Below are 53,402 nucleotides of genomic sequence, written 5' to 3'. Positions count from 1 at the left end.
CAGCTGGTCCGCTACCTGCTGGGCATGCAGTACGGCCTGTCGGCGACGCTGATCAAGGCCGTCGAAGACTTCCTCAAGGGCCCGGAGGTCCTGCGGGACGGCGGGGTCGAGGCGATGCAGGAGATCCGCCGCATCCGCGACGCCTACCCCGAGACCAAACGCTACAAGGCCACCGACGTCCCGGGCATCGCCTCCAACGACATCGGCATCATCAACAGCGCACCGCCGCCGAGCCGGAGCCTCGTCGTCCTCCTCAAGCGGCTGCTGGACCAGACCACCGGCCGGCACCGGTTCGGTCTGGGCGCCGTGCCGGCCGACGAGGCCCACTGGTGGCACACGTCGCTGTTCGCGACGGTGCTCGTGACCGACGCGAACCAGGACGGCGTCCGCGTCCGCTCCTACGACCGCGCGAAGGCCCTGGGCCTCGCCAAACGCGGCATCCGGGTGATCCAGCGGCTGCGCAAGGACGGCGCGGCGGTGCAGGAGCGGTACCAGCGCGCCATGCCCGAGCTGACCTCGCGCGAGAACTGGACCCGGCTCTACCGGCTCTGATCTTCGCGCTCATCTGAGCAGTGACGGAAAACTCCGAAGATTCCCCTGGACGCCAGACTGCGCCACAGGCCGGGAAGGCCATAGGGTTCGGTCATGAAGGTCGGCCTGCTCACCCGGGAATACCCGCCGGAGGTCTACGGCGGCGCCGGAGTGCACGTGGAGTTCCTCGCCCGGGAGTTGCGGCCGCTGGTCGACCTCGACGTGCACTGCTGGGGCGCGGACCGCCCCGACGCCACCGGGCACACGGATCCCCACGGCTACCGCCAGCCCGCGTTCACGACCATGGACATCGCCGTGTCCATGGCGAACGCCCTCGAAGGCCACGACCTCGCGCACAGCCACACGTGGTACGCGAACCTGGCCGGGCACCTGGCGAAGCTGACGCACGGCATCCCGCACGTCGTCACCGCGCACTCGCTCGAACCGCTGCGGCCGTGGAAGGCCGAGCAGCTCGGCGGCGGCTACCGCGTCTCGTCGTGGATCGAGCGCGAGGCCTACGAAGCCGCGGACGCGATCGTCGCGGTCAGCGGCGGCATGCGCCGCGACGTCCTCGCCGCGTACCCGGCGGTGCCGCCCGAGCGGGTGCACGTGATCCACAACGGCATCGACACCGCGCTCTACCGTCCCGACCCCGCCACCGACGCGCTGGCGAAGCACGGCATCGACCCCGACCGGCCGTACGTGCTGTTCGTCGGCCGGATCACCCGCCAGAAGGGCGTGCCGCACCTCGTGCGCGCCGCCGCGAAGCTCGACCCGGGCACCCAGCTCGTGCTGTGCGCGGGCGGCGCGGACACCCCCGAGCTCGACGCGGAGTTCCGCGGGCTGGTCGCCGACCTGGAGAAGACCCGCACCGGGGTCCGGTGGATCCCGGAGATGCTGCCCCGGAACGAGGTCGTGCAGCTGCTGACCCACGCCGCGGTGTTCGCCTGCCCGTCGGTCTACGAGCCGCTCGGCATCGTGAACCTGGAGGCGATGGCCTGCGGCACGCCGGTGGTGGCCAGCGACGTCGGCGGCATCCCGGAGGTCGTCGACGCCGGCCGCACCGGGCTGCTCGTGCACTACGACGAACAGGACGCGCACCGGTTCGAGGCGGGCCTGGCCGCCGCGCTGAACGAGGTGGTCGGTTCCCCGGACCGGGCGGCCGACATGGGAAGCGCCGGCCGCGAGCGCGCGGTCGGCGAGTTCGGCTGGAAGGCGATCGCCGAGCGGACGGTCGCCCTCTACGAGGCGTGCGGGAGGTCGTCGTGAATCTTGGAGCCGACGTGCTGGGCATCGTGCTCGCGGGCGGCGAGGGCAAGCGGCTGATGCCGCTGACCGCCGACCGCGCGAAACCGGCCGTGCCCTTCGGCGGCGTGCACCGCCTGGTCGACTTCGTGCTGTCCAACATGGTGCACGGCGGCTTCCGGCGGCTGTGCGTGCTGACGCAGTACAAGTCGCACTCGCTCGACCGGCACATCTCCACGACGTGGCGGCTGTCGTCGCTGACCGGCGAGTACGTGACGCCGGTGCCGGCGCAGCAGCGGCTGGGCCCGCGCTGGTACCAGGGCAGCGCCGACGCCATCCACCAGAGCCTCAACCTGGTCTACGACGAGGACCCCGAGTACATCGCGGTGTTCGGCGCGGACAACATCTACCGGATGGACCCCCGGCAGATGCTGGAGGCCCACATCTCCTCCGGCGCCGGCGTGACGGTGGCCGGGATCCGGGTGCCGCGGGCGGAGGCGAGCTCGTTCGGCGTCATCCGGACCACCGACGGGCTGATGATCGACGCGTTCATGGAGAAGCCCGACGACCCGCCGGGCCTGCCGGACTCCCCCGAGGAGTCGTACGTGTCGATGGGCAACTACATCTTCACGACGAAGGTGATGCTGGAGGCGCTGCACGCGGACGCGGAGAACGCGGCGTCGCACCACGACATGGGCCGCGACATCATCCCGGCGCTGGTGAAGTCGGGCGAAGCGGCGGTGTACGACTTCAACGGCAACGTGGTGCCCGGCGAGACCGAGCGCGACCACGGCTACTGGCGCGACGTCGGGACGATCGACAGCTACTACGACGCGCACACCGACCTCATTTCGACGCACCCGATCTTCAACCTGTACAACCGCAAGTGGCCGATCCTGGCCCACCCGGGCCAGCGCGCGGCGGCGAAGTTCGTCGAGGGCGGCTCGGCGAACCAGTCGATCGTCAGCAACGGCTGCATCATCTCGGGCGCGCAGGTGGTGGACTCGGTGCTGTCGCCGGACGTGCTGGTGGAGCACGGCGCGGTGGTGCAGGGGTCGGTGCTGCTGGACGGGGCCCGGGTGGGCCGGGGCGCGGTGGTGCGGCGGGCGATCCTGGACAAGAACGTCGTGGTGCCACCGGGGGCGCACATCGGCGTCGACCTGGCCCGCGACCGCGGGCACTACCACGTGAGCGAGGGCGGGATCGTGGTGCTGGGCAAGGGAGAACGCGCGATCTGAAGCGGCGCGGCGGCCGTCAGGACCCGGCGGCCGCCGAGAGGCGCTCGACCACCTGGCGCGGGTCGATGCCCCAGCGTTCGGCCAGCTCCGAGATCGTGGCGCCCGCCGCGTACTCGGCGGCGATCATGCTGTTCACCACGCTGGCCACGTTCCGCTCCTCGACCGCCGACGCCCGTGCGGACGACATGCTACATGTTCACCACGGAGGTCCAACAAAGTGCTGCAGGTCAGCGGGGGAAACCGCCCGCCGCGAAACCGCACGCGACCGCCGCCGCCAGGAACAGCGCGGCCGCCACCGCCGCCCACAGCACGCCCGTCGCCGCCGCCAGGTAGGCCTGGGCCGCCGACGCCGCCGCGTACGCCACCGCCAGGCCGCGCCACGTCCGGTTCCCCCGAACGCTTTTCACCGCCCCGTTTTCTCCGGGTCCCCCGGCGGATTGTTCGTATTGGACCGCGCGCGCGTGGCGCTGAACACGGCGTCGAAGATCGGCGTCGGTTCCCCGTCGTCGCGCTTCGGCCGCTCGTCCCCCGGACTGCGCTTTTCCTCTCCCACGCGCCCAGTTTCTGCGACGGGGGCCGAGTTCGCTCGGGCAGCACCGAAAATCGCCCGGCCGGGGGATCACCCGCGCGGCGCTCGTTTTTCGCCGATTTCGCCCGGCGGCGAACAATCGGGGTGGCACACGCTGCGGATTTACCGTGAGCTCATTTCCGGCGGGCGCGGGAATAACCCGGGGTACCCCGCGGATTGCACCGGGCATGAAAGCAGTCGTCTACCGCCGCCACGGCGGACCCGAGGTGCTGTCCCTGTCGGAGCGGGCCGTCGCGGACCCCGGGCCCGGTGAAGTCCGCGTCCGGATCGTCGTGTCCGCGGTCAACCCCACCGACTGGAAGGCCCGGCTCGGCCGCGGCGCCGAGGCCGGGACCGAAACGCCGGACACCGTGCCCAACCAGGACGGTGCGGGCGTCGTCGACGCGGTCGGCCCGGACGTCACCGGCCTGTCCCCGGGCGACCGCGTGTGGCTGGTCCTCGCCGGCACCCACGGGCCCGAGGCCGGCACCGCGCAGGAGTACACGGTCCTCCCGGCCGCGCAGGTGGTCCCGTTGCCGGACAACGCCGGTTTCGACGAAGGCGCCGGGTTCGGCGTCCCCGGCCTGACCGCGCACCGGGCGCTGACGGTCGCCGAGGACGGCCCCACCCGGCTCGCGCCCGGCGCCCTCGACGGCCGGACGGTGCTGGTCAGCGGCGGCGCGGGCGCGGTCGGCAACGCCACGATCCAGCTCGGCCGCTGGGCCGGTGCCACGGTGATCGCCACGGTCAGCAGCGACGAGAAGGCCGCCCTCGCCCGCGCGGCCGGCGCGCAGCACGTGCTGCGCTACCCCGATCCCGAGCTGGCCGCCCGGATCCGCGAGGTCGCGCCGGACGGCGTCGACCTGGTCGTCGAGGTCGCGGCCGGGGTCAACGCGAAGCTGCACACCGAGGTCCTGCGCCCGCGCGGCACGGTCGCGGTCTACGGCGACGACCGCGGCACCGGGACGGTCAGCCTCGACTTCGGCGCGAACCTGTGGCTCAACACCCGTTACCAGTTCCTGGTGCTGTACACGGTCGGCGCGGACAAGCTGCGGGCCGGAGCCGAAGACGTCACGGCGGCGCTGGCCGACGGCGCGCTGCGGCTCGGCGAGGACCGCGGGGTGCCGGTGCACCGCTTCCCCTTGGCAGACACGGCGAAGGCGCACACGGCGTCGGAGGAGGGCGTGACCGGCAAGGTGCTGATCGACGTCACCCCGGCGGACTGACCAGCGCCTGAAGCAGATCCGCAAGCGTGACACCGTCGTCGTCGCGGTGCTCGCGCCACCGCGCGAACAGCTCACGCACGGCATCGAGCAACGCCGGCGACAGCCCGGCGGCGGCGCACGCTTGCGCGATCTCGGTCATTTCGCCTTCCCACCGCCACGCCCGCCGCCCGGCGGAAGCGATCCCGTCGGGCGCACTCAGCGGGGTCGCCGGCAGCACGTCGGCGGCGAGCTCTCGCAGCTCGCCGCCGACGCCGTGGTGTTCGGCGAGCGCGTACGACTGGGCGGCAAGGGCGAACGTGAGCTTGTTGTAGGCGGCGAAAGCGAGCTTGAGCGCCGACGCGCGGCCGACCGGCCCGGCCAGCACGACGGGCCGCACGTGTGTGCCTTCGAACAGGCTCGCCAGCCGCGTGACGGCGGCGTCGGGCCCCGACAGGTACAGCCGGGTGGTCCCGGCCGACCGCGGTGGCGGCCCGACGATCCCGCCGTCGGCGACCGTCGCCGTCCCGCCGAACAGCGCCGCGACCTCCTCGGCGTGTCCCGGGCTGATGGCGTTCGCGTCGAGGTAGACACCGGCGAACCCGGTGGCGGCGACCGCGCGGGCGACGTCGAGCGCGGCGGCGGGCGGGCAGACGCTCAGCACGACGTCGCACCCGGCCAGCGCGGCGATGTCGGGCACCTCCGTCAGCCCGGCGGCTTCGGCGCGGCGGCGGGTCGCGGGGCCGCGTCCGGCCGGGACCCAGGAAACCGGGGTCCCGGCGCGGGTGAGCACGGCTCCGACGGCGGCGCCCATCGCGCCGGGGTGCAGCAGTCCGACCGACGGCACGGCGGCTCCTTTCACGGGAGCCTCCATGATCGCGCAGTCAGCCGGTCACGCGCAGGCCGCGGCGCAGGGCGTCGACCTCGTCGGCGAACATCCGGCGCGAGATCGCCGCCGTCTCCACCATGCCGGACCCGTGGAACGTCCCCGGGTAGTGCCGCAGCTCGGTCGCGACGCCCGCGTGCGCGAGGCGGCGCGCGTACTCGATCCCCTCGTCCCGCAACGGGTCGAACTGGCACGTCGTGACGAACGCGGGCGGCAGCCCGGCGAGGTCCGCGGCGCGAGCCGGGGCCGCGTACGGCGAAACGCCGTCGCCGCCCGGTTCCGCGCCGAGGTAGCTGGTCCAGCTGAACACCGCGTTCGGCCGGTTCCACAACGGCGTGTCGGTGTAGGCCCGCATCGACGGGGTGCCGAGGCGGTCGTCCAGCTCCGGGATGCCGAGGTACTGGAAGCGCAGCGCCGGGCCGCCGCGGTCGCGCGCCAGCAGCGCCACCGCCGCCGACAGGCCGCCGCCCGCGCTTTCGCCGCCCACCCCGAGCCGGGCCGGGTCGACGCCCAGCTCCGCCGCCTTGGCCTCGACCCACTGCAGCGCCGCGTAGCAGTCCTCGACCGGCGCCGGGAACGGGTGCTCGGGCGCGAGCCGGTAGTCGACCGACACGATCACGATGCCCAGCTCGTCGACCAGCCGGAGCAGCGACGCGTGGAACATGTCGAGGTCGCCGAGGACGAACCCGCCGCCGTGGATGTAGAGCAGGCCGGGGACCTCGCCGGTGCGGTCCGCCGGGGAGTAGACGCGCACCGGGACCTCCGGCGCGTCCGACGGGCCGGGCACGGTCGTGTCGCGGACGTCGACGGGGTTCACCGGCTCGTAGGCCGGCAGGACGGTGCCCAGCTCCCCCATCGAGGAACGCGCGGCGACGAGGGAGTCGTAGTCGGTCAGGGTCACGCCCGGCAGCATGTCCAGCCAGGGCAGCAGCTCGGGATCGATCGCGTAGGTCATGACCCGATCTTCGGCCGCCGGGCGCGGTCCGGGCCACCGCCACGCGGCGGGCGTTGCGGGTGCGGACCTCGCCATCCGGCGGCGGGCGCGCCTATCGTGAACGCATGAAGGGGCTGCTGCTGCGGCTGTCCGGGCTCGACGCCGACGCCGAGAACGCCGTGCGGGTGATCGGGTTCTTCGACCGACTGATCACCGGCCGGGCCGGTCTGGACGCGCTCGTGCGCAGCACGGCCGAACTCGCCGGCTGCCGGGTCGGCGTCCACGCGCCGGGTCAGGGGATGTCGCTGCGGGCGGACCCGGGCGGGGCCGTCGCGACGCCGGGCACGGCCCCGGCGGGGGCGGCCGTGCGCCGGCTCGAGGGTGGCGTCGAGGTGTGGGTGGCCCGCGACGGCGCGCCCGTTCCGCTCGACGACATGTTGCTCGAACGGTTCGCGATCGCCACCGCGGTCCTGCTGGAGCAGAACGGCGTGCCGCGGCCCGAACTCGGCGACCCGGCGCTCGTCGAGCTGGTGCTGTCCGCCGACGCGGGCACGGCCGAGCGGTCCCGGGCCCTGCACCTGCTCGGCATCGCGCCGTCGGCCCGGCTGCGCGTGCTGGCGGGCACCGGCGTCGACGGGCTCGCGGGGCGGTCGGTCCCGCTGGGCGGCGTGCGCGCGATCCTGGCCGACGCGGTCCCGGATCCCTTCCCGGACGGCGGCCGGGCGGGCGTCGGCCCGGAGCTGCCCGCCCTCGACGCGGCCCGCTCGTGGACGGCCGCCCGGACGGCGCTGCGGTTCACTTCGGACACCGAGCCGGTGGTGTGGTGGGAGCGGCTGGGCAGCCTCGGCGCGCTCGGCTCGCTGCTCGACGGCCGGCATCTCGCCGACCTGCCGGACGTCCGCGCGCTCGACCGGCTCGCGGCCGAACCCCACGGCGGGGACACGCTCTCGGCGCTCGACGCGCTGTGCGCGACCGGGTCGGCCCGCAAGGCGGCGGCGGTGCTGCACCGCCACCACAGCACGATGCCGGCCCGGCTGGCCCGCGCCGAAGCCGTCCTCGGCTTCGAGGTCGACTCGCCCGCCGGCCGGTTCCGGCTGCACCTCGCGCTGATGCTGCGGAGGCTGCGGGACAACAGCGACGTCAGCTGAACGTCCTCTGTGGACGGCGGATCAGGTCTTCGGCCGCCGCCGGCCAGTCCGGGTGCGCGAAGCGGAATCCCGCGGCCGGCAACCGGCCCGGTACCACGCGGCGGCTCTTCAGCAGCAGTTCCGTGTCCGAGCGCAGCGCGAACGCGCCGATCTCCGCCAGCCACCTCGTCGCCGGGAGTCCGAACGGGACACCCGCCGCCGCGCGCAAGGCGCTCATGAAGTCCCGGTGGGGCAACGGTTCCGGGGCCGCCAGGTTCACCGGCCCGCTCAGGTCGTCGCGCGCGACGAGGAAGTCGATCGCCCGGACGAGGTCGTCCTCGTGGATCCACGACAGGTACTGCGCGCCGCCCGCGACCGGGCCGCCGAGGCCGAGGCGGGTGAGCCGCAGCAGCATCGCGAACGCGCCGCCGGGTTCGGGGCTCATCACCATCGCCGTCCGCAGCGCGACCTTGCGCGTGCGCGGGGTGTCCGCCGCCTCCTGTGCGCGCTCCCACGCGCGGGCGAGGTCGACGCTGTAGGCCCAGTACGCGGGCACGCCCGGCTCGCCGCCGCCGAGGACGCCGGTGGTTTCGTCGTTCGGGGCGTCGAAGCGGTGGGCGTAGATCGTCGCCGTGCTCATCTGCAGCCAGACCCGCGGCGGCCGCGCGGCGCGTTCGATCGCGCCGCCGACGACCCGCGCCGAGTCGATCCGCGAGGTCCACATCTCCCGCAGGTTCGCCCGGGTGTAGCGGCAGTGCACCGACCGGCCGGCCAGGTTGAGCACGACGTCGGCGCCGTCGAGTTCGGCGGTCCACGGGCCCGGGGCGCGCCCGTCCCAGCGGACGTGGCGGACCCCCGGCTGTGGTGCGGCGTCCCGCCTCGTCAGCACGACGACCTCGTCGCCGCGGCCGGCGTACGCGCGGCTCAGCACGCGCCCCAGGTGCCCGGTCCCGCCGGGGATCACGACCTTCACGAAACCCACCGTACCGGAGTTTTTGAACGCGTTCAAATATCGGCGGCCAGGAGGTCGAGCAGGGTCCGCAGCGCACGGCTCGGCGGCTTCGCGGCCGAAGTGACCACATTGAGCGGCCAGTCCAGGCCCGCACCGGGAAGCGGCCGCACGACGACGTCCGGCCCGGCGGGCGCCGGCATGTCCGGGACGACCGCGACGCCCAGCCCGGCCGCGACGTAGCCGGGCACCGTGCGCAGGTCGGCCACTTCGACGGTGACCCGCCGCGGCGACCCGAGCGCGTCGAAGGCGCGGTCCATGGCGACCCGGTTGCCGAAGCCGCGCGGGGTGTCGATGAACGACTCGCCGGCGAGGTCGGCGAGCCGCACCGCGCGGCGGCTCGCCAGCCGGTGGCTTTCCGGCAGCAGCACGACGAACGGCCGCGTGTCGACGCGCAGGACGTCGAGCCCGGCGAGGTCGGACTCGGGCAGGCCCACGACGGCGACGTCGAGGCGGCCCTGGCGGACCTCTTCGGCCAGGCCGGTCGAGCCGGTGAGCGACACCGTGACGTGGATGTCCACCCGCGGGTGCCGCCGGTGGAACGCCCCGAGCAGCCCGGGCAGGTCCACCCCGCCGATCGAGGTGAGCGTGCCGATCCGCAGGCTGCCGCGCACGCCCTCCGACGCCTCCTGGACGGTCGCGCGGGCGCGCTCGAGCGCCTCGATCGCGCTCTTCGCCTCGGGCAGGAACGCCGCGCCGGCGGCCGACAGCGCGACGCGGCGGGTGGACCGGTCGAACAGCTTGGTGCCGAGTTCGGTCTCCAGCGCGCGGACGGCGGCGGACACGGTCGACTGGACCGCGAACATCCGCTGGGCGGCCCGGGTGAAGCTGAGCTCCTCGGCCACGGCGACGAAGTACTCGAGCTGACGTGTCTCCATTCATCGATCGTAGCGATAACTGCGGCCAGGACTTTTCGTTGGACTTGCTGAGTTGGTGGGGACATCGTGGGAGTCGGAAGATCCCTTGGCGTCCCGGAAGGTCCCGATGTCCGTCACCCTCGCTCCCGCCCGGCTCCGGATGAGCCACGGCTGGGGCTTTCGCGTCGTCGCGGTCGCGTTCGCGACGGCGCTCGCGTTCTCCACCGTCCCGACCCCGCTGTACGCGCTTTACCAGCAGCGGGACGGGTTTCCGGCGTTCCTCGTCACCGTCGTCTTCGCCGCGTACGCGGTCGGCGTGATGCTGAGCCTGTACCTGGCCGGGCACGTCAGCGACTGGCTCGGCCGCCGTCGCGTGCTCGTCGCCGGGCTGCTCGCCGAAGCGCTTTCCGCGGCGATGTTCCTGCTGTGGCCGGAGGTGCCCGGCCTGATCGTCGCGCGGCTGGTGAGCGGCGCCGGGATCGGCGCGATCACCGCCACCGCCACCGCGCACCTGTCCGAGCTGCGCACGCAGGCCCGGCCCGGCCTCGCCGCGACCGTCGTCAACGCCGGCGGCCTGGCGCTCGGACCCCTGTTCGGCGGGCTGTTCGCGCGGTTCGCCGGCCAGCCGCTGCACACGCCGTTCGCGGTGTTCCTGGTGGTGCTGCTCGGGGAGGCGGCGGCGGTCAGCCTGGTGCCGGAGACGGTCGAGCGACGCGAAGAGCGCCCGGCGTACCGGCCTCAGCGGCTGTCCTTGCCGGCCGCGGCCCGGTCCGAGTTCGCCGGCGCCGCCATCGGCGCGTTCGCGGCGTTCGCGCTCAGCGGCCTGTTCATGGCGCTCGCCCCGGCACTGCTGGCGCACCGGCTGCACGAGCCGTCCCGCCTGCTCGCCGGGCTCGCCCCGTTCACGATGCTGGGCAGCGCGGCGCTCGCGCAGATCGGGCTGGCCCGCACGGGCACGCGGTCCCAGTTGCGGGCGGGGTACGCGCTGATGGGCGCCGGGCTGGTGCTGCTGGCGTTCGCCGGGTCGGTGCCGCTGTTCTTCGCGGCGAGCGCGCTCGCCGGGGCGGGGTTCGGGCTCGGCTTCCGCGCGGCGGTCGGCACGGTGGCGGCGCTGGCCGACGACCGCACCCGGGGCGAGGTCCTGGCGGCGTTGTTCCTCGCGGCCTACGCGGGGCTGGTGCTGCCGGTGCTGCTGATCGGGCTGGCGATGCTGGTGGCGTCGGCAGCCGCGGTGGTGGCCGGGTTCGCGGTGCTGGAGCTGACTCTGCTCGGCTGGTCCGCGCACCGCACCCTCGGCTCCCGCGCCCGCCGGCTCGGCTGATCGCGCCCGTGCGCCCCGCCCGCGGGCATACAGTCGGCGGATGACCGCTGCAGCCGTGCCGCCGATCGTCACCGGGGTGGACGGGTCGGCCGAGTCCCTCGACGCCGTCCGCTGGGCCGCGCGGACCGCCTGCCTGCGGGACGCGCCCCTGGAGATCGTGCACGCCCTCGACGTTCCCGCGCTGCTGGCGGGCGGGGTCGTGCCGCCGCCCGAGGAGATGATGGACGCGCTGCGCGCCCGGGGACGGCGGGCGCTGCGGACCGCGCGGGAACTCGCCGCCGCGCAAGGGGTTCCGGACGCCGCCACCCGGCTCGACCCCGACCGCGCCGCCCAGACCCTGATCGAAGCGTCGCGCACCGCGTCCCTGCTCGTCGTCGGCTCGGCCGGGCACGGCAGGCTCACGAGCCTGCTCGCGGGCTCGGTCGCCGCCGCGCTCGGGACGCACGCCCGCTGCGACACCGTCGTCGTCCGCGGGGACAGCTGGGACGAACCCGGCGCGGGCGAACGGCCCGTCGTCACCGGGATCGACGGCAGCGAAGCCGGCACGCGGGTGCTCGCGGCGGCCGTCGCCGAAGCCCGCACCCGCAGCGCTCCCCTGGTCGTCCTGCACGCCTGGGCGGACACCCCGCCGCCGCGGCCGGACCCGCGGTGCGTCGGCGACGCCGGGCGGCGGCTGCTCGGCGAGCGGCTCCACGGCCTCGACACCGGCGACGTCGCCGTCGAGCAGGTCGTCGTCCACGCCCACCCGCGGCGCGAGCTGATCGACCGCAGCGAAGCCGCCCAGCTGGTCGTCGTCGGCGACCGCGGCCGCGGCGGCTTCCCCGGGCTGCTGCTCGGCTCGACCGGCCAGGCGCTGCTGCACCACGCGGCCTGCCCGGTCCTGCTCGCCCGCACCGCCCTTTGAGCGGAAGCGCGACGGAAGCCGGACGCGGCAGGATGGCGGGGACCGAGAGCGAGGAACAGATGAAGACTGTGGTGCGAGCCGGGCTCGTCGCGATCCTGGCCACGACGCTGGCGGCCCCCGCCCAGGCGGCGACCGTCAAGCAGGTCACGAGCACCTGCCACGCCGGCGAGTTCGGCGGGACGTTCACGCTGCGCTACGAGACGTCCGGGGGCTACCACCGCCCGATCGGCTCGATCACGACGTCGGGGCCCTACATCGGGGATTCGGGCACCCAGACGCTGCGGATCTCCTACACCGACGGGCTGGGCACGCACGCGGTCTACAGCTGGACCGGACCCGCGGCGAACGGTACCCAGAGCCTGCCGTCCGGACTGGCGATCCCGGCCACCGCACGGGGCACGGCGTCGACGAAGTTCGACAACGGCACGACGTCCTGCACGGCGACGGTGCCGATCACCTAGGCGGCACCGGTCGCCGGCGCGGCGGGACGCGAGGACGCGCGACCGGTGCCCTGCCAGGCCCGCGAACCGCGCGCCAGATTTCCGGCGCGACCGATCCCCGCTCACCCCGCCGGTTCGAGGGCGGCCCGGAAGATCGCGCGCGCCGAGGACGCCATCACCTCCGCGGCCCGCTCGCGATCCAGCCCGCCGATGTCCGTCAGCCACACGAGCGACTCGATCCCCGTCGCCGAGCGGATCGCGACCGCCAGGTCGTGCACGTCGACCTCCGGACGGGTCTCGGCGAGCGGCTCCAGCGCCTCCTCGATCCACCGGATCGCCCGGCCGCCGCGCAGCACCGGCTGCCGCGCGCCCGGCTCCAGGGAAAGCCGCAGCTGGGCGCGCAGCTGGGGCTCCCAGCGCACCGTGAACGCGATGAACTCGCGCATCACCAGGTCCAGGCGCGCGGCGGGGTCGGCGGGCGCGCCGGGCGGGAGCAGGCCCGCGTCGGCGTCGATCTCCGGGTACGCCGCCAGCAGCAGCGCTCGCTGGTTGGGGAAGTACCGGTACGCCGTCGTGCGGGAGATCCCCGCCGCCGTCGCCGCGTCCTCGACCGTCGGGGCTTCTCCGCGCGCCAGCAGCTCGTGGGCGGCCTCGACCAGCGCCGCCCGGGTCCGGCCCTTCTGACGGCGCCGTCCCGTGGACTCATATGGCACTTCCATGCCATCATGGTACTCATGTCCCATAAAGGAGGCCGCCATGACCGGTGATCCGGCCGAAACGAACCCCGAGCTCTACCGCGTGGTCCTGGAGAACGACCGGGTGCGGGTCCTCGAATACCGCGACCGGCCCGGCGACCGCACCGCGCCGCACCGGCACCCCGACACCGTGATGGTCACCCTCAGCTCCTTCAGCCGCCGCATCTCCGCCGGCGGCCGCCAGGTGCACGTCGACCTGTCCGCCGGCGAAGCGCGCTGGGTGGCGGCGCAGGAACACGCCGGGGAGAACGTCGGCGACACGCCTTCCCACGCCTTTTTCGTCGAACTCAAGGAGCCCGGGCGCACGGTCGCGACGGGCGCCGCCCTGGGCCCCGGCGAAGCGTGAGCCGGGGCGGTTTCCCCGCCGGAAAACCCTTACCAGGCACGGAATCGCGCGTTTCGCCGCCACTTTCCCGGACAACCGGCGGCGGCCACCTCCGCTGACCCGCCACGGCCCGGCCCGGCCGTCACCGTCGACACTTCGCCGACGCCCCTTTCCTTCCTGTCGACGTATCTCGCCCGCCCCGGCGCGCTCCTGTACGCCTGAGCGCGGACGCGTCCGCGGCGGAGGGGCAGGGATGGTCGGGAACACCACCGGCGGAGTGGACCTCGGAGTGCTGGGACCGTTCGAGGTCCGGATCGGCGGCGCGCCGCGGGACGTCGGCGGTCCGCGGCTGCGGGTCCTGCTGGCCGTGCTGACGGCGGAGGCGGGACGCGTGGTGAGCGTCGCCGCGCTCGGCCGCGCGCTGTGGGGCGAGCGGCCGCCCGACCACGCGGACCGCACCGTCCGGACCTACCTCTCGCGGCTGCGCGGCTCCGTGGACCCGCGCCTGATCCTGACCCGCCCGCCGGGCTACGTGCTGCACGTCGCGCCGGAAGCCCTCGACGCCGCGCGGTTCGAGCGGCTCGCCGCCGAGGGGCGGCGCGCGCTCGCGGCGGGCGAGCCCGGCGTCGCGCGCGAGCACCTGGCCGCCGGTTTGGCGCTGTGGCGGGGAAACGCGTACGAGGAGTTCGACGACGTCGAAACCCTGAAGGCGGAAGGGATGCGGCTGGACCGGGTGCGCCACAACGCCGTCCAGGACCGGATCGACGCCGACCTCGCACTCGGCGAGGACGCCGGGCTGATCGCCGAGCTGGAGGCCCTGACCGCCGCCTACCCCGGTCACGAACGGCTGTGGGCGCAGCTGATGACGGCGCTCTACCGCGCCGGGCGCCAGGGTGACGCCCTGGAAGCGTTCCGCCGGGCGCGGCACGGCTTGATCACCGCGTCCGGGGTGGAGCCGTCCCCGGTGCTGGCGCAGGTGCACCGGCAGGTCCTCGCCCACGACCCCGGCCTGCTCGCGGACCGGGCCGGTGCCGTGGCGACCGTCCCCGACGACGCGCTCGCCGCCGGGGAGCACGCCCTGCTCGAGGACGGCGACCTGCGCACCAGCCGCGAGCACTTCGAGACCGCCTACCGCCGCGCCGAACAGGCCGGCGACACCGACGCGCTCGCCCGCGCGGCACTGGGCCTCGGCGGGGTGTGGGTGCACGAACACCGGACGGCCGCGACGTCGGCGTTGCTGCGCACGCGGCTGCGGTCCGCGCTGGAGCGCCTCGACCCGGCGGCACCTCTGGCCCAGCGGCTGCGGACCAGGCTCGCCGGCGAAGAGGACTACGAGGCCGGGACGTCCGACAAGATCCTGGCCGTCGTCGAACGAACGCGGGCGGGCGGCGACCCGGTCGCGCACGCCGAGGCGCTGAGCATCGCCCACCACTGTCTGCTCGGCCCGGACCACACGGCCGCGCGGCACGCGCTCGCGACCGAGCTGATCGGGGTGAGCACCCGGTCCGGCCGGCGCACCGACCTCGTGATGGGCGTGCTGTGGGACACCGTCGACCTGTTCCTGGCGGGCGACCCGCACGCGCAGCGGATGCTCGGCGAGCTCGACGACCTGCTGGCCGCCCGCAAGCACCTGGCGGCCGGGTTCGTCGCCGACGCCATGAAGGTCATGCTCGCGATCCGGGCCGGCCGGTTCGGCGAGGCCGAACAGGGCGCGCGGGCCTGCGCGGAGCTGGGGCAGGCGGCTGGCGACGTCGACGCACTGGGCTGGTACGGCGCGCAGCTGGTGGCGATCCGGTGGTTCCAGGGCCGGCTCGGGGACCTGGTCCCGGTGCTGGACGGGCTGATGCACTCCCCCACGCTCAGCGCTCGGGACAATTCGTACTACGCGGCGCTGGCCGTGGCGGCGGCTTCGGCGGGCGACCGGCGGACGGCCGCGGGCGCGCTGGCCCGCCTCTGCGGCGACGACCTGGGCGCGCTGCCGAGGTCGAGCACCTACCTCGTTTCCCTGTGCGGCGCGGCGGAAACGGCCTACCTGCTGGGCGACGCCGGGACGGCGGCGCGGGTGGCCGGGCTGCTGCGCCCGTTCGCCCAGCTGCCGGCGATGGCGAGCCTGGCGATCGCGTGCTTCGGGTCGAACCACTACCCGCTGGGCACGGCGGCGCTCACGATGGGCGAGCACGACCGCGCGGTCGCCCACCTGCGGGCGGCCGTCCAGCACAACCTGGCGCTGGCCCACTGGCCGGCGGTGGTGTTTTCGCGGCGCCGCCACGCCGAGGCGCTCGACCGGCGCGGCGGGGTCGGTGACGCGGAGGCGGCCGAGCGGGAACGGGAAGCCGCCGACGAAGAGTCCCGCACCTTCGACGACCAGGCCCGGTGACACTCAGCGCGCCGCGAGCGCCGCCGTCTCCCGGCCCTCCAGGCGGAACAACGGGCCCACCGCCGCGAGGTCCAGTGCGCGCCGCACCACCGGGGACGGCTTCACCACCAGCTCGATCCCCGCCTCCGCGCAGCGGTTGCGCAGCCGCCCCAGTGCCGCCACGCCCGTCACCCCGCAGAACCCGACGCCGAACAGGTCCAGGTCCAGCCGCCGGGGTGCCGAAGCCACCACCCGGTCGAGTTCCGCGTCCAGCCGGGGGCGCGTCGTCATGTCCAGATCACCCGTCACGGTGACCCGCAGCCGGCCCGGACGGGGCTCCGCGGTCGTCACGGTGAGCAGCAGAGCGGCCGGGTCGGTCATCCGGGTTTCTCCTTCCGAGGACACGAATTCGATGATCGACTCGTACCCGATCACCGCTTCCGGCAAACGTCGCGGAAATCGCCGTTTCCGTGGTTATCACCCGGGCGCCCGGGAATGCGGTGGCTTCCGGCCACCGGTTCCGCCCCGGGAACCACCGGCGCCGACGAAAGGCACCCCCGCGTGTTCCGTCACACCAAGCTGCTGCAGTTCGAAGCCAAGCCCGAGAAGCCCGACGCCGTCTACGCCCACAAGCTGCAGGAACTCATCGGCGGCGCGTTCGGCGAAATGACCGTCACGATGCAGTACCTGTTCCAGGGCTGGAACTGCCGCATCGAAGGCAAGTACAAGGACCTCATCATGGACACCGCGACCGAGGAGATCGGGCACGTCGAAATGCTCGCCACCATGGTCGCCCGCCTGCTCGAAGGCGCCCCCGCCACCGCCACGGCGGAAGCCGTGAAGGACCCGGTGATGGCCGCGGTGATCGGCGGCATGGACCCCCAGCAGGCCATCGTCGCCGGCGGCGGCGCCCTGGCCGCCGACAGCAACGGCTACCCCTGGAACGGCAAGTACATCGTCGCCTCCGGCAACCTGCTCGCCGACTTCCGCGCCAACGCCGCCGCCGAAGCCCAAGGCCGCCTGCAGACCGCCCGGCTCTACAACATGACCGACGACCCCGGCGTCAAAGCCATGCTCCAGTTCAACCTCGCCCGCGACACCGTGCACCAGAAGCAGTGGCTGGCCGCCATCGAAGAGCTGAAGGCCGACGGGCTCGAAGAAGACATCGCCCCGGGCGCATTGCTCGACGAAGAGGACCAGACCCACAACCACACGATCTGGCACCTCTCCGACGGCCCCGACGGCGCCAAGGGCACCAGCTGGACCACCGACGCGGGAATCGAGTATCTGATGGACCCCGAGCCCCTCGGCGGCCCCGGCACCGCACCCAAACCCGACCCCGCCCTCTACGGCACCTACGCACCACTGCAGGACGCCAAGGGCACCGTGAAGGGCAAGGCCAAGGCGGTCAAGAACAAGCTGACCTGACCGGGAGCCCGGCGCGTCCCCCGCGCCGCGCCGGGCCCTTCCTTCTCGCGCCCCCGGCTGCCAGGCTCGGCGCCGACGAGAAGGAGCGACGATGCCCGGACTTCTGCTGCGCGACGGCCGCCCGTGGAGAGCCGGCGGTCCGGCCGACCTCCTCCTCCGCGACGGTGTCGTCGCCAAGATCGGCCCCGGGCTCGGCCCCGGCGACGCCGACGTGCTCGACCTCGGCGGCCGGCTGGTCCTGCCGGGCCTGGTCGAAGCCCACTGCCACCTCGACAAGACGCTCTTCGGCGGGCCGTGGCGGCCGCATTCGGCCGGGCCGGCTCGCTCGGTGTGTTCGAGCTGGAGCTGATCATCGAACGGACGCGCGCGGCCGGCCTGGCCGGTCGGGTGACGGTCAGCTACGCGTACGCGCTCGCCCAGGCCGACGCGGGACCGGCTGGCGGCCGGCCCGGCCGAAGCGGGCGCGCCGCCGGCGTGAGCGTGGCGTGCGGCCACGACGACATCCGCGACCTGTGGAGCCCGTTCGGCAGCGGCGACCTACAGCGGCGCCCGCGCCCTGGGGCTCGACGACTACGGACTTCGTGAAGGCGCGCCCGCGGACCTCGTCGTGGTCGACGCCGAAACCCCGGCGCACGCCGTCGTGACGCGGCCGCCGCGCGACCTGGTCGTCAAGGCGGGCCACGTCGTCGCCCGTGCGGCGGCGCTGTCACCGCCAGCCCGGTGAGAACACCGGCCGGACCGGGACTCCGCCGCGGGCCGAGCCCAGGTCCGTCAACGACACGTTCTCCAGGCCGTTGCCCGCGCCGCCGTCGCTGGTCACCGCCAAGGCGAGGGTGTTGCGGCCGTGCGGGTCCAGGAGGCCGGTCGGCAGCGCGAACGTGTGCTGGGGGCCGACGTCCGCGACGTACTGGCCGACGTTCCAGCCGTTGAGGAAGATCAGCACCCGGTAGTGCCCGCCGGAGCGGGGCCGGGCCGGGTCGCCGAGCGTCAGGCCCACCGACGTGTCCTGCCCGGCCGGCACCTTCAGCGAGAACGTCGTGCGGTACCACGTCGTCCCCGGTTCGGCCGTGGCCGACGGCACGGTCGCCGGGGCCCAGCCGCGGTCGGGGAAGCCCGGCAGGGTCCAGCCCGCGAGTTCGCCCGCCAGACCGCCGTTGTTCAGCGGCCCGCGCACCGGGTCGGCCGTGCCGCCCCGCAGCTTCCAGGTCACCGCCGTCAATGACGACGAAATCAGGCCGCGGCCCTCCTTGTGCGCGTCGTTGACGCCGCCGTCCTCGTTGTGGCCGTTGGCGCGCACCATCACCGACAGCACGTGCGGACCGTCCCCGCGCAGTCCTTCGGGGACCGCGAACGTCGCGGTGCCGGTGGTCGGCGGCGACGCCAGCGCCGACGGCAGGACGTGCTCGCCGAGGTACCGCCCGTCCAGCCAGGCCTGCAGCATCCCGGCGCCGCCCCCGCCGTAGCGCAGGCCGACCTGCTCCCCCGGCGAACCCGTGAACCGGCCGCGGTACCAGACGTCGCCGGTGCCGTAGCCGTAGTCGTCCGCGGTCAGTACCGGCTGTCCGACCGGGGGTGGGGTCGTGCTGTTCGTCGCCGTCTTGTCCGCGACGGCCCACGCCGCGTCGTCGTAGCCGGGCGCCGACTCCGGGGAGCCGGGCGCGGACCGCCAGCCGGTCAGCTCCGGCAGCCGCGGGTCGGCGGGCCCCGGCAGCGGCCGGACCGCCAGGAGGCTGCCCGACGCCGTCGGCCGGGTCGGCACCACCGCGCCGTTCCACCGGACGACCGGGCCGCGGGCGCCCCAGACCTCGAGGTCCCTGGTCCCCTTCGTGTCCCCGGTCAGCGACACCCCGGCCCGCGCGGTCCGCACCAGGTCCGGCCCGCGCACGAGCAGGCCGGAGGCCGGCCAGAACGTGTCGGCCGTGGCGTCGTCGGCGAGCAGCAGCGTCACGGCCGGGCGGCCGCCGCCGCCGATCCGGACCCGCGCGAGCCCGTCGTGCCGGTAGGCGAGCTTCAGGTCGTTCCCGGACCAGGTTGTCGTGACGTTCCCGGCGAGGACGTCCACGCGCGGTCGGGTCGCGTACCGCAGCACCGTCTCGCCGTCCTCGCCCGGCCTGCCGTGCAGCAGCACGGTGCCGGCGGTCCGGGCCATCAGTTCCGACGTCGAATAGACCAGGTGCTGACCCGCGAGGTCGAAGTTCGCCACCAGCTGCTTGGCGTCCTGGCCGTCGAGCCGGAGCGGGACGGTGTAGGAACCGTCCGGTGTGGACAGGGGAAAGGTGAAGCTGTCGTCACTGGTGAGGTTCGACGGCGAGTGCATCGGCACGTAGAGGTGGACGCCGGTGTCGGGGTTGACGTTGTGGTAGACCTTCACCGCGGCCGACGACGGCGTCACGGGGTCCGCCCGGTCCATTTTCGCCACATCGGGCACCGTGGCGAGGAAGCAGCCCAGTTCCTTCATCGTCAACGCTTTGGGCCGCAGCTGGCGTCCTTCGTCGATCGCCGCGCCGTAGTCGTAGGACGAATAGACGACGGGGGCGGGCAGCCAGCCCCACGACGTGCCGCCGAAGGTCATGTAGAAGTTCTGCAGCGTCAGGCCGTTCGCCAGGTTCGTGCCGTAGAACACGCGCTCGTACCCCGGCCCCTGCGGGACGGCCGTGCACGGGTAGGTGCCGTTGCTGCCCCAGTAGTCGAACCAGCCGCCGCCGAACTCCGCGACGAACCCGGGCGTGTCCGGCGACGCGCTCGCGCCGCCCCTGGCCCCGCCGGGTCCGTACGTTCCCCAGTCCGGGGCGGCGTTCGGGCCGCCCGGCGTCGCGTCGCTGCGGCAGGTGCCGCCCGGGTAGCCGTCGAAGGCGTAGAGGTCGACCTTGCCCGGCACGGTACCGGGCACCCCGGAGCCTTCGGGCACCCAGATCCCGTTGCGGCCCTTGTCGTTGTGGAAGACCGGGACGGTGATGCCGTCGGCCCGGACTTTGTCGTAGAGGTGCGCGACGTAGTTCTTTTGCGTGGTGCCGGTGGCCGCCAGCTCGTTCTCGATCTGGTAGAGGATCACCGGGCCGCCGTCGGTGTACTGGTGCCGGCCGATGATCCGGTCGATCCGCGTCAGCCATTCGTCCGCCGCGGCGAGGTAGTCCGGCGCGTCGCTGCGGGCCCGCCCGGTTTGGGTGCTCAGCCACGCCGGGAAGCCGCCGCCGGTGACCTCGGCGTTGATGTACGGGCCGGGGCGCGCGATGACGTAGAGCCCGGCCTCGGCGGCGAGGTCGAGCACGCGGTCCATGTCGCGGACGCCGCCGAAGTCGTACACGCCCGGCGCCGGCGAGTGGTAGTTCCAGTCGAAGTAGATCGAGACCGCCGTGTAGCCGGTGGCTTTCAGCTTCTGCAGGACGTCGCGCCAGAGGTCCGGGCTGGGCAGCCGGAACGGGTGGAACTCGCCGGACCAGACGATCTGGCGGCGGCCGTCCAGCATGAGCGAGTACTTGTCGAAGGTGACCTGGTGCTTGGCACGGGCCGGTTCCCCGGCCGACGCGGGCGCGGCGCACAGCCCCACCGTGACGAGCAGAGCGAGGACGAAGGCCGGAAAGCGGCGCATGGAAGACCTTTCGGGCCCGGCTGCGGCCGAGGCTCAGTGGACGTTGCGGCGCGGTGGTACGTGGGCGAAATCGGCCCCACGGCCTGGCGGGGAGGACGTTTCCAGGAGCGTTACCGCCAACAGGAATCGCCCGGTACTTTCGTCGGGTCAGTGGACGGGGTTCCACCCGTCGCTGCCGGCGAGGTAGCGCTGCGCGGTGAACGTCGCGGCCTGCGCGGCGGTCAGCTGCGGCCGGTCGGTTCCGGTGCCCGCGCCGGGCCCGGTGTTGCGGTACTCGAAGAACCGCGCGTCCTTCCACGAGAAGCCGGACATGTCCGTCCACGGCGTGGACTTGATCGCCGCCGGCAACGCGGTCTCGCGGATGACGACCTGGGCGATGGCGTCGACGTCCCCGCCGGGGTGCCACGGCCGGCCCAGGTAGAAGCTCCCGTTCGCCGCCGTGCCGACCACCTTGCTGCCGACGACCAGGAAGCCGTACGGGTTGCTCCGGCGGGTGCTGGCCGCGGTCAGGTAGCCGTTCGGGTTCGAGCCGCGGTCGAGCGCGGTGATCGTCGCCCGGTCGAACACGGCGGTGGCGCGCCCGAACAGGAAGTCCACGTCGCCGCTGATCGCGCAGTTGCGGTAGTACTGGCGGCCGATCGTCCCGGTCGCCGCGGTGTCGGCGTAGAGCGTGTCCTGGTGGCCGAGGAACGTGACGGAGTCGAAGACCATCCGGTCGCCGGTCGTCTTCACCGCGACGGCCTGGGTCGCGGTGATCTCCGGGTGGGCCTTGCGGTCGAACGAGTTGCGGAAGGTCAGTGCGCTCGCGGTGAAGCCGTTCGCGGCGATCGTCGCGGTCGCGCTGCCCGAAGTGCCGTAGGTCGAGCCGTCGGGTTTCTTCGTGCCGCTCGCGTTGTCGTAGTCGACGACGACGTCGGCGGCGTTGCCGGTCGTGCCGCGCAGGGTGATCCCGGTCTTGGCCGCGGGGACGGTGATCACCTCGCGGTAGGTCCCGGGCTTGACCGAGACGGTGCCGCCGGCGGAGACGGCGTCGATCCCGGCCTGGACGCTGGTGTAGTTGCCCGAGCCGTCTTTGGCCACGACGACGTTCGCCGCGGCCGCGCCGGCCGGCGGGGCCAGCGCGGCCCCGGTGAGCACCGAGGCGAGGAACAGGGTCGTGAACATGGCACCTCCACGGGGGGACGCCGGGGGTGCCGGACGGCGGCCGGCACCCCCGGTCGGTTACTGGTAGGTGATGTCGGCCGTGGTGTAGAGGCAGTTCGTCGAATCGGGGCCGCTGCCGATCTTCGTCGGCTCGCCGCTGGTGACGCCCTTGTACTTCTCGCAGGGCACGATCTTGCGGCTCGAGTCCCCGACGATGGTGATCCGGGTCAGCTTCGCGGTGTCGCCGTAGTTGGTGTTGATGCCGACGAGCGTCTTGCCGGGCACGGTGGCGGTGACGTTGTCGACGACGACGTTGCGCTTGTACTGCGTCTTGCAGTTGCCGCAGGAGCGGTACAGCTTGCCGAAGTCGGTGACCTGGAAGTTCCGGATGTACATCGTGCCGGGGCCGTTGTGCTGGAAGACCTTGTCCGACGCCTTGCGCGCGCCGCCGCCGTCGATGGTCATCGTCTGCGACGCCGACGTGCCCTTGAAGGTCGCGGCGTCCTCGCCGACGTCCTCCCACCAGACGTTGAGCAGCGTGCAGGTGCCGAGGCAGTGCACGCCGTCGGCGGCCGGGTTGCCGAGGACGACGTTCTTCAGCGTGGTGCCGTTCGCCAGCTCGAAGAGCGGGCCCTGGTCCTCGTCCTGGCTGCCGGTGCCGAGGTCGCCGGTGCCGTAGAACCGCTTGAGGCCGCCGTCGTACGTACCGCTGGTGACCTTGATCGTGGCGCCGACGGGCACGCTCGTGCTCGGGTTCGGCCAGGACGCGGCGGACGCGGTCGCGCCGGTGCCGGCCGCGGCCGAAACCGCGAGGGCGGCCACGACCGCGACCCGGACCGCCCGGGAGATCGGGGACATGCTCATCACTCCTTGGTTCTTCCCGTTCGGGAAATGGTCCTCATGAGTGCTGAAAGCGCTTTCTCAGTTTCGGGTCCGGCGCTTCCCCGTGTCAACGTCACCGGCCGCAGCGACCGCCGGGTCGCCCGGACGGTCGCGTTCCGGACGGGTTTTCAGAAAACGGGACCGGCGCCGGCCAGTACGCGCGCCGGGACGGCCCACGCCGGGTCGAGGCGGTCCACCAGCGCCGGTGTCCAGCCCACGTCCGGCCCCAGGTCGGGGTCGTTCGCCGCGTTGTACTCCGCGAGCAGGTCCGCCGGGCGCGGCCGGGACGCACCGGAGGAAACCAGTGTCCCGGTCGCGTGGAACACCGTCCCCTTCCAATAGTGGACCAGCGCGCCCAGCGGCACCGACGCCGGGATCCGGAAGAAGTTGTTCTCCGCGTAGATCCGCGATTCGACCCCGACGCCCAGCGAATACGTGTACGCGGCCGCGTCCCGCACCACGTACAGGTTGTCGTAGACGTGCACCTGCCCGTACCGCACCCGCGGCGCGCGCTGCCCGATGTCGGAGAACAGGTTGTGGTGCACCGTCACGCGCAGCTTGCCGACGTCGTAGGCCGGCTTGTCGGTGTTGCCGATCAGCATCGTCTTGTCGTGGTCGTGCAGGCGGTTGTCCGACACCGTCACGTAGTCCGAGCCGTTGACGATGTCCAGCAGTCCGTCGTGGACTTCGTACTTCCGCCCGAAGTACGTGGGCTGCGAATCGTTCCCGCCGTCGCTGAATTCGTTGTGGTCGACCCAGACGTGCGTGGCGCCGACGAGGTCGACGTTGTCGTACTCGGAGTTCCAGTTGCCGTCGGCGCCGTCGAGCGGGTCCCACTGGGGGAAGCAGTCGTGCGCGTCGGAGAACCGCAGGTTCCGCAGGATCACGTTGTCGCCCGTGACGCGCAGGGTCAGCCCGTGCAGGGTGGCGCCGCCGAGGCCGTAGACCGTCGTGTTCGGACCGACGTCGAGCACCACCCGCGCCGCCTGGTTGGCCTGTGACCGCGCCCGTGCCTCCTCCAGCGGCCCCGACGGCTCGACCCTGCCCCAGGTCGCCGGCTCGTAGGCCGCCAGGTACGCGGGCAGGCTGTAGCCGGGGTCGGCGTAGCCGGCGCAGCTCAGCGGCCGGTCGGCGGCGTCTGCGTTGCCCTCGATCGTGCCGCGGACGTAGACGATCTTCGGCGCGCCCGGGTGCGCCGCCAGGGCGGCGGCCAGTTCGGAGCGCTTGGTGACCGTGTGGACGTCGGCGGGTGCGGCGGCCGCTCCCCCGGTCGTCCCGGTGGTCGCCGCGCCCCAGCCGTCGTGCGCGCCGAGCACCCCGCGGCCCGGGTCGTGGCCGCGGGCGTCCGCCGTCCCGGCGGTGAGCGTGAGTCCGAGCAGGGCGAGGCACCCCGCGAAGGCCTTCCAGCGCATGTCGGCTCCTTCTACTCGGCCGCCCGGGCCGCGAGCTCGGCCAGCCGGGCGGGCTCCGGGTCGCCGTCCACGACGACGACGTGGTGGGTCAGCGTCAGTTCCGCGCCCGGTTCGAGCAGCCACGGCCGGTGGTAGGTCGCGGCGAAGCTGACCACCGGGAACGGCTCGGCGCGGACGTACCAGGCGGTCGGGAAGCCGGCGTTGGCCGGGCTGTCGGCGAACAGCAGCGTCGAGGTCCGCAGGCTTTCGTCGTGGCGGCCGGTGAACGCGAGCCACGGCGCGCGGTGGCCCATCGCGTCGTCCGCCGACCGGCCGTCGGGCGTCCGGACCGCGCCGCCGACGAACGAGCGCGGGCCGCGCCAGAACAGCCCGCCGTACCCGGCGGTCTCGCGGCCCTCGGTGACCGGGCTCCCCCAGCGCAGTTCGCGGCCGCTGGTGTTGCGCAGCAGGCTCGACCAGGTGAGGGTCCAGCTGTCCGGGGCGACGTCGCCGAAGCGCAGCGTGCGGTGCTCGGTGAGCCACCGGCGGCCCGCCGCCGTCCGCCAGGCCAGCTCGTGCCGCAGTTCGCAGTGCCCGGCCGCGCACACGATGCTTTCCCAGCGGACGTGGCCGACCGTGCCGTTGTTGTCCAGCGGGGTGTACCCGCGGCCGCGCACGTAGGTCCGCCCGCCCCAGAAGTTCTCGCCTGACAGGTGGGCCATGGTGAACTGCAGGCCGTTGTGCCAGGTGTGGTCGTGCGGCCGGACCGCGGTCACGGTCTCGCCCGCGGTGGTGCGCAGCGGGTGCAGGTACGGTTTCGGCGAGTCCCCGGCCGGGGTCGCCGGTGCCACGACGTACTCGGCCAGTACGAGGTCGCCCAGGCGGACGCGCACCGCGCCGTCGTCGTCTTCGGCCAGCTCCAGGGTCCCGTCGCCCACCGCCGCCCGGCTCACGCCGGTTCCCCGATTTCGCCGAGCAGCTCCTCGACCGCCACCGGCGCGCCGGTGGCCAGGGACCGGTTGGCGGCCAGGCCGGTGAGCAGGGCCCGCAGACCGGACTCGTGGTCGGCGGCGCAGCCCAGCGGGTCCGGCTCGGCGTCGCCGAGCAGCTCGGCGAGCATCCGCTCGTCCCCGCCCCCGTGCCCGTCCCCGAGGACGCCGTCGAACACGACCTCCGGCGGCGCCCAATGCCGCTGCACCGTCAGCCTCGCGCGGCCCGGCTCGGGCGCCGGCTCGGCCCCGGCCGCGAACTCGTTCTCCCGGACGTCCAGCTCCAGCCGTCCTTCGCTGCCGGAGAACGCGACGCGGTAGCCCTCGCGCGGCGAGTAGGCGTGCAGGTGGTAGTTCAGCACCACCCCGCCCTGGAAGCGCACGAGCACGGACACGTCGTCTTCGATGGTGACGCCGGGGGCGAACACGTCCTGGTTCCGGACGTAGCCGTCCTCGTGCCGCGCGTCGAGGTAGAGCGCGCGCAGCTTCGGCGAGGCCGCGAGGTCCAGCGCGAACCGGTCGTCGACGCGGCCGTTTTCGTCGCCGTAGAAGAACAGGCGGCCGAACGCGAACACCGTCTCCGGGCTCCGGCCGAGCCACCAGTCGACCAGGTCGAAGTGGTGCCCGGACTTGTGCACGAGCAGGCCGCCGGAGTTCGCCTTGTCGCGGTGCCAGCGGCGGAAGTAGTCGGCACCGTGCGCGGTGTCGAGCAGCCAGCCGAACTCGGCCGAGCCGACCTCCCCGATCGCCCCCGCCGCGAGCAGCTCGCGCACGCGCCGGTGCACCGGGTTGTACCGGTAGTTGAAGGCCACCCGCACCGAGCCGCCCGTCTCGCGGCGGGCGGCCAGGATGCGCCGCGCGCCGTCGACGTCGGTCGTCATGGGTTTCTCGGTGACGACGTCGCAGCCCGCGTGCAGCGCGGCGACGACGTAGTCCGCGTGCGTGTGGTCGGGCGTGCACACCACGACGACGTCGACACGTTCTTTCGCCAGCATGGCGGGGAAGTCCGCCGGCCGGTACCCGGGCACCGCCGTGCCGAGCCAGCCGTTGTGGACGCGCATGCGGGTTTCGCTGGGGTCGCAGAAGGCCGCGAGCTCGGCGCGGGGTGAGCCCGCCAGTGCCCGGGCGAACAGCTGGGCCCGGGAGCCCAGTCCGACGATCGCGTAGCGCCGCATCACGTCTCCTCTCGGGCGGGGGTCCAGGGCAGGGCGAGTTCGGAGAAGAGCGCGAGCCGCTCGGCCGCGGCGTCGACCGCCCGGTCGACGCCCGGCACGACGAACCGGCGTTCCGGGCCGGCACCGACCGGCCGGGCGTGGGGCAGCCGCCGCGGCTCCGGCGCATCGCGGACGGCCTCGACCAGCGCGGTGAACGCGCGGGTGGCGGCCAGCGGGGCGAGCAGCGGCACGCCGTCGCGGAGGTGGCCGGCGAGGTTCGCCAGCAGATCCTCCGGCGGCCCGACCCGCACCGCCGCACCGCCGATGACGACGACGTCGGTCTTGTAGTGCCACCGGATCCGGCCTTCGGTGCCGTGGATCAGCACGTAGGGTTCGTGGTCGGCTTCGGCGGCGAGCGTCGCGGCGGCGACGACGTCCGGCGCGCCGGCGAAGCACAGGCGGGCGCACGCCGTGTCGTCCGACTCGATGTCACGGGCCCGGTACAGCTCGACGGTGGTCCGCTCGGGCAGCGCCGCGGCCGTGCCGTCGAGCAGCAGCGCGGTCGCGACGGCGTGGGCGAACGGGTTGGTCAGGGCGCCGTCGACGACCGCCCGCCCGTCGAGCCGGCGACGGCCCGCCCACGCGGTGCGCGCGAAGTAGCGGTCACGCCGGATCCACGCGCCCGCGGCGGCGATCCCGGTGACCGTCCCGATCTCTTCCCGGGCCAGCGCGGCCCGGATCAGCGGGACCGCGGGCGAGCCGAAGCTCTGGAACCCGACCTGGCAGGCCCGGCCGCGGGCCCGCTCGGTCAGCTCGTCGAACGCCGCCAGGTCGAGCACCGGCGGCTTCTCCACGAGCACGTGGCAGCCCGCCGTGAGCGCCAGGCGGGCCAGGGGCAGGTGGGTGTGCGGCGGGGTAGCGATCACGGCGATGTCCGCCGGCACGCGCGCCAGCAGCTCGGCCGGGTCGTGGGTGAACACCGGCACCAGCTCGGCGGCCCCGTCCGGCGGTTCGCGGACGTCGCACGCGCCGGCCAGGACGATTTCGCCGCGGTCGTGCAGGGCGCGGGCCCGGCGCAGGTGCGTGCGCGCGTAGCCGGCGGTGCCGAAGAGGACGACCCTGGGGGTCATCGGCGGCCGCCGGTCGCCACCGCGGCCAGCGCCAGCGGCCCGGCCACCACCAGGGCCAGGATCGGCAGCATCCACACGAGCACCACCGCCAGGCCGGCCGCCCCGGCCAGGAGCAGGGCGTTCCCCGGGGCCGCCGCGGTCTCGCGGGCGGCGGTCGCCACCGCGCGGCGCCAGGACGGCTCCCCGGCCGCCACGACCCCGCAGGTCCGCACCGCGACGACGGCGGCCACCGCGGCCAGCAGCCACAACGCCGGTCCGAGCACGCCCGCACCCGGCATCGAACCGGCGACCTCGAGGTCGACCGCGAACACCACCACCGCGGCGAGACACCCGAGCGCGAACAGCGACCCGCCCCGCGCGGTCTCCCGGAAGCCGGCCCAGAACGTCGTCCACAAAGGACGACCGCTGCCGTCGCGCGCCCGGTCGACGGCCCGGCAGCCGGCCGCGAACGCCGCCGCCGCGGTCACCACCGGCACCGAGGCGAGGGCGACGAGCAGACCGGTCAACAGGCAGTCCGAGAAGTCCGCCAGCCCGGTTCGCCACTGGGTCCTCCGCATCGTCGTCACCCCTTCAGGCCGCTGGTGCTCACGCCTTCGACCAGCAGGCGCTGGAAGGCGAGGAAGAACAGGACGATCGGCACGAGCGCGAGCGCGGACATGGCGAACATCGCGCCGAAGTTCGACTCGCTGCTGGTGTCGACGAACAGCCGCAGGCCCAGCGGCACGGTGAACTTCTCGGTGTCGTTGAGGTACACCATCTGCGTGAAGAAGTCGTTCCACGTCCAGATGAACGTGAAGATCGACGTCGTGACCAGCGCCGGTTTCGACAGCGGCAGCACGACGTGCCAGAACGTCCGGTAGACCGAGCAGCCGTCGATCGTCGCGGCTTCGTCGAGCTCGCGCGGGATCCCGCGCATGAACTGCACGATGAGGAACACGAAGAACGCCTCGGTGGCGAGCAGCTTCGGCAGGATCAGCGGGACGAACGTGTTGACCAGGCCGGCCTGCTGGAAGATCACGTACTGCGGGATGAGCGTGACGTGGTAGGGCAGCATCAGCGTCGTGATCATGAACGCGAAGAGCGCGCCGCGGAACCGGAACTTCAGCCGCGCGAAGGCGAACGCGGCCAGCGAGCACGACAGCACGTTCGCGAGCACCGACAGCCCGGCGACGAGCACCGAGTTGAGGAAGAACCGGCCGAACCCGACGTCGGCCGCCCCTTCCCAGCCCTTCGAATAGCCGTCGAAGACGAACCGCGTGGGCAGCAGCGACAGGCGCGAGAGGATCTCGTCCGGCGGCTTGACCGACGCGAACGCCAGCCACACCAGCGGGTACAGCACGACGAGCACGCCGGCCACGCACAGGACGTGCCAGCCCACCGAACGTGCGGAGCGGGGCACCACGGTCATCGGCCCTCCCCGGCGTCGTCGTAGAACACCCACAGCTTCGCCGTGCGGAACACGATCGCCGTCACGATCGCGATCACCGCCAGCAGCACCCAGGCCATCGCGGAGGCGTACCCCATGCGGAAGTCCTGGAACCCGACCTCGTACAGGTAGAGCGTGTAGAACAGGTCCGCGTCGGCCGGGCCGCCGCGGCCGCCGCCGATCACGAATGCCGGGGTGAACGCCTGGAACGCGTGGATGGCCTCCATCACCAGGTTGAAGAAGATCACCGGCGACAGCATCGGCAGCGTGATGTGCCGGAACCGCCGGAACGCTCCGGCGCCGTCGATCGCGGCCGCCTCGTGCAGCTCCGCCGGGATCTGCTTGAGCCCGGCCAGGAAGATCACCATCGGTGCGCCGAACTGCCAGACGCCGAGCAGCACGATCGAGGCGAGGCTGAACCGCGGGTCGTCCACCCAGCTCGGCGTGTGCCAGCCGAAGAAGGCCAGCACCTCGTTCACCGGGCCGCCGCCCATGAACAGCGCCCGCCACACCAGCGCGGCCGCGACGCTCGCGCCGAGCAGCGACGGCGCGTAGAACGCGGCGCGGTAGAAGCCTCCTGTGCCGCGGCGGGTGTTGAGCAGCATCGCCACCAGCAGCGAGACGGTGAGCTTCAGCGGCACCGAGACCAGGACGTAGATCAACGTCACCTTCACCGACTGCAGGTAGCGGTCGTCGTCGGTGAACATGTGCGCGAAGTTGCCGAAGCCGACCCACTTCGGCGAGGTGAACAGGTCGTAGTCGGTGAAGGACAGGTAGAGCGAGACGACCATCGGGCCGACGGTCAGCGCCACCGCGCCGAGCAGCCAAGGCGTCAGGAACGCGAAGGCCTCCGGCTGGCTCCGGCGGCGGTGCCCGGCCGGCCGGTCCCGCCTCCGGACCCGCGCGGCCGCCTCGGTGGCCACCGGCGGGTCCGGGGTGCGCACGGTCGTCATCGGCTAGCCCAGCGCCTTCTGGGCTTCGGACATGAAGCGGTTCACCGCGTCGTCGACGCTCATCCGGCCGAACGCGACCTCTTCGTAGGTGCGTTGCAGCAGCTTCTGGATCGAGCCGGCGCCCTTGGGCGGGACCGGCGGCGCGGCCCCGAGCTTCGGCTCGAGCGCGGCTTCGTAGTCGTAGAGCGTCTTGTCGGCGCCCTTCGCGCTCGCCGCCAGCTCGGCGCGGACCTTCAGGTTGGGCGCGAGCCCGCGGTCGGTGCCGACGATCTTGCCGACTTCCGCGTCGTTGACCAGGAAGTCGACGAGCTTCGCGGCCGCCTCCTGCCGCTGGCTGCGCGCGGAGACCGCCAGGAACATCGACGGCCGCCGGTACTGCCCGGTGTTGCCGGCCGTGTCCGCCGGGTACGGCGCCACGTTCAGCGGCTTGCCGTTCGCCTTCTGGTAGGCGGGCAGGAGGTTGTCGTAGGCGAACTCGGAGCTCGTCAGCTTCTTACCGAGCGGGGATTGCTCGGGCGAGGTGTTGTAGGACGCCGTGACGTCGGCCGGGGACGCGCCCTTGCTGTCGCGGAACCGGCCCGCGAGCTGCCAGTACCGGCGCAGGTCGTCGGCGGTGAAGCCGAGCTTGCCCTCCGGGGTGTAGAACTGCTTGCCCTGCTGGCGCAGCCAGATCTCCAGCGTGGTGTCGAGGATGCCGAAGTCGGTCGTGCCGCGGGCGCCGCCGGCGGCGCTCACCTTCTGCGTCGCGTCGGCGTACTGGTCCCAGGTGAGGCCCTTCGCCGGGTCCGCGCCCGCCGCGGTGAACGCGGCCGGGTCGTAGAGCATCGCCGGGGTGTTCTGCGCCCACGGCACGGCGTACCGCTTGCCCTGGTACACCCCGGTGGCGGCGAGCTCGGGGTTGATGTCGGCCAGCGAGACCGCCTTCCCGGCGCCGGAGTTCAGGTCGGCGAGGACGCCCCGGCCGCCGTACTCGGCCAGGTAGCGCGTGTCGACGTTGAGGACGTCCGGCGGCTTCCCGCCCGCCGTCTGCGTCGCCAGCTTCTCCCAGTAGGCGGCGTACGCCGAGAACGACGTCTGCACCTTGATCTTCGGGTTCTTCTGCTGGAACAGCTCGACGGCCTTCTTGGTCAGGTTCGCCCGGCCGTCACTCCCCCACCAGACGAAGGTGATCGTCACGTCCCCGCCGTCGCCGGAGCCCGAGCCGCACGCGGCCACCCCGGTCAGCAGCAGCGGCACCACCGCGGCCAGCGCGACGACGGTCCGCCGCTGTCTTGTCCGACGCATCGAGCTCTCCGTTCTCAGCCGGTCAGCACTTTCTGAAAACGCTGTCAGCGGGCTCACGGTAGGCAAGGGGCGCAACTCGTGTCAACGGGCCAACGGTGGCAATAACCCTTGTGCAGCAACGCTTCCATCGATTCGCGGGCAGCGCGAGAAAGCGCTTACAGCACCACCGTCCGGAGGGGGCTGCCAGCGCCGGGGGCACCGGAGGTGTTACCCGGTGCGGTCCGCGCCCGGGCGGACGGCACTCGCCCACGGGACGCCGATCTCGGAGAACAACGCCAGCCGGTCCGCGGCGACGGCGACCTCCTCGCCGATCCCCCGGACCACCGGGTGCCGGCTCGCCCCCTCCCCCGCCGTGCGGATCCAGCCGGCCGGGATCCGCGCCGGCGAGGGCGCGTCCCGCACCGCCTCGACCACCGACGCGAACGCGCGGGTCGCCGGCAGCGGCGCGAGCAACGGCACCCCGGCCGGGTCGCGGTGGTGGGCGACCAGGTTGCGCAGCAGGTCCACGGGTTCGCCGAGGTGGACGCGCTCGTCGTCCAGCTCCAGCCGGTGGCTCTTGTACCAGAACTTCGCGCGCCCCTTCGTGCCGTGCACCACGACGTAGGGCTCGTGGTCCTGCTCGGCGCACAGCGACGCGGCGACGACGATCTCGGGGCCGCGGTCGAAGCGGATGCGCAGGCACGCCGTGTCGTCGGCTTCGATGTCCCGCGTGCCGTACAGCTCCAGGGCGATCTCCGCGGGATCGCGCCCGCCGACCCCGCCGACGAGCAGCGCGGTGGCGACGGCGTGGGAGAACGGGTTGGTCAGGGCGCCGTCGACGACGGCTTCGCCGTCCAGCCACCGGCGGCCCGCCCACGGGTTGCGGCGGTAGTACGCGTCGGTGCGGATCCACGCCCCGGCCGCGCCGACGCCCACGACCTCGCCGAGCCGGCCCGCCGCGATCGCCGCCCGCAGCACCGGCAGCGCCGGGGACCCGAAGCTCTGGAACCCGGTCTGGCACGCCGATCCGTTCTCCGCGGCCAGCCGCGACAGCGTCCGGAACCCGGCGAGGTCGAGCACCGGCGGGGTCTCCAGCAGCAGGTCGCCGCCCGCCCGCAGGACCGCGCCGCCGACCCGGACGTGCGCGTGCGGCGGGGTCGCCACCACGGTGATGTCGGGACGGCAGCGGCGGAGCAGGTCGTCGACGCCGACGTGCGCGGTGCCGCCTTCGGGCAGCAGGGCGATCGCGGCGGCCGAGGGCACCCGGATGTCGGCCATGCCGGCGAACCGCACGAGCCCTTCGTCGTGCAGGATGCGCGCGCGGTGCAGGTAGCTGAACGCGTAGCCGGACGTGCCGACCACGGCCAGCTTCGGCGGGTCCGCGACGGTGCGGCGCCTGCTCCCCGACATGGGTCTCCGATCGGCGCGGCCGGTGCCGGCCGTGCTGGAACTGGCGAATGGGCAGTTCGGGAGAAACTTCCGATGGTCACGGTAGGGCGTTCGCGACAAGTGTGTCAATGTCCGGGACGCGCCTTCGAATTCGTCGAAAAACCGGTACTCCGAACGGCGGTCACCGGTTCGAGTAAGCGCTTACTCGAACCGGCTGAGCCGCTCAGATCCGGCCGGTGCCCGCACCCGCGGTCACGGTGGCCTTGACCGTCGAGGCCGGCTCCAGCGTGAAGGAATACGGCGCCTGCGTCATGGTCCCGGTGCGGGTGATCTTGTTCGTGCAGCCGCCGAAGGAGTTGCCCGACTCGTTCAGGTAGCCGTCGACGTCGCTGTCGCCGGTCGTTTCCAGGCACACCTTCGTCGATTCGAAGACGTTGTTCTGGGCGAGGAACTGCGCGTTCATCCGCGAATGCACGCCGGAATCGGCGACGGCGTGGAAATAGTTGTCGTAGGCGTGCCCGGTGCCGAACCGCAGGCTCGGCAGCCGCGAGTTGACGTTCTCGAACCAGTTGTGGCTGTAGGTCACGTGCAGCTTGCCGGTGTCCTCGTTCGCGTTGCTGTCGCTGTGGCCGACGAGCGAAACCTTGTAGTGGTCGTGGAACTTGTTCCACGACACCGTGATCCCGTCCGCGCCGTGGGTGATGTCGAGCAGGCCGTCGTAGTAGTCCTTGCCGTGGTCGAGGTCCGAGGACAGGTCGTTGTGGTCGATCCAGACCTTGGTGGCGCCACGCTGGATCTGGATCGCGTCGGTGCCGACGGCCTTCGAGATGGCCAGGTTGCGGATGATCACGTTCGACGACTTGTCCACGGCGAGCCCGCCGCCGGTGAAGCCCGACGCGGACCCGACGCCGAGGATCGTCTTGTTCGACCCGATCTTCACGAGCGTCTTGTTCGGCAGGGTGATCCTGCCGCTCACCCGGACCGTGCGAGCGGCGGAATCGGCGACGGCGCCGGTGAACGCCGACGCCGTCGTGACGGTGACGGTTTCGCCGCCCGCGCCACCGGTCGTGCCGGCCCCGAAACCCACCGGGGAATTCTCGTACGCGGCGTGCGCGACGCCGGCGGGAACGGCGACGGCCATCGCGGCGGCGACGGCGGCGGTTCCGAAAACGCGCAGGGACTTCGTGGTCATCAGGCACCTCTGAGGGGTCGGGATACGCGCCCCGGGAGCGGGGAACACGGCGGAGTCTCCGTTCTACGATTTGCAGCAAAACCCGGTCAACGATTTGCAGGATTTTCAGCGCAAGACCGGCCGAATGGCCCTGCGGCGGCCGGATCCCCGCTGCCGCAAGGCGATCCGTTGTTGACAACGCTGCCGCGCGTTTCCATGATGTGGCGGAGAGCCTGCCGAGGAGTAGCCGTGAGCGTGACCATTCACGACGTCGCCCGCCGGGCCAACGTGTCGATCTCGACCGTGTCGCGCGCCTTCACGTCCCCGGACCTCGTCCGGCACCAGACCCGCGACCGGGTGCTGGCCGCGGCGAGCGAGCTCGGCTACCACGCCGCCGGCGCGCCCCAGCCGGTCGTGCGCACCGGGCACATCGGGATCGTGGTGTCGGACCTCGGCAACCCGTTCTTCACCGGCGTGCTCGACGGCGTCCAGGCCCGCGCGCGCCAGGACGACGTCGCCGTGCTGTTCGCCAGCAGCGACCAGGACCCGGCGACCGAGCAGAACCTGGTCCGCCGGATGGCCCGGCAGGTCGACGGCGTCGTGCTGGGCAGCCCCAGCATGACCGACGACCAGCTGCGCGCGCTCGCCGGGCAGACGACGCTGGTGCTGCTCAACCGCGAGGTGCCGGGGATCCCGTCGATCGTGATGGACGCGGCGGACGGGATGCGCCAGGCGATCGAGCACCTGGCCGCGCTGGGCCACCGCCGGTGCGCCTACCTCGGCGGACCCCGCGCGTCGTGGGCGAACCTCGCCCGCCGCCAGGGTCTCGCGGAGGCAGCCGAGCGGCACGGCACGGAGGTCGTCGAGTTCGGCCCGTTCCCCCCGGTGTTCGAGGGCGGCCTGCAGGGCGCGGACCTGGCACTGGCCGCGGACGTGACGGCGATCGTCGCCTACAACGACCTGGTCGCGTTCGGCGCACTCGCCCGGCTCAACGCCCGCGGCGTGCCGGTCCCGGACGAGATCAGCCTGATCGGCTTCGACGACCTGGTGTTCGCGGCGATCTCGGCACCCCCGCTGACGACGATCGCGATGCCGACGGAGGCGGCGGGCCGCGCGGCGGTCACGATCCTGCTCGACCTCCTGGACGGCGACGCGGGCGAGCGCACGAACCAGGTGCTCGACACGTACCTGATCGTCCGCGCGACCACCGCCCCGCCTGCGGGTTAGCCCCCGAGGACGTGCCGCTCCAGGAACGGGTTGCGGAACTTGCCCGCCGGGTCCAGTTTCCCCGCCAGCGCACGGAAATCCGCCAGCCGCGGGTAGTCGCCGCCGGCCGCGTGGAAGAGCTTTCCCCAGTGCGGCCGCGCGCCGAACGGCGCCAGGCGCTCCTCGAGCACCGGCAGCACCGCCTCGACGTCGGCCTGCCGCGGCTGCCACGTGAAGTGCAGCGCCACGCGGTCGCCGCCGTGGCACGGGCTCAGCCACAGCTCGTCGCCCGCGATCGCGCGGATCTCCGACACCAGCAGCACCGGCGCCAGGAGTTCCCCGATTTCGCGGACCGCCCGGATGGCGGCCACGGCGTCGGCGTAGGGCACGAAGTACTCCGACTGCAGCTCGTCCCCGACGCTCGGGGTGAACGCCAGCGCGAAGTGCGGCAGCCGCTCGTGCCACGGGCCCGGGACCCCGAGCTGCGGCGTGCAGTTGTCCGCCGGGATGCCGGCCGCGTGCGCCGGGTGGCGGGGGCCGTCGGCCGGGACCGCGCCGAACAACTCCGTCCGCGCGGTGAACGCGTCCACGCGGCTCTTGACCCACACCTGGTCGATCGTGTCGTTCACCCAGTTCGTGAACATGCTGACGCTGTAGCCGGCGTCCTCGATCTCGTCGAAGTGCCGGTACGCGGCTTCCCAGGGCAGGGCGTCGAAGACGTCCTGGCGGACGTCGAACGCGGGTACCACGTCGAGCGTCAGCCGCGTGACGACGCCGAACGCGCCCAGCCCGACGACCACCCCGGCGAACTCCGGGTCGGTGCGGCTGAACGTCCGCGGCTCGCCGTCCGCGGTGACCAGCTCGACCGCCGAGACGGCCGCGGCGAGCCCGGGCTGCCGGCGGCCCGAGCCGTGGGTGCCGGTCGCGACGCTGCCGGCCACGGTGATGTGCGGCAGCGACGCGAGGTTCGGCAGCGCGAACCCCGCCGCGTGCAGCTGTTCGGCGAAGTCGCCGTAACGCGCGGAGCCGCCGACGGTCACGCTCCCGTCGTGGAACTCCAGCGGGACGTCGAGCGCGCGCAGGTCGAGCAGGACGCCGCCGGGCGAGTCCGCGATGTCGTTGAAGCAGTGCCTGCTGCCCAGCGGCTTGACGCGCGACGCGCCGGCGACGGCCGCCCGCACCTCGTCGACCGTGCGCGAGGCCACCACCGCGTCCGCGGTGTAGGCGTGGTTGCCCGCCCAGTTCGACTCGCCCAATGTCCCTCCACAGTGCCGATCCCCCAGCGCCGACCCTACGCGGCCGCCTCCCGCCAGAAGTCGCGCATCCACTCCGGCGGCACCGGGTTGTCCTCGCCGACCTGGGTCAGCAGCACCGCGACGGTGCCGGTCGAGGGAACGACGTGGGCGGTCGTGCCGGTCCCGCCGACCCAGCCGTAGCGGCCGGGCACGGTCCACGGTTCGACGGCGGCGACGTCGACCGCGCCGCCCATCCCCCAGCCCTGGCCCTCCAGGAACAGCGCGCCGATCCCGCGCTGCGCCGCGGTGGTGTGGTCGGTGGTCAACGCGCGGACCGACTCGGGGCTGAGCACGCGCCGGCCGTCCGGGGCGGCCCCGGAGGCGAGGAGCATCCGCCCGAAGGCCACCCAGTCCCCCGCCGTCCCGGCCAGGCCGCCGCTGCCCAGCGGCAACGCCGGCATCGTGCTCCACTGGCCGTCCGGCGGGTCGGCGAGGACGAGCCCGTCCGCGGTCTTCTTGTAGAAGGCGGTGAACCGGTCGCGCCGGTCCGGGCCGACGACGAACCCGGTGTCGGTCATGCCGAGCGGCGCGAAGATCCGCTCCTCGAACAGCTCCGGCAACGACCGGCCGGACGCGCGGGCGGCGAGGATGCCCTGGAGCACCGAACACGTGTCGTACAGCCACGCCTCGCCGGGCTGGAAGGCGAGCGGCACCTCGGCCAGCCGCGCGAGCCAGACGTCCGGCGGCGGGAAGCTCTGCACCTCGCGGCCGTCGCCCTGCACGGGGAACAGCGCCTGCACCGCCGGGAGCGAGAAGTCCGAAGCGAAGCCCCAGCCGGCCTGGCCGGTGAGGACGTCGAACACGGTGATCGGCCGCTTCGCCGGGACGACGTCGCCGACCGGGCTCGACGGCGTCCGCACCACCTTCGGGTCCGCCAGTTCGGGCAGCCACCGGCCGATCGGGTCGTCGAAGGCCAGCGTGCCGTCGTCCACCAGGGTGAGGACGGCCGCGGCGGTGATCGGCTTGGTGATGGAGGCGATCCGGAACAGCGTGGTCTCGGTCATCGGCCGGCTGCCCTCGACGTCGACCGCACCGACGGCCACGACCTCCCGGGCGCCGGCCCGGTCCACGATCGCCACCGCGCCGGGCAGCGTGCCGGCGTCGACGTGGCGTTGCAGGGTTTCGCGCAGGCTCATTTTCCTCCCCCGGTCCGTGACCGCACGATAGTCAGCGGGCGGGGATGATCGCCTGGTGGGTGCCGCCGAGGCCGTGCGGGCTGAGCAGCCGGCCCATCCGCTTCGGCATCCGCAGCGTGATCGCGCGGTCGAGGACGCGGGCGCCCGGCGCGGCGGCCGCCAGCCGCTGTTCGTAGCCCGTGCAGCCGGCCGGTTCCCGCAGCCACGCCGACACCACCAGGTTGCCCTCCCCCACCACCGCGGCCGCGAGCCGGGTCTCCGGCAGCTGCGCGATCGCCGCGCCCGCGCGGTCCAGGCCGGCGGCCGCGATGTCGAGGCGGTAGCCCGCGATCACCGGCCAGCCCGCCGGGACGTGCGCGAGGTCGCAGCGGAAGTCGAGCTCGTGGTTGCGCAGCATCCGCGCCAGCGTGCGGCGCACCGCGGACTCGCTCATCCGGCAGTCGCGGGCCAGCTCGGCGTAGCTGCGCCTGCCGTCCTCGCCGAGCGACTCGACCAGCGCCCGCACGTCCCGGTCGTCCCACTGCTGCGGGACGACCAGCCGGGCCTGCACCGCCGTCTCGTCCAGCACCGCACGCTGTTCCGGGGCCAGCGCGTTCACCAGCCAGCCGCTGCCCTCGCGGTACACGCGCGTCGCGACCGCGAACCGGACCTCGCGCACCCCGGGCAGGGCACCGAGGCGTCCGGTGACCAGCTCGTCCAATGCGTCGAGGTCGCGGGCGGCCAGCGAGAGGAACAGCGAGAACCGGCTGGTCGTGCGCTCGACGCTGAACACCGGCGGCCAGCCGCACAGCTCGCGGGTCAGCTCGGTCAGCGCGTCCGGGCGGCAGGCCAGGTCGACGTAGCCGACCGTGGTCGTCGGGGCCGTCGCGTACGCGGTGAGCCAGGCCAGCCCGGCCGCCTGCAGCCGGTCCCAGCGGCGCGCGGCCGTCGTCGCGTCGGTGCCGACGGCGGCGGCGATCCGCGTCCACGGGGCCCGCGGGTCGCGCTGCAGCGCCTCGACCAGCGCGAGGTCCGACCCGGTCAGCCGCGCCGGTTCCGGCTGGGCCGCCGTGGGAACGGGCATGGCGCATTGTGCCCTGCTCATGATCACCTGCCAAGGGGCCGCCGGACGAGCCGGCGGCCCCGATCTCCTACTGACGCCGCAACTTCGGAGCCACCACCGCTCCGGCCACCAGCACCAGAACACCGCCGAGCACGAACGGCAGCACGGGCACGTCACCCGGCTCCGCGGCCGGCACCGCGCGCTCGCGGCCGCCGTAGCCGCCGCCCGCGCCGTCGCGGTCGTAGGCCGAGCCCGGCAGCTTGTCCGCGTACCGCCGGTGCAGCTGCGCGCGGTAGTCGGCGAGCGCCAGCCGCGTGCCCGCGGCGAGGCCGGTGACCGAGCCGTCGAGCACCGTCAGGGTGTCGCCGTGCACCGCGTACCAGGCGTTGACCTGCGGTTCGTGCAGCAGGTAGCCACCGGCCGCGGCCTCGGCGTACTTCCGCTCGTAGTCGCCGGACGCCACGTTCACGACGGTCCAGGCCCCGCCCTGCCGCTCGGCCCAGACGGTGGCCGTGGTGCCGTCGCCGGTCCGCGCCGGCACCGCGACGTAGGCCAGCGCGGCCGGGACGTCCGAAGTCCCGGCGACGAACGCCGCCGTCGGTTCGTAGACGGCGACCTGGCTGCGGGCGTCCGCGCCGGCCTGCGAGGCCGCGGCGGCCGCGTGAGCGCCGGGGAACTTCGTCTCCGCGAGCCGGTCGAGGGTCTGCTTGCCGCCGGTGACCTGCCCGATCGCGGCGGTGTCGGCCGCGGTCGGGGTGCCGGCGGGCCCGGTCGCCGCACCGGCGGCGCCGGCCGTGGCGAGCATCGCGGCGCCGGCCAGCACGGCCGCGCCCATCGCTTTCTTCAGCACGCTCATCCCTCGATCCCGTACAGCGTGTGCGTCCACTGGAACTGGTTGTTCGAGCGGTAGGTGTCGTAGTTCATCGAGTTGTAGCGGCTGTTGTCCGGCCACGGGTCCCCGTATTCGACGCGGGTGGCGCCATTCGAGTCGTCGTAGCCGTAGAGGACGTGCATGTGCCCGCCGCCGGAGCGCCAGCCGATCCGGGTGCCGATCGGCTGCCCCGCGTCGATCTGGTTCTTGATGGTGGTGAAGGAAAGGACCTGCCCGTTCGAGTTGTACGACCCGACGTTGGAAAAGCCCAGCCACCGGAACACCCGCTGCTGGTCGGAGAGGTACCCCTGGTTGTTGGCGCAGTCGCTGCCCGACTCGTTGTGGGCGACCTGGCAGAACCTGGTCTGGGTGAGCGAATATCCCCAGTAGTCGGCGATGGTGTTGCCGCTGGCGTCCCAGCACCACTGGTCCTTCTGCTGGGCCTGCATGGTGATGCCGAGATCGGTCCGCGCGGCGACGGCGGCGGCGGGTGCCTGCAGCGCGACGACGGCGGCCGCCGCGGCCGAAACCGCCGCGAGTCCACGTAGGACTCCTGAAGTGGTTTTCACGAAGTGGTCCTCCAGCCGGTGAGGATTCGACCTGGTGGCAGGGAATGCTCCGCGCACCACGGCGCGCCCGGTACCTACTAAGGGAGGATCACGTTGGGAGGGAACGGTTTCCGGCGGATCCCGGCATTTCCCGGGTGCCGGATTCCGGCATCGGCTCCGGCCCGCCGGGCGGATTCCGGCGGGCCGGGCCGCGCGGGTCAGCTCACCGTCGTCGTGCCGAGGGTGGCGTCCTGGTCCGGCGGGTCGAGCGTCAGCGCGACGTCGAACTCGCCGAGGCTGCTGTCGGTGACGACGTGGGTGGTCGCCGCGGCGTCGACGCTGCTGGTCGCCTCCCCGGCCGGGGTGCCGGCGGGGACGGTGAAGTCGACCTGGCCCTGTGCGGTGAACTTCAGGCTGCCTTCGGCGGGGACGGGCGTCTCCGGGATGGGCAGCTCGATCGGGATGGCGACCGACTGGCCGGCGATCGCGACGTTCACCTGGGACTTGATGGTGCCCGAGACCTTCGTGGCGCCGACGAGCCGCAGGCCGTCTCCGGCCGCCTGCCCGGCGTCGACGTCGAGGCTGAACGGCACCGAAACGGGCGTGCCCGCCGTGGCGGTCGCGGGAATGTCGGCCTTGACCACGACGGTGACCTGCTGGTCGCCGATCAGCGGGAAGCCGCCCTTGTAGGTGAGCGATTTCTCGGCCGCCGCGGCCGGTCCCGCGGAAACCACGGCCAGCGCGCCCGCCAGGAGCGCCACCAGCCCGATTCCCCGGAACCGCCTTTTCCGCACGAGGGTTTCCGTCATGTCTGGTCCTTTCGTCGTCGAACGGCATTTCGGATGCTAGGCGGAAACTTCCCAACCGGCCAATGCGCTTTCCCGTCGTTCCATAATTTGTCACGCACGACGGCGTGACCGGCTTTGTTTTTTGTCATGCACGCTTTCCGGCGTGACAATTTCCCGGTTCCGCGCACTCACCCGCGTCAGTGCCCGTCCTGCTCGTCGGCGCGTCGCCCGCTGCGCCGGACGGCCCACGACGAAAGTCGTGTTTTGGATCAACCGACTATCGGCGGGTTTCGGGGATTCACCCACAGCGGTGACGGTAAGTGCGTCCTTCACCACACGTCACCGCGAGACCCCGGTCCGCGGCAGGAGGTTGATCCCAAGTGCGTATCGCGCGAACCGGCGTAGTCGTCTCCGGCGTTTTGTTCTCGGCGTTCGCGGCCGCGGCGCCGTCCGTGGCCGCCCAGCCTGCCATCATCGACGGCGGCACCGCCGACTCGCTCCACTCCGCGGCCCGGATGTTCGCCGGCGGCCAGGAGATCTGCTCGGCGACGATCATCGCGCCCGACTGGATCCTCACCGCCCGCCACTGCACGCAGGGCGCCGACGGCAAGCCGATCAGCTTCCACGTCGGCGACCTGGACCAGACGAAGGGCACCACGGTCAACGCCACCTCCGTGCACGAGGCGCCGGACTCCGACATCGCCCTGGTGCGGATCGACCAGCAGGTGCAGACCGAGTACGCGCCACTGGGCAGCGAAGGCGACGTCAAGGTGGGTGACCAGGCCGAGGTCTACGGCTGGGGCGCGACCTGCACCGACAAGCCCGAGATCGAGTGCCAGTCGCAGCTGCTGAAGGTCGCGAAGGTGAGCGTGACGTCGATCGACTGCCCGGACGGCGCGGCGGGCGTTTCGGTGTGCGCGAACCGCGGCGACGGCATCACCGCGGGCGGCGACTCCGGCGGCCCGATGTACGCGAACGGCAAGCAGGTGGGCGTCGCCTCGACGAGCGACCGGCAGTCCTACACCGCCTACATCAACATCACGAAGTACCGCGACTGGATCTCCTCGACCGCGGGTGTCTGATCCCCTTCCGCGCCGCGCCCGCCGTGTCCACAGTGGACGCGGCGGGCGCGCTCGCGTGGCAGGGGTTCCCCGGCGGGAGTAGCGTCTCCGTCCTGTGGGTGAAGTCCTCGAAGCGCTCGCGCTGGCCGGGTCGATGACCTGGGAGATCCTCTGGGCCCTGATCCTCGGGTTCCTGCTGAGCGCCGTCGTCCAGGCGATCGTCCGGAAGTCGACGATCGTGCGGCTCATGGGCGACGACCGGCCGCGCACGCTCGCCGTGGCGTCCCTGCTGGGTGCGGCGTCGTCGTCCTGCTCGTACGCCGCGGTGGCGCTGGCGCGGTCGCTGTTCCGCCGGGGCGCGCACTTCACCGCCGCGATGGCGTTCGAGATCGGCTCGACGAACCTGGTGGTCGAGCTGGGGATCGTCCTGGCCCTGCTGATGGGCTGGCAGTTCACCGCCGCGGAGTTCGTCGGCGGGCCGATCATGATCGTGCTGCTCGCGGTGCTGTTCCGCGTGTTCGTCCGCCGCCGGCTGCTGGAGAAAGCCCGTGAGCAGGCCGAAAAGGGCATCGCCGGGTCGATGGAGGGCCACGCGGCGATGGACATGTCCGTGTCCGGGCCGGGCGGCTTCCGGCAGCGCCTGTTCTCCGCCGACGGGTTCACCGCGGTGGCGCACGTGTTCGTCATGGAGTGGGCGGCGATCCTGCGCGACCTGGTGATCGGCCTGCTGATCGCCGGCGCGGTCGGCGCGTGGGTCCCGGAGTCCTGGTGGCGGGCGCTGTTCTTCACCGGCCACCCGGTCGCGTCGGCGGTGTGGGGCCCGCTCATCGGGCCGGTGGTCGCGATCCTGGCGTTCGTCTGCTCGATCGGCAACGTCCCGCTGGCCGCGGTGCTGTGGAACGGCGGCATCAGCTTCGGCGGCGTGGTGTCCTTCATCTTCGCCGACCTGCTGATCCTGCCGATCCTGAACATCTACCGGAAGTACTACGGCACGCGGATGACGCTGGTGCTGCTCGCCACGTTCTACGCGGCGATGGTCGGGGCGGGATACCTCGTGGAGCTGCTGTTCGGCGTCACGGGGCTGATCCCGGCCGAGCGCTCGGCGACGATCATGCGGGAAGGCATCGGCTGGAACTACACGACGTGGCTGAACATCGCGTTCCTGCTGCTCGCCGCGGCACTGACGACCCGCTTCTTCCGCACCGGCGGCGCCGGCATGCTCCGGATGATGGGCGGCGCCCCCGACCACGCCTGACGGTCCGTTACGCCGGCGCGCCTTCCGACGACTCTCCCCGGTACACGGCTTGATCGTGACTGAAGGGTCGGACATGGCCAAACGGGCAGCCCTGGTGATCTCGGTCGGGAAGTTCGACGACCCGGCCTTGTCGTCTTTCTCGACCCGCCGAGGCTCGCGCGCCCTCGCCGACCTCCTGGCCGCGCCGGACATCGGCGCCTACGACGTGCAACTGGTGGAGGACCCGACCGGTCAGGAGATGCGAGTCGCGATCCACAAGTTCTTCACCTCGGCGCGCCGAGACGCGCTGCGGACGCTCTACATCAGCAGTCACGGACTCAAAGACGATCACGGCCGGCTGTTCCTGGCCGCGACGGACACCTGGCTCGACCTGCTGGCCGCCACCACGGGGGTGTCCGCCAGGTTCCTGGCCGAGACCATCAGGGACAGCCGGTGCCGCAGCATCGTGGTCATCCTGGACTGCACCTACTCGGGTGCTTTTCAGAACGAGGTCTCGGGCCTACGTGGTCCGTCGTCCGGAATCGACCCGGACATCGGCAGGACGGGCTGGATAGTCATCGCTTCCGCCGGCTCCGCCGAATACGCCTTCGCACCCATCGGACCGTCGGCCACGGGATCCGGATCGGTGTTCACCGACGCCCTGATCGAAGGGCTGCGCGAGGGCACCGCCGATCTGAACGCTGACGGCGTCATAGACCCCGAAGAGTTGTTCGACTTCCTCCACGGGAAAGTCACCGCCGCGACCGATCAGGCCGGCCACCGCCAGACGCCGAACAAGATCGCCGCCCTGACCGGGAAGCTCGTCTTCACGCGAGCGCCCGGAGGCCACTCCGAAGACAGCGTGCTCGACGACAGGCCGTCGAGCCTGCGAGCCGGCACCAGCCCTGAAGCCGCGCCCACTTCCGAAGTGCGCACCAGCACCGCCCCCGACACCAAGGTCGACCGGGCAACGGACGCACCGGCCCGCAAAGACCACCTCAACCGAGCACCTCTCGCCGACGTACTGGCGCGCCAGCTGCGGGAAATCCGACGGAAGGATCCGGCGACATCGTTCCTGGTCCACCTCGACGGCCCGTGGGGCGCCGGGAAGAGCACGTTGCTCAACTTCCTCGAAGAACGCCTCCGAGACGAATTCACCATCGTCCACTTCGACGCGTGGCGGCAGTCCCGGCTCGGCCTGCCGTGGTGGACCTTGATGAGTGCCACCCGCAAGGCGGTCTCCCGGGAACGCCGCCGGCTGTCCGCACTCTGGCTCCGGATTGCCGAGACCGGTGCCCGCGCACGGCGTTCGGGCGCGGCCTTCATCCTGGCCGTCATCGTGCTCGTCTCGGTGATCGGCGCGCTCGCGGTGTTCATACTGCCCCACGTGCCCGGGAACGAGGCCGTCGCCACGCTGGCCAAGACCGTCACCGCGGTCGTCACGGCGGCCGGAGCGTTGTGGGCCGGTGCCTGGGTGGCCGCCAAGCTGCTGTTGTGGGACTCCGCGCGCGGAGCTCGCCTGTTCGAACAGTCCACCTCGAATCCGATGGACCAGGTCGTTGCCCACTTCGACTGGCTTTTGCGGCATTCACGCAAGCCGGTGCTGCTCTTCGTCGACGACCTCGACCGGTGCCAGGGGACGTACGTCGTGGACCAGGTGGCCGAGTGACGAACCGGCGGTCGGGACGCAACCGTGGAAAGAAGGGAACGCGTCCTCGTAGCTCCGGCGGAGCCAAGCACCGTGCTCGACGCTGTCCAAACCCTGGTCCGGGACACCACGCAAGGCAGCTTTTCCAGCTCACCGTGCCGGTGCCGGCGCCCAGCTCGCGCGCCCGCGCCGCGTACCTCGATCAGCTCCTCCACGTGGCCGACTCCACCGACACCGAGCAGACCAGGCGGGAAGTCGAGGCGGGCAAGGCCGAGATCTCCCGCGTCGACGACGAAGCGGCCATCCTGCGCGTCGTCCGGACAGCCAGCGCGCCGGCCAAAGAAGAGCTGGCGGGCCAAGCCGCCCTCGCACTGGTGGCACCCCGGACCCGAGCCCGCACCGAACACGCGCTCAGCCGGTTCCTGCCCCTCCTGCAAGCCAATCCCCGCACCATCAAGAAATTCCTCAACACCTACAACGTCCTCCGCTCGGTCCGCACACTCGAGCAGAACACCGTTCCGTCGGACGTCCTGGCGCTCTGGACGATCCTTCGGGTCCGCTGGCCTTCCGTGGCGGACCACCTCGAGGCGGCACCGGAGGCGATCCGCGGCATCGTCGAGCCGCTGTGGGCGTCGGAATGCTTCCCACCGGATCTCCGGGATCCGGCCATGGACTCTGGGCTGCGGGCCGTCGTCTTGCACACCGACGGCGGCCCACTCACCGCCGAGGCCGTCCGCCAGTGCAGTGGCACAGACCCGCGCTGACCAGCGATGTTGCGCCGCACTCAAGAGTGAGTGTACAGTCACTCATATGACGAAACGCGGTGCCACGCTTTCCACCTCCGACGCCCGGCGGGACGTCGTCGTCGACGCCGCCATCGCCGAGTTCGCGCGGGGCGGGTACCACAGCACGCCGATCAGCGCGGTCGCCGCCAAGGCCGACATCTCCCCCGCCTACGTCTTCAAGCTGTTCCCCAGCAAGGTTTCCCTCTTCGTCGCCGCGCTCGACCGGTGCTACGAACTCGTCACGCACGCGCTGGCGAACGGGGCCGCGCGAGCCGACGGCGAAGACCCCGGCCGGCTCCTGTACGAGATGGGCGGCGCCTACGCCGAACTGATCGCCGACCGGAACCTGCTCATGCTGCAGGTGCACGCCCAGTCGGCCGCCGACACGCCGGAGATCGCCGACGCCGTGCGGCGCGGGCTGGCGAAGGTCACCGAGTTCGCCCGGTCGCGCTCCGGCGCCGGGGACGAGCAGGTGCAGCGGTTCATCGCCTACGGCCAGCTCTGCCACCTGATCGCCACCCTCGACCTGGACGAGCACGCCGGCGAGTGGGCCGCGGTCCTCTCCGCCGGCATCCGCCACCCCGGCAAAAACTGACCCGGACCAGCAAGTCCTTTTTCACGCCCATCGAGTGATTGACCAGTCACTCACAACCGGAAGGAACCACCATGACCGTCACCGAAATCGTCCTCCCCGGCCTCGTCGAGCCGGACGGCCTCCGCGTCGAACACCGCGAGCTGCCGCCCCTCGCCCCCGGGGAAGCCTTGATCCGCGTCGAAGCGAGCGGCGTCTCCTTCGCCGAGCAGCAGATGCGGCGCGGCAAGTACTTCGACCAGCCGCCGTTCCCGTTCGTCCCCGGCTACGACGTCGTCGGCACGGTCCTCGACGCCGAAGATCCGGCGCTCGTCGGCCGCCGCGTGGCCGCGCTGACCAAGATCGGCGGCTGGCGCAGCCACCTCGCCGTCCCCGCCGCGGACCTGGTGCCGGTGCCCGGCGGGCTGGACGCGGCCGAAGCGGAAACGTTCGTGGTCAACGGCATCACGGCGTGGCAGATGCTGCACCGGCACGCGAAGGTGCGGCCGGGCGGCACGATCCTGGTCCACGGCGCGAGCGGCGGCGTCGGCTCCACGCTCGTCCAGCTCGCCCGCGCGGCCGGCATCACCGTGATCGGCACGGCGTCGGCGCGCAACCTCGACGTCGTGACCGCGCTCGGCGCCACCGCGCTCGACTACCGCGGCGACGTCCCCGCCCGGGTGCGCGAACTGGCGCCCGGCGGCGTCGACGCCGTCTTCGACCACGTCGGCGGCCCCGGCATCGTCGACTCGTTCCGCCTGCTGGCGCCCGGCGGCGCGCTGATCGCGTACGGCAGCGCGGCCACAAAGGACACTCCGGGCAACTCGCGGCTGCCGGTGCTCAAGCTCTTCGCGCGGCTGCTGTGGTGGAACGTCCTGCCGAACCGGCGCCGGGCGCACTTCTACAACGTCTGGGGCGGCAAGCGGAACCCCGCCCGGTTCCGCGCGCGCCTGGCCGAGGACCTCACGGCCGTCTTCGACCTCGCGGCGAACGGGCAGCTCGAAGCCCAGGTGGCCGCGCGGATCCCCCTGACCGAAGCCGGAAAGGCGCTGGCACTGGCCGAATCCGGGACGGTGACCGGCAAGGTCGTGCTCGTCCCCTGAACGCACCGAAGGCCACCACGGCGAGCGTGGTGGCCTTCGGGTCGTGGGCGATCAGTCCGTGCCGAACTCCATCGCGGCGTTGTCGAGCAGCTCGACGTCGTCGGTCTTGCCGCGCGAGGCGATCACCTCGGCGCCGCCCTCGGGCATCGCGCCGATCAGGCCGGTCGACGCGGCCTGGGCGGCGCCGATCAGCTTCGGGTTCGAGCCGCCGACCATGCCGAGGCTCGCGTACTGCTCCAGCTTCGCCCGCGAGTCGGCGATGTCGAGGTTGCGCATGGTCAGCTGACCGATCCGGTCGACCGGGCCGAACGCCGAGTCCTCGGTCCGCTCCATCGACAGCTTGTCCGGGTGGTAGCTGAACGCCGGGCCCGTCGTGTCGAGGATCGAGTAGTCCTCGCCGCGCCGCAGCCGCAGCGTCACCTCGCCGGTGATCGCGGTGCCGACCCAGCGCTGCAGCGACTCGCGCAGCATCATCGCCTGCGGGTCCAGCCAGCGGCCCTCGTACATCAGGCGGCCGAGGCGGCGGCCCTCGTTGTGGTAGCTGGCGAGGGTGTCCTCGTTGTGGATGGCGTTGACGAGCCGCTCGTAGGCGGCGTGCAGCAGCGCCATGCCGGGGGCCTCGTAGATGCCGCGGCTCTTGGCCTCGATGATCCGGTTCTCGATCTGGTCGGACATGCCGAGGCCGTGCCGACCGCCGATGGCGTTGGCCTCGAGCACCAGGTCGACGGCCGAGGCGAACTCCTTGCCGTTGATGGTCACCGGCCGGCCCTGCTCGAAGCCGATCGTGACGTCCTCGGCCGGGATCTCGACCTCGGGGTCCCAGAACGCCACGCCCATGATCGGCTTGACGATCTCGATCCCGGTGTCCAGGTGTTCGAGGGACTTGGCCTCGTGCGTGGCGCCCCAGATATTGGCGTCGGTCGAGTAGGCCTTCTCGGTGCTGTCGCGGTAGGGCAGGTCGTGCGCGAGCAGCCACTCGGACATCTCCTTGCGGCCGCCGAGCTCGGTGACGAAGTCCGCGTCGAGCCACGGCTTGTAGACGCGCAGGGAGGGGTTGGCCAGCAGGCCGTAGCGGTAGAACCGCTCGATGTCGTTGCCCTTGTAGGTGGAGCCGTCGCCCCAGATCTGGACGTCGTCCTCGAGCATGGCGCGCACGAGCAGCGTGCCGGTGACGGCGCGGCCGAGCGGGGTGGTGTTGAAGTAGCTGCGGCCGCCGGTGCGGATGTGGAACGCACCGCAGGTCAGCGCCGCGAGCCCCTCTTCGACGAGGGCTTCCTTGCAGTCGACCAGCCGCGCGATCTCGGCACCGTACTGGCCGGCCCGCCCGGGCACCGAGTCGATGTCGGGCTCGTCGTACTGGCCGATGTCGGCGGTGTAGGTGCAGGGGACCGCGCCTTTGTCGCGCATCCACGCGACCGCTACGGAAGTGTCGAGGCCACCGGAGAAGGCGATACCGACACGCTCGCCGACGGGCAGGGAAGTGAGCACCTTGGACATGCGAATGATTATGCACGCCCATGCATCGTCGTGCAATCCGGGGTGCCCGGCGTCACGGAAACCGCGTTGACGTGCGTGGTTCGGTGATCACATGGGCCGGATGCACGCCGACGAGCACGCCATCGACACCACCCTGGTCCGGCGCCTGGTGCGCGGGCAGTTCCCGCGCTGGGCGGACCTGCCGGTCACTCCCCTGGCCTCCGGCGGCACGGTCAACGCGGTGTACCGCCTCGGCGCCGGCCTGACCGTCCGGCTCCCCCTGACCGCGGGCGGCGCCGGTGACATCGCGAAGGAAACCCGGGTCCTCGATGGGCTGCCGGCGGCGGTGCCCGCCGTCGTCGCGCTCGGCGAACCCGCCGAGGGGTACCCGTGGCCGTGGGCGGTGCACGGCTGGCTCGACGGTTCACCGGCGCACGAAGGCCAGGACGCACCGGCGCGCGACCTGGCGGGGTTCGTGCGTGCCCTGCGGGCGCGCCCGGCGGGCGGTCCCCCGGCCTTCCGCGGCCAGCCGCTGTCCACAGTGGACGCGCCCACCCGCCGGGCGATCGCGGAGCTGTGCCGCACCGACGAGCCGTTCGACGCGGCGGCGGCCCTCGCCGCCTGGGCCGAGGCGCTCGAAGCTCCACAATGGACAGGAGAGCCGAGCTGGGTGCACGCGGACCTGATGCCGAGCAATCTGCTGCTGCGCGACGGCCGCCTGAGCGGGGTGCTCGACTGGGCCACGGCCGGGGTCGGCGATCCGGCGTGCGACCTGATCCCCGCGTGGAACCTGCTGACCGCGGCCACCCGGCACACGTTCCGCGAGGCCGTGGGCGCCGACGACGCGACCTGGGCCCGCGGCCGCGGCCGGGCGCTGTCGATGGCGGTGATCCAGCTGCCCTACTACCGGCACACGAACCCGGTCATCTCGGCCAACGCCCGGTTCGTGCTCACGGAGCTGGGCTGCGTCCCAGCTCCGTGAGCACCCCGGATCAGCTCGGCAGCAGCGCGGGCGCCGCGAGGCGGGTGGCGTTCGCCGCCGCGTCGTCCGGTGCCTCCTGAGCCGACCGCTCCGCCTCCACCCTGGCGAGGTAATTGGCCACCTCGCGGTCGACGCGGTGGGCGTCCCAGCCCAGCTCCGGGCCGATCAGCCCGGCCACGACGGGCGCCGCCGCCACGCCGCGGTCGCGTTCCTCGATCGAGATGCGCGTCCGCCGGGTCAGCACGTCCTCCAGGTGCAGCGCACCCTCGTGCGTGACCGCGTACACCGCCTCCACGCGGAGGTACTCCGACGTCTCGGTGATCGGTTCCCCGAGCGAAGGATCCTCCTCCATCAGCGAAACCAGGTTCCAGATCCGCGTCCCGTACCGCTGCAGGAGGTGCTCGACCCGCGACAGCGACAGGCCGGTCCGCGAAGCCACGGAGTGCCGGTCCGCCCACAGCTCGTGGTAACCCTCGGCGCCGACGATCGGCAGGCGGTCGGTCCACGACGGCGGCGCCGGCCGGTCCAGTTCCTCGACCACGACGTCGACCGCGTCCGCGGCCATCACCCGGTACGTCGTGTACTTGCCGCCCGCCACGATCACCAGGCCCGGCACCGGGTGCGCCACGGCGTGCTCCCGCGACAGCTTCGTCGTCGCGGCCGCCTTCGCCGCCAGCAGCGGGCGCAGACCCGCGTAGACGCCCTCGATGTCGTCGTGCGTCACCGGCGTGCGGAGCACGGCGTTGAGGTGCTCCAGCACGTAGTCGACGTCCGCGCGGCTCGCCGCCGGGTGCTCGCGGTCGAGGTCCCACTCGGTGTCGGTGGTGCCGACGATCCAGTGCCGGCCCCACGGGATCACGAACAGCACGCTCTTCTCGGTACGCAGGATCAGCCCGGTGTCGAGGTCGATCTTCTCCCGCGGCACCACGAGGTGAATGCCCTTCGACGCGCGGACGGTGAACGGCGCGGGGATCCCGGCCGCCTCCGCCATGTCGTCGCTCCAGACACCGGTCGCGGCGACGACGGTCTTCGCCCGCACCTCGATCTCGGCGCCGCTCTCGCGGTCGACGACCTTCGCGCCGACGACCCGCTCGCCGTCGCGCAGCAGCGAAGTGACGCGAGCCCGCGTCAGCACCGAAGCACCCTGCTCGGCCGCCGTCCGCGCGATGGTCATCGTGTGGCGGGCGTCGTCGACCTGGGCGTCGTAGTACTGGATCGCGCCGATCAGCGCGTCGTCGGCCAGGCCCGGCGCCACCTTGGCGGCGCCGCGCTTGGACAGGTGCCGGTGCCGCGGCAGCGCGCGGGCGCCGCCCAGCGTGTCGTACAGCGTGACGCCGGCGCCGATGTACCCGCGCTCCCACACCCGGTGCTTGAGCGGCACCAGGAACTTCACCGGCCGCACCAGGTGCGGGGCCAGCTTCTGCAGCAGCAGCCCGCGCTCCTTGAGCGCCTCGCGCACCAGCTTGAAGTCCAGCTGCTCGAGGTAGCGCAGGCCGCCGTGGATCAGCTTCGACGACCGGCTGGACGTGCCGGCGGCGAAGTCGCGGGCCTCGACCAGCGCGGTCTCCAGGCCGCGCGACGCCGCGTCCAGCGCGACGCCCGCCCCGGTCACTCCCCCGCCGACGACCAGGACGTCGACCTCTTCGTTCGCCAGCTTCCGCAGAGCGTCGGCGCGGTACTGCGGGGAAAGTGCGGTCACGGTGTTCCTCCTCATGGTCACTGAACGTCGACCCAGTCGAGCGTGCGGCCGACGGCCTTCTGCCAGCCCGCGTAGCCCTCGGCGCGCTGCTCGCCGGTCCACGTCGGCGCCCAGCGCTTGTCCTCGTTCCAGTTCTGCTCCAGCTCGTCGGTCGAGGACCAGAAGCCGACCGCGAGCCCGGCCGCGTAGGCGGCGCCCAGCGCGGTCGTCTCCGCGACGACCGGCTTCGACACCGGCACGCCGAGGATGTCGGCCTGCAGCTGCATGCACAGCTCGTTGGCGGTGACGCCGCCGTCCACGCGCAGCACGTCGAGGGTGACGCCGGAGTCGTTCTGCATCGCCTCGACGACGTCGCGGGTCTGGTAGCAGATCGCCTCCAGGGTCGCCCGCGCCAGATGGGCGTTGGTCGTGGCGCGGGTGAGCCCGACGATCGCGCCGCGGGCGTCCGAGCGCCAGTACGGGGCGAACAGGCCGGAGAACGCCGGGACGAAGTAGACGCCGCCGTTGTCCTCGACCTGGCGGGCCAGGCTTTCGCTCTGCGCCGCGCCGCTGATGATGCCCAGCTGGTCGCGCAGCCACTGCACGGCCGAGCCGGTGACGGCGATCGAGCCCTCCAGGGCGTAGACCGGCTTGTCGTCGCCGAACTGGTAGCACAGCGTCGTGAGCAGGCCGTGCTTGGAGCGGACCAGCTCGTGGCCGGTGTTGAGCAGCAGGAAGTTGCCGGTGCCGTAGGTGTTCTTGGCCTCGCCGGGCCGGAAGCAGACCTGCCCGACGGTGGCGGCCTGCTGGTCGCCGAGGACGCCGGTGAGCGCGACCTCGCCGCCGAGCGGGCCGTCGGCGCGGGTGGTGCCGAAGAAGCCGGGGTTCGACGACGGCCGGATCGCGGGCAGCATCTGCTTCGGGACGTTGAAGAACGACAGCAGCTCGTCGTCCCAGTCGAGGGTTTCGAGGTCCATCAGCATCGTGCGGGAGGCGTTGGTCGGGTCGGTGACGTGCACGCCGCCGTCCGGGCCGCCGGTGAGGTTCCAGATGAGCCAGGAGTCCGTGGTGCCGAAGAGCGCGTCGCCCTTCTCCGCGTCCTCGCGCACGCCGTCGACGTTCTCGAGGATCCACTGCAGCTTGCCGCCGGAGAAGTAGGTCGCGGGCGGGAGGCCGGCCTTGCGGCGGATGACGTCGCCCTTGCCTTCGCGTTCCAGCGCCGAGGCGATCCGGTCGGTGCGGGTGTCCTGCCAGACGATCGCGTTGTAGTAGGGGCGGCCGGTCCGGCGGTTCCACACGACGGTGGTCTCGCGCTGGTTGGTGATGCCGAGCGCGGCGAGGTCGCCCGCGGTCAGGTTCGCCTTGTTGAGCGCGGTCGCGATGACCGAGCGGGTGCGTTCCCAGATCTCGGTGGCGTCGTGCTCGACCCAGCCCGGCTTGGGCAGGATCTGCTCGTGCTCGAGCTGGTGGCGGGCGATCTCGTTGCCGCCGTGGTCGAAGATCATGAAGCGGGTGCTGGTCGTGCCCTGGTCGACGGCACCGACGAAGTCCGGCATGGTCGTGCTCCTCTGGTCGAACGGCGGGGTCAGTTGGCGGGCTCGAAGTCCTTGGCGGGCATGGCGTCCAGGGGTTCTCCGGCGGGCAGGTACCGCTCGATGAAGAACTTGTAGATCGCGCCGCCGATGACCGCGCCGATGACGGGCGCCACGATCGGGATCCACCAGTAGGGGAAGCCGTACTGGTCGGACCACGCCGTGTCGTAGCCGGTGAGCCAGGACGCGAACCGCGGGCCGAAGTCGCGGGCGGGGTTGATCGCGTAGCCGGCGTCGGTGCCCCAGGCCATGCCGATGGCGACGACGAGGAAGCCGACGACGACCGGGGCCAGGTTCGCCCCCGGCGAGGTGTTGCGGAGGTCGGTGATGGCGAAGATCACCAGGACGAGGATCGCGGTGCCGATGATCTGGTCGCGGAAGGCGCCCCAGTCACCCACCGGCAGCGTCCCGTTACCCGGAAGGGTGGAGAACACCCCCTGGGTCTTGATCGTCAGACCCGGGTCCTTGGCGTTGAGCACCTCGGTGTAGTTCCAGCGCACCAGCAGCGCGGCGAGGAACGCGCCGGCCGTCTGGGCCAGGGCGTAGGGGGCGACCTTGCGCCATTCGAAGCCCTTGAAGACCGCGAGCGCAACGGTCACGGCCGGGTTCAGGTGCGCGCCGCTGATCCGCGAAGCGACGTAGACACCGAGCGTGACGCCGAGTCCCCAGGCCCAGGCGATGCTGTCGTGGTCCCCGATGCCCGCGGCGACGACCTGCGCCACCACCCCGCACCCGAAGAGGATGAGGATCATCGTCCCCACGAATTCGGCGGCCATCTCG

The 53,402-nt window shown here is 72.7% G+C and carries 52 protein-coding genes and 1 pseudogene (1 of these 53 running past the window's edge); 22 read left to right on the top strand and 31 right to left on the bottom strand.

The annotated features are described in order from the left end of the window. The 3 genes and pseudogenes from AB0J40_RS28635 to glgC all read left to right on the top strand — a co-directional run. Positions 1-552 (top strand): annotated as a pseudogene (locus AB0J40_RS28635) (glycosyltransferase family 2 protein); the annotation flags it as partial. 93 nt (positions 553-645) lie between these two features. Next, on the top strand, positions 646-1,800 hold the full coding sequence (gene glgA, locus AB0J40_RS28630) for a glycogen synthase (RefSeq protein ID WP_364458500.1): 1,155 nt from the start codon (positions 646-648) through the stop codon (positions 1,798-1,800). Continuing rightward, the gene (gene glgC / locus AB0J40_RS28625; protein ID WP_364458497.1) at positions 1,797-3,014 is read left to right on the top strand and encodes a glucose-1-phosphate adenylyltransferase; all 1,218 of its coding nucleotides are present in this window, start codon (positions 1,797-1,799) and stop codon (positions 3,012-3,014) included. The genes glgA and glgC overlap by 4 nt, the downstream gene beginning before the upstream one ends. Before the next feature lie 16 nt (positions 3,015-3,030). Here the strand turns inward: glgC and AB0J40_RS28620 are convergent, their stop codons facing one another. Together AB0J40_RS28620 and AB0J40_RS28615 are read right to left on the bottom strand one after the other, a co-directional pair. Then, on the bottom strand, positions 3,031-3,201 hold the full coding sequence (locus tag AB0J40_RS28620) for a hypothetical protein (protein WP_364458494.1): 171 nt from the start codon (positions 3,199-3,201) through the stop codon (positions 3,031-3,033). Positions 3,202-3,241: 40 nt separating this feature from the next. After that, positions 3,242-3,421 carry a hypothetical protein gene (locus tag AB0J40_RS28615; protein ID WP_364458491.1) on the bottom strand — a complete coding sequence of 60 codons (180 nt, stop codon included), beginning with the start codon at positions 3,419-3,421 and terminating at the stop codon, positions 3,242-3,244. Positions 3,422-3,770: 349 nt separating this feature from the next. On the opposite strand from AB0J40_RS28615, the gene AB0J40_RS28610 reads away from it, so the two are divergent. Continuing rightward, complete coding sequence (locus AB0J40_RS28610) at positions 3,771-4,808, top strand: NADPH:quinone reductase (RefSeq protein WP_364458488.1); 1,038 nt, start codon at positions 3,771-3,773, stop codon at positions 4,806-4,808. On the opposite strand, the gene AB0J40_RS28605 is transcribed toward AB0J40_RS28610, so the two are convergent. After that, on the bottom strand, positions 4,792-5,631 hold the full coding sequence (locus tag AB0J40_RS28605; protein ID WP_364458485.1) for a DUF1932 domain-containing protein: 840 nt from the start codon (positions 5,629-5,631) through the stop codon (positions 4,792-4,794). The genes AB0J40_RS28610 and AB0J40_RS28605 overlap by 17 nt on opposite strands. Positions 5,632-5,668: 37 nt before the next feature. Then, positions 5,669-6,625, bottom strand: a complete 957-nt coding sequence (locus AB0J40_RS28600; RefSeq protein ID WP_364458482.1) for an alpha/beta hydrolase — start codon at positions 6,623-6,625, stop codon at positions 5,669-5,671. A 104-nt stretch (positions 6,626-6,729) separates the two neighbouring features. Between AB0J40_RS28600 and AB0J40_RS28595 the strand changes: the two genes are divergently transcribed. Next, on the top strand, positions 6,730-7,752 hold the full coding sequence (locus AB0J40_RS28595; protein WP_364458479.1) for a helix-turn-helix domain-containing protein: 1,023 nt from the start codon (positions 6,730-6,732) through the stop codon (positions 7,750-7,752). Here AB0J40_RS28595 and AB0J40_RS28590 read toward each other — a convergent pair. Further along, the gene (locus tag AB0J40_RS28590) at positions 7,745-8,704 is read right to left on the bottom strand and encodes a TIGR01777 family oxidoreductase (RefSeq protein ID WP_364458476.1); all 960 of its coding nucleotides are present in this window, start codon (positions 8,702-8,704) and stop codon (positions 7,745-7,747) included. The two genes, AB0J40_RS28595 and AB0J40_RS28590, sit on opposite strands and share 8 nt — an antisense overlap. A 32-nt stretch (positions 8,705-8,736) precedes the next feature. Beyond that, positions 8,737-9,618 (bottom strand): LysR family transcriptional regulator, encoded by an 882-nt coding sequence (locus tag AB0J40_RS28585; RefSeq protein ID WP_364458473.1) that lies wholly within the window; start codon positions 9,616-9,618, stop codon positions 8,737-8,739. Between the two features lie 106 nt (positions 9,619-9,724). On the opposite strand from AB0J40_RS28585, the gene AB0J40_RS28580 reads away from it, so the two are divergent. From AB0J40_RS28580 to AB0J40_RS28570, 3 genes are read left to right on the top strand one after another with little or no spacing between them, the layout of a single operon-like run. Next, entirely contained in the window at positions 9,725-10,918 is a 1,194-nt protein-coding gene (locus AB0J40_RS28580) for an MFS transporter (RefSeq protein WP_364458471.1), read from the top strand. A gap of 40 nt (positions 10,919-10,958) precedes the next feature. Continuing rightward, the gene (locus AB0J40_RS28575; protein ID WP_364458468.1) at positions 10,959-11,822 is read left to right on the top strand and encodes a universal stress protein; all 864 of its coding nucleotides are present in this window, start codon (positions 10,959-10,961) and stop codon (positions 11,820-11,822) included. A gap of 59 nt (positions 11,823-11,881) precedes the next feature. Beyond that, the gene (locus tag AB0J40_RS28570) at positions 11,882-12,283 is read left to right on the top strand and encodes a hypothetical protein (RefSeq protein WP_364458465.1); all 402 of its coding nucleotides are present in this window, start codon (positions 11,882-11,884) and stop codon (positions 12,281-12,283) included. Between the two features lie 101 nt (positions 12,284-12,384). Here the strand turns inward: AB0J40_RS28570 and AB0J40_RS28565 are convergent, their stop codons facing one another. Continuing rightward, positions 12,385-12,981 carry a helix-turn-helix domain-containing protein gene (locus tag AB0J40_RS28565; protein WP_364458462.1) on the bottom strand — a complete coding sequence of 199 codons (597 nt, stop codon included), beginning with the start codon at positions 12,979-12,981 and terminating at the stop codon, positions 12,385-12,387. A 37-nt stretch (positions 12,982-13,018) separates the two neighbouring features. On the opposite strand from AB0J40_RS28565, the gene AB0J40_RS28560 reads away from it, so the two are divergent. Together AB0J40_RS28560 and AB0J40_RS28555 are read left to right on the top strand one after the other, a co-directional pair. Then, positions 13,019-13,363 carry a cytoplasmic protein gene (locus AB0J40_RS28560; protein ID WP_364458460.1) on the top strand — a complete coding sequence of 115 codons (345 nt, stop codon included), beginning with the start codon at positions 13,019-13,021 and terminating at the stop codon, positions 13,361-13,363. A gap of 232 nt (positions 13,364-13,595) precedes the next feature. Further along, positions 13,596-15,719 carry an AfsR/SARP family transcriptional regulator gene (locus tag AB0J40_RS28555; protein ID WP_364458457.1) on the top strand — a complete coding sequence of 708 codons (2,124 nt, stop codon included), beginning with the start codon at positions 13,596-13,598 and terminating at the stop codon, positions 15,717-15,719. Positions 15,720-15,722: 3 nt separating this feature from the next. On the opposite strand, the gene AB0J40_RS28550 is transcribed toward AB0J40_RS28555, so the two are convergent. Continuing rightward, entirely contained in the window at positions 15,723-16,079 is a 357-nt protein-coding gene (locus tag AB0J40_RS28550; RefSeq protein ID WP_364458454.1) for an STAS domain-containing protein, read from the bottom strand. A 180-nt stretch (positions 16,080-16,259) separates the two neighbouring features. Between AB0J40_RS28550 and AB0J40_RS28545 the strand changes: the two genes are divergently transcribed. The 4 genes from AB0J40_RS28545 to AB0J40_RS28530 all read left to right on the top strand — a co-directional run bounded on the left by AB0J40_RS28545 (position 16,260) and on the right by AB0J40_RS28530 (position 17,850). After that, a complete protein-coding gene (locus AB0J40_RS28545) occupies positions 16,260-17,126 on the top strand; it encodes a manganese catalase family protein (RefSeq protein WP_364458451.1) in 867 nt (288 codons plus the stop codon). A gap of 91 nt (positions 17,127-17,217) precedes the next feature. Continuing rightward, the gene (locus AB0J40_RS28540) at positions 17,218-17,475 is read left to right on the top strand and encodes a hypothetical protein (RefSeq protein ID WP_364458448.1); all 258 of its coding nucleotides are present in this window, start codon (positions 17,218-17,220) and stop codon (positions 17,473-17,475) included. Continuing rightward, the gene (locus tag AB0J40_RS28535) at positions 17,421-17,711 is read left to right on the top strand and encodes a hypothetical protein (RefSeq protein ID WP_364458445.1); all 291 of its coding nucleotides are present in this window, start codon (positions 17,421-17,423) and stop codon (positions 17,709-17,711) included. The genes AB0J40_RS28540 and AB0J40_RS28535 overlap by 55 nt, the downstream gene beginning before the upstream one ends. After that, positions 17,683-17,850 carry a hypothetical protein gene (locus tag AB0J40_RS28530; protein ID WP_364458530.1) on the top strand — a complete coding sequence of 56 codons (168 nt, stop codon included), beginning with the start codon at positions 17,683-17,685 and terminating at the stop codon, positions 17,848-17,850. Before AB0J40_RS28535 ends, AB0J40_RS28530 begins: the two co-directional genes overlap by 29 nt. Here AB0J40_RS28530 and AB0J40_RS28525 read toward each other — a convergent pair. The 13 genes from AB0J40_RS28525 to AB0J40_RS28465 form a co-directional block, all read right to left on the bottom strand. Beyond that, on the bottom strand, positions 17,833-20,715 hold the full coding sequence (locus AB0J40_RS28525) for a beta-galactosidase (protein WP_364458442.1): 2,883 nt from the start codon (positions 20,713-20,715) through the stop codon (positions 17,833-17,835). The genes AB0J40_RS28530 and AB0J40_RS28525 overlap by 18 nt on opposite strands. Positions 20,716-20,862: 147 nt before the next feature. Beyond that, complete coding sequence (locus tag AB0J40_RS28520) at positions 20,863-21,879, bottom strand: pectinesterase family protein (protein ID WP_364458439.1); 1,017 nt, start codon at positions 21,877-21,879, stop codon at positions 20,863-20,865. Between the two features lie 57 nt (positions 21,880-21,936). After that, the gene (locus tag AB0J40_RS28515) at positions 21,937-22,707 is read right to left on the bottom strand and encodes a pectate lyase (RefSeq protein ID WP_364458527.1); all 771 of its coding nucleotides are present in this window, start codon (positions 22,705-22,707) and stop codon (positions 21,937-21,939) included. A 161-nt stretch (positions 22,708-22,868) separates the two neighbouring features. Next, on the bottom strand, positions 22,869-24,152 hold the full coding sequence (locus tag AB0J40_RS28510; RefSeq protein WP_364458436.1) for a pectate lyase: 1,284 nt from the start codon (positions 24,150-24,152) through the stop codon (positions 22,869-22,871). Positions 24,153-24,163: 11 nt separating this feature from the next. Beyond that, a complete protein-coding gene (locus tag AB0J40_RS28505; protein WP_364458433.1) occupies positions 24,164-25,084 on the bottom strand; it encodes a PmoA family protein in 921 nt (306 codons plus the stop codon). After that, a complete protein-coding gene (locus tag AB0J40_RS28500) occupies positions 25,081-26,295 on the bottom strand; it encodes a Gfo/Idh/MocA family oxidoreductase (protein ID WP_364458430.1) in 1,215 nt (404 codons plus the stop codon). Before AB0J40_RS28500 ends, AB0J40_RS28505 begins: the two co-directional genes overlap by 4 nt. Beyond that, positions 26,295-27,404: a Gfo/Idh/MocA family oxidoreductase gene (locus AB0J40_RS28495; RefSeq protein ID WP_364458428.1), complete on the bottom strand. Its 1,110-nt coding sequence runs from the start codon at positions 27,402-27,404 to the stop codon at positions 26,295-26,297. Before AB0J40_RS28495 ends, AB0J40_RS28500 begins: the two co-directional genes overlap by 1 nt. After that, complete coding sequence (locus AB0J40_RS28490; RefSeq protein ID WP_364458425.1) at positions 27,401-27,961, bottom strand: hypothetical protein; 561 nt, start codon at positions 27,959-27,961, stop codon at positions 27,401-27,403. Before AB0J40_RS28490 ends, AB0J40_RS28495 begins: the two co-directional genes overlap by 4 nt. Positions 27,962-27,966: 5 nt before the next feature. Continuing rightward, positions 27,967-28,812: a carbohydrate ABC transporter permease gene (locus tag AB0J40_RS28485; protein ID WP_364458422.1), complete on the bottom strand. Its 846-nt coding sequence runs from the start codon at positions 28,810-28,812 to the stop codon at positions 27,967-27,969. Beyond that, complete coding sequence (locus AB0J40_RS28480; RefSeq protein ID WP_364458419.1) at positions 28,809-29,783, bottom strand: sugar ABC transporter permease; 975 nt, start codon at positions 29,781-29,783, stop codon at positions 28,809-28,811. The genes AB0J40_RS28485 and AB0J40_RS28480 overlap by 4 nt, the downstream gene beginning before the upstream one ends. 3 nt (positions 29,784-29,786) lie before the next feature. Beyond that, the gene (locus AB0J40_RS28475; protein WP_364458416.1) at positions 29,787-31,067 is read right to left on the bottom strand and encodes an extracellular solute-binding protein; all 1,281 of its coding nucleotides are present in this window, start codon (positions 31,065-31,067) and stop codon (positions 29,787-29,789) included. 207 nt (positions 31,068-31,274) lie between these two features. Beyond that, positions 31,275-32,456, bottom strand: a complete 1,182-nt coding sequence (locus AB0J40_RS28470) for a Gfo/Idh/MocA family oxidoreductase (protein ID WP_364458413.1) — start codon at positions 32,454-32,456, stop codon at positions 31,275-31,277. A 202-nt stretch (positions 32,457-32,658) separates the two neighbouring features. Next, positions 32,659-33,627, bottom strand: coding sequence for a polysaccharide lyase family 1 protein (locus AB0J40_RS28465; RefSeq protein WP_364458410.1), 969 nt, complete (start codon positions 33,625-33,627; stop codon positions 32,659-32,661). A gap of 228 nt (positions 33,628-33,855) precedes the next feature. Here AB0J40_RS28465 and AB0J40_RS28460 point away from each other — a divergent pair, with 228 nt between their 5' ends. After that, positions 33,856-34,833 carry a LacI family DNA-binding transcriptional regulator gene (locus AB0J40_RS28460; RefSeq protein ID WP_364458407.1) on the top strand — a complete coding sequence of 326 codons (978 nt, stop codon included), beginning with the start codon at positions 33,856-33,858 and terminating at the stop codon, positions 34,831-34,833. On the opposite strand, the gene AB0J40_RS28455 is transcribed toward AB0J40_RS28460, so the two are convergent. The 6 genes from AB0J40_RS28455 to AB0J40_RS28430 form a co-directional block, all read right to left on the bottom strand. Further along, positions 34,830-36,068, bottom strand: coding sequence for an FAD-binding protein (locus AB0J40_RS28455; protein WP_364458404.1), 1,239 nt, complete (start codon positions 36,066-36,068; stop codon positions 34,830-34,832). The two genes, AB0J40_RS28460 and AB0J40_RS28455, sit on opposite strands and share 4 nt — an antisense overlap. A 35-nt stretch (positions 36,069-36,103) precedes the next feature. Beyond that, positions 36,104-37,243, bottom strand: a complete 1,140-nt coding sequence (locus tag AB0J40_RS28450) for a serine hydrolase domain-containing protein (protein WP_364458401.1) — start codon at positions 37,241-37,243, stop codon at positions 36,104-36,106. A 31-nt stretch (positions 37,244-37,274) separates the two neighbouring features. Further along, positions 37,275-38,306: an Lrp/AsnC family transcriptional regulator gene (locus AB0J40_RS28445; protein WP_364458398.1), complete on the bottom strand. Its 1,032-nt coding sequence runs from the start codon at positions 38,304-38,306 to the stop codon at positions 37,275-37,277. A gap of 67 nt (positions 38,307-38,373) precedes the next feature. After that, positions 38,374-39,141, bottom strand: coding sequence for a hypothetical protein (locus AB0J40_RS28440; RefSeq protein ID WP_364458395.1), 768 nt, complete (start codon positions 39,139-39,141; stop codon positions 38,374-38,376). Further along, positions 39,138-39,725, bottom strand: coding sequence for a papain-like cysteine protease family protein (locus AB0J40_RS28435; RefSeq protein ID WP_364458392.1), 588 nt, complete (start codon positions 39,723-39,725; stop codon positions 39,138-39,140). Before AB0J40_RS28435 ends, AB0J40_RS28440 begins: the two co-directional genes overlap by 4 nt. A 197-nt stretch (positions 39,726-39,922) precedes the next feature. Next, a complete protein-coding gene (locus AB0J40_RS28430) occupies positions 39,923-40,513 on the bottom strand; it encodes a DUF6801 domain-containing protein (RefSeq protein WP_364458389.1) in 591 nt (196 codons plus the stop codon). A gap of 359 nt (positions 40,514-40,872) precedes the next feature. On the opposite strand from AB0J40_RS28430, the gene AB0J40_RS28425 reads away from it, so the two are divergent. The 6 genes from AB0J40_RS28425 (at position 40,873) to AB0J40_RS28400 (ending at position 46,894) form a co-directional block, all read left to right on the top strand. Beyond that, entirely contained in the window at positions 40,873-41,574 is a 702-nt protein-coding gene (locus tag AB0J40_RS28425; protein WP_364458386.1) for a trypsin-like serine protease, read from the top strand. A 94-nt stretch (positions 41,575-41,668) separates the two neighbouring features. Continuing rightward, a complete protein-coding gene (locus AB0J40_RS28420; protein ID WP_364458383.1) occupies positions 41,669-42,808 on the top strand; it encodes a permease in 1,140 nt (379 codons plus the stop codon). A 73-nt stretch (positions 42,809-42,881) separates the two neighbouring features. Continuing rightward, on the top strand, positions 42,882-44,456 hold the full coding sequence (locus AB0J40_RS28415; protein WP_364458380.1) for a P-loop NTPase fold protein: 1,575 nt from the start codon (positions 42,882-42,884) through the stop codon (positions 44,454-44,456). Between the two features lie 134 nt (positions 44,457-44,590). Continuing rightward, positions 44,591-45,199 carry a hypothetical protein gene (locus AB0J40_RS28410; RefSeq protein WP_364458377.1) on the top strand — a complete coding sequence of 203 codons (609 nt, stop codon included), beginning with the start codon at positions 44,591-44,593 and terminating at the stop codon, positions 45,197-45,199. Between the two features lie 46 nt (positions 45,200-45,245). Then, a complete protein-coding gene (locus AB0J40_RS28405; RefSeq protein ID WP_364458374.1) occupies positions 45,246-45,815 on the top strand; it encodes a TetR/AcrR family transcriptional regulator in 570 nt (189 codons plus the stop codon). A 71-nt stretch (positions 45,816-45,886) separates the two neighbouring features. Then, positions 45,887-46,894 (top strand): medium chain dehydrogenase/reductase family protein, encoded by a 1,008-nt coding sequence (locus AB0J40_RS28400; protein ID WP_364458371.1) that lies wholly within the window; start codon positions 45,887-45,889, stop codon positions 46,892-46,894. Between the two features lie 51 nt (positions 46,895-46,945). On the opposite strand, the gene argG is transcribed toward AB0J40_RS28400, so the two are convergent. Beyond that, positions 46,946-48,391, bottom strand: a complete 1,446-nt coding sequence (argG, locus tag AB0J40_RS28395; protein WP_364458368.1) for an argininosuccinate synthase — start codon at positions 48,389-48,391, stop codon at positions 46,946-46,948. Positions 48,392-48,482: 91 nt separating this feature from the next. Between argG and AB0J40_RS28390 the strand changes: the two genes are divergently transcribed. Further along, entirely contained in the window at positions 48,483-49,352 is an 870-nt protein-coding gene (locus AB0J40_RS28390) for an aminoglycoside phosphotransferase family protein (protein WP_364458365.1), read from the top strand. A 10-nt stretch (positions 49,353-49,362) separates the two neighbouring features. Here AB0J40_RS28390 and glpD read toward each other — a convergent pair whose 3' ends face one another. The 3 genes in view from glpD to AB0J40_RS28375 are tightly spaced (at most 29 nt apart) and all read right to left on the bottom strand, a layout consistent with a single transcriptional unit that may run on beyond the window. After that, entirely contained in the window at positions 49,363-51,066 is a 1,704-nt protein-coding gene (gene glpD / locus AB0J40_RS28385; protein ID WP_364458362.1) for a glycerol-3-phosphate dehydrogenase, read from the bottom strand. Positions 51,067-51,068: 2 nt separating this feature from the next. Further along, entirely contained in the window at positions 51,069-52,586 is a 1,518-nt protein-coding gene (glpK, locus tag AB0J40_RS28380; protein ID WP_364458359.1) for a glycerol kinase GlpK, read from the bottom strand. A 29-nt stretch (positions 52,587-52,615) separates the two neighbouring features. Further along, a protein-coding gene (locus AB0J40_RS28375) for an MIP/aquaporin family protein (RefSeq protein WP_364458356.1) crosses the window boundary here: on the bottom strand, positions 52,616-53,402 show its 3' portion. The gene runs 35 nt beyond the window's last position; only the last 787 of its 822 coding nucleotides appear in the window; its start codon lies off the right edge, out of view; the stop codon is at positions 52,616-52,618.

It is taken from the genome of Amycolatopsis sp. NPDC049691 (assembly GCF_040675005.1).
Taxonomy (GTDB): Bacteria; Actinomycetota; Actinomycetes; order Mycobacteriales; family Pseudonocardiaceae; genus Amycolatopsis.
Note: the sequence above shows the minus strand (reverse complement) of the source record. Positions and strands in the feature narration are given on the sequence as shown.

Bases quoted from the DNA above. Each gene is read 5' to 3' on its own strand.
- glgA (WP_364458500.1), top strand. From the start codon at position 646: ATGAAGGTCGGCCTGCTCACCCGGGAATACCCGCCGGAGGTCTACGGC.
- AB0J40_RS28620 (WP_364458494.1), bottom strand. From the start codon at position 3,201: ATGTCGTCCGCACGGGCGTCGGCGGTCGAGGAGCGGAACGTGGCCAGC.
- AB0J40_RS28610 (WP_364458488.1), top strand. From the start codon at position 3,771: ATGAAAGCAGTCGTCTACCGCCGCCACGGCGGACCCGAGGTGCTGTCC.
- AB0J40_RS28600 (WP_364458482.1), bottom strand. From the start codon at position 6,625: ATGACCTACGCGATCGATCCCGAGCTGCTGCCCTGGCTGGACATGCTG.
- AB0J40_RS28595 (WP_364458479.1), top strand. From the start codon at position 6,730: ATGAAGGGGCTGCTGCTGCGGCTGTCCGGGCTCGACGCCGACGCCGAG.
- AB0J40_RS28585 (WP_364458473.1), bottom strand. From the start codon at position 9,618: ATGGAGACACGTCAGCTCGAGTACTTCGTCGCCGTGGCCGAGGAGCTC.
- AB0J40_RS28580 (WP_364458471.1), top strand. From the start codon at position 9,725: ATGTCCGTCACCCTCGCTCCCGCCCGGCTCCGGATGAGCCACGGCTGG.
- AB0J40_RS28575 (WP_364458468.1), top strand. From the start codon at position 10,959: ATGACCGCTGCAGCCGTGCCGCCGATCGTCACCGGGGTGGACGGGTCG.
- AB0J40_RS28570 (WP_364458465.1), top strand. From the start codon at position 11,882: ATGAAGACTGTGGTGCGAGCCGGGCTCGTCGCGATCCTGGCCACGACG.
- AB0J40_RS28565 (WP_364458462.1), bottom strand. From the start codon at position 12,981: ATGGAAGTGCCATATGAGTCCACGGGACGGCGCCGTCAGAAGGGCCGG.
- AB0J40_RS28560 (WP_364458460.1), top strand. From the start codon at position 13,019: ATGACCGGTGATCCGGCCGAAACGAACCCCGAGCTCTACCGCGTGGTC.
- AB0J40_RS28555 (WP_364458457.1), top strand. From the start codon at position 13,596: ATGGTCGGGAACACCACCGGCGGAGTGGACCTCGGAGTGCTGGGACCG.
- AB0J40_RS28550 (WP_364458454.1), bottom strand. From the start codon at position 16,079: ATGACCGACCCGGCCGCTCTGCTGCTCACCGTGACGACCGCGGAGCCC.
- AB0J40_RS28540 (WP_364458448.1), top strand. From the start codon at position 17,218: ATGCCCGGACTTCTGCTGCGCGACGGCCGCCCGTGGAGAGCCGGCGGT.
- AB0J40_RS28525 (WP_364458442.1), bottom strand. From the start codon at position 20,715: ATGCGCCGCTTTCCGGCCTTCGTCCTCGCTCTGCTCGTCACGGTGGGG.
- AB0J40_RS28520 (WP_364458439.1), bottom strand. From the start codon at position 21,879: ATGTTCACGACCCTGTTCCTCGCCTCGGTGCTCACCGGGGCCGCGCTG.
- AB0J40_RS28510 (WP_364458436.1), bottom strand. From the start codon at position 24,152: ATGCGCTGGAAGGCCTTCGCGGGGTGCCTCGCCCTGCTCGGACTCACG.
- AB0J40_RS28500 (WP_364458430.1), bottom strand. From the start codon at position 26,295: ATGCGGCGCTACGCGATCGTCGGACTGGGCTCCCGGGCCCAGCTGTTC.
- AB0J40_RS28495 (WP_364458428.1), bottom strand. From the start codon at position 27,404: ATGACCCCCAGGGTCGTCCTCTTCGGCACCGCCGGCTACGCGCGCACG.
- AB0J40_RS28490 (WP_364458425.1), bottom strand. From the start codon at position 27,961: ATGCGGAGGACCCAGTGGCGAACCGGGCTGGCGGACTTCTCGGACTGC.
- AB0J40_RS28485 (WP_364458422.1), bottom strand. From the start codon at position 28,812: ATGACCGTGGTGCCCCGCTCCGCACGTTCGGTGGGCTGGCACGTCCTG.
- AB0J40_RS28480 (WP_364458419.1), bottom strand. From the start codon at position 29,783: ATGACGACCGTGCGCACCCCGGACCCGCCGGTGGCCACCGAGGCGGCC.
- AB0J40_RS28475 (WP_364458416.1), bottom strand. From the start codon at position 31,067: ATGCGTCGGACAAGACAGCGGCGGACCGTCGTCGCGCTGGCCGCGGTG.
- AB0J40_RS28470 (WP_364458413.1), bottom strand. From the start codon at position 32,456: ATGTCGGGGAGCAGGCGCCGCACCGTCGCGGACCCGCCGAAGCTGGCC.
- AB0J40_RS28465 (WP_364458410.1), bottom strand. From the start codon at position 33,627: ATGACCACGAAGTCCCTGCGCGTTTTCGGAACCGCCGCCGTCGCCGCC.
- AB0J40_RS28450 (WP_364458401.1), bottom strand. From the start codon at position 37,243: ATGAGCCTGCGCGAAACCCTGCAACGCCACGTCGACGCCGGCACGCTG.
- AB0J40_RS28445 (WP_364458398.1), bottom strand. From the start codon at position 38,306: ATGCCCGTTCCCACGGCGGCCCAGCCGGAACCGGCGCGGCTGACCGGG.
- AB0J40_RS28440 (WP_364458395.1), bottom strand. From the start codon at position 39,141: ATGAGCGTGCTGAAGAAAGCGATGGGCGCGGCCGTGCTGGCCGGCGCC.
- AB0J40_RS28430 (WP_364458389.1), bottom strand. From the start codon at position 40,513: ATGACGGAAACCCTCGTGCGGAAAAGGCGGTTCCGGGGAATCGGGCTG.
- AB0J40_RS28415 (WP_364458380.1), top strand. From the start codon at position 42,882: ATGGCCAAACGGGCAGCCCTGGTGATCTCGGTCGGGAAGTTCGACGAC.
- AB0J40_RS28405 (WP_364458374.1), top strand. From the start codon at position 45,246: ATGACGAAACGCGGTGCCACGCTTTCCACCTCCGACGCCCGGCGGGAC.
- AB0J40_RS28400 (WP_364458371.1), top strand. From the start codon at position 45,887: ATGACCGTCACCGAAATCGTCCTCCCCGGCCTCGTCGAGCCGGACGGC.
- argG (WP_364458368.1), bottom strand. From the start codon at position 48,391: ATGTCCAAGGTGCTCACTTCCCTGCCCGTCGGCGAGCGTGTCGGTATC.
- AB0J40_RS28390 (WP_364458365.1), top strand. From the start codon at position 48,483: ATGGGCCGGATGCACGCCGACGAGCACGCCATCGACACCACCCTGGTC.
- glpD (WP_364458362.1), bottom strand. From the start codon at position 51,066: ATGAGGAGGAACACCGTGACCGCACTTTCCCCGCAGTACCGCGCCGAC.
- glpK (WP_364458359.1), bottom strand. From the start codon at position 52,586: ATGCCGGACTTCGTCGGTGCCGTCGACCAGGGCACGACCAGCACCCGC.